Source organism: Nonomuraea sp. NPDC005501 (genome assembly GCF_040605905.1).
Classification (GTDB): domain Bacteria; phylum Actinomycetota; class Actinomycetes; order Streptosporangiales; family Streptosporangiaceae; genus Nonomuraea.
Map to the genome: position 1 here is coordinate 1 of NZ_JBEXDT010000015.1, position 56848 is coordinate 56848.

General features: G+C 72.6%; 47 protein-coding genes and 2 pseudogenes (1 of these 49 cut by a window edge). 20 read left to right on the forward strand and 29 right to left on the reverse strand.

Features of this window, described 5'->3' with window-relative positions:
• The 3 genes from ABZS51_RS10930 to ABZS51_RS10940 all read right to left on the reverse strand — a co-directional run.
• A partial coding sequence (locus tag ABZS51_RS10930; RefSeq protein ID WP_355438603.1) for a hypothetical protein occupies window positions 1-583 on the reverse strand: 583 nt, incomplete at its 3' end.
• 28 nt (window positions 584-611) lie between these two features.
• On the reverse strand, window positions 612-1478 hold the full coding sequence (locus ABZS51_RS10935) for a carbohydrate ABC transporter permease (protein ID WP_355438605.1): 867 nt from the start codon (window positions 1476-1478) through the stop codon (window positions 612-614).
• Window positions 1475-2461 carry an ABC transporter permease subunit gene (locus tag ABZS51_RS10940; RefSeq protein WP_355438607.1) on the reverse strand — a complete coding sequence of 329 codons (987 nt, stop codon included), beginning with the start codon at window positions 2459-2461 and terminating at the stop codon, window positions 1475-1477. The genes ABZS51_RS10935 and ABZS51_RS10940 overlap by 4 nt, the downstream gene beginning before the upstream one ends.
• 246 nt (window positions 2462-2707) lie before the next feature.
• Between ABZS51_RS10940 and ABZS51_RS10945 the strand changes: the two genes are divergently transcribed.
• Together ABZS51_RS10945 and ABZS51_RS10950 are read left to right on the forward strand one after the other, a co-directional pair.
• The gene (locus ABZS51_RS10945) at window positions 2708-3694 is read left to right on the forward strand and encodes a hydroxyacid dehydrogenase (protein WP_355438609.1); all 987 of its coding nucleotides are present in this window, start codon (window positions 2708-2710) and stop codon (window positions 3692-3694) included.
• 265 nt (window positions 3695-3959) lie between these two features.
• The gene (locus ABZS51_RS10950) at window positions 3960-5012 is read left to right on the forward strand and encodes a LacI family DNA-binding transcriptional regulator (RefSeq protein ID WP_355438611.1); all 1053 of its coding nucleotides are present in this window, start codon (window positions 3960-3962) and stop codon (window positions 5010-5012) included.
• A 92-nt stretch (window positions 5013-5104) separates the two neighbouring features.
• On the opposite strand, the gene ABZS51_RS10955 is transcribed toward ABZS51_RS10950, so the two are convergent.
• From ABZS51_RS10955 to ABZS51_RS10970, 4 genes are all read right to left on the reverse strand, one after another.
• Window positions 5105-6745, reverse strand: a complete 1641-nt coding sequence (locus tag ABZS51_RS10955; protein ID WP_355438613.1) for an FAD/NAD(P)-binding protein — start codon at window positions 6743-6745, stop codon at window positions 5105-5107.
• 59 nt (window positions 6746-6804) lie between these two features.
• Window positions 6805-7281 carry a hypothetical protein gene (locus ABZS51_RS10960; protein WP_310714806.1) on the reverse strand — a complete coding sequence of 159 codons (477 nt, stop codon included), beginning with the start codon at window positions 7279-7281 and terminating at the stop codon, window positions 6805-6807.
• Window positions 7282-7446: 165 nt separating this feature from the next.
• Entirely contained in the window at window positions 7447-8091 is a 645-nt protein-coding gene (locus ABZS51_RS10965; protein ID WP_310714804.1) for a response regulator transcription factor, read from the reverse strand.
• Window positions 8088-9233 carry a histidine kinase gene (locus tag ABZS51_RS10970; RefSeq protein ID WP_355438615.1) on the reverse strand — a complete coding sequence of 382 codons (1146 nt, stop codon included), beginning with the start codon at window positions 9231-9233 and terminating at the stop codon, window positions 8088-8090. The genes ABZS51_RS10965 and ABZS51_RS10970 overlap by 4 nt, the downstream gene beginning before the upstream one ends.
• Window positions 9234-9352: 119 nt before the next feature.
• Here ABZS51_RS10970 and ABZS51_RS10975 point away from each other — a divergent pair, with 119 nt between their 5' ends.
• Entirely contained in the window at window positions 9353-10360 is a 1008-nt protein-coding gene (locus ABZS51_RS10975; RefSeq protein ID WP_355438617.1) for a DUF418 domain-containing protein, read from the forward strand.
• Between the two features lie 14 nt (window positions 10361-10374).
• On the opposite strand, the gene ABZS51_RS10980 is transcribed toward ABZS51_RS10975, so the two are convergent.
• Window positions 10375-10959, reverse strand: a complete 585-nt coding sequence (locus ABZS51_RS10980) for an XRE family transcriptional regulator (protein ID WP_355438619.1) — start codon at window positions 10957-10959, stop codon at window positions 10375-10377.
• 76 nt (window positions 10960-11035) lie between these two features.
• On the opposite strand from ABZS51_RS10980, the gene ABZS51_RS10985 reads away from it, so the two are divergent.
• On the forward strand, window positions 11036-12616 hold the full coding sequence (locus ABZS51_RS10985) for an FAD-dependent oxidoreductase (protein WP_355438621.1): 1581 nt from the start codon (window positions 11036-11038) through the stop codon (window positions 12614-12616).
• 14 nt (window positions 12617-12630) lie between these two features.
• Here the strand turns inward: ABZS51_RS10985 and ABZS51_RS10990 are convergent, their stop codons facing one another.
• From ABZS51_RS10990 to ABZS51_RS11000, 3 genes are all read right to left on the reverse strand, one after another.
• Entirely contained in the window at window positions 12631-13224 is a 594-nt protein-coding gene (locus tag ABZS51_RS10990; RefSeq protein ID WP_355438623.1) for a TetR family transcriptional regulator, read from the reverse strand.
• Between the two features lie 26 nt (window positions 13225-13250).
• Window positions 13251-14255: an aldo/keto reductase gene (locus tag ABZS51_RS10995; protein ID WP_355438625.1), complete on the reverse strand. Its 1005-nt coding sequence runs from the start codon at window positions 14253-14255 to the stop codon at window positions 13251-13253.
• Between the two features lie 67 nt (window positions 14256-14322).
• The gene (locus ABZS51_RS11000) at window positions 14323-15213 is read right to left on the reverse strand and encodes a MurR/RpiR family transcriptional regulator (protein ID WP_355438627.1); all 891 of its coding nucleotides are present in this window, start codon (window positions 15211-15213) and stop codon (window positions 14323-14325) included.
• A 122-nt stretch (window positions 15214-15335) separates the two neighbouring features.
• Here ABZS51_RS11000 and ABZS51_RS11005 point away from each other — a divergent pair, with 122 nt between their 5' ends.
• Genes ABZS51_RS11005 through ABZS51_RS11015 form a run of 3 tightly spaced genes read left to right on the forward strand, consistent with a single transcriptional unit; the run spans window position 15336 to window position 18393 of the window.
• Window positions 15336-16730: an MFS transporter gene (locus ABZS51_RS11005; RefSeq protein ID WP_355438629.1), complete on the forward strand. Its 1395-nt coding sequence runs from the start codon at window positions 15336-15338 to the stop codon at window positions 16728-16730.
• A complete protein-coding gene (locus ABZS51_RS11010) occupies window positions 16727-17182 on the forward strand; it encodes a GAF domain-containing protein (protein WP_355438631.1) in 456 nt (151 codons plus the stop codon). The genes ABZS51_RS11005 and ABZS51_RS11010 overlap by 4 nt, the downstream gene beginning before the upstream one ends.
• Entirely contained in the window at window positions 17179-18393 is a 1215-nt protein-coding gene (locus tag ABZS51_RS11015; RefSeq protein ID WP_355438633.1) for an amidohydrolase family protein, read from the forward strand. Before ABZS51_RS11010 ends, ABZS51_RS11015 begins: the two co-directional genes overlap by 4 nt.
• Window positions 18394-18498: 105 nt before the next feature.
• On the opposite strand, the gene ABZS51_RS11020 is transcribed toward ABZS51_RS11015, so the two are convergent.
• Complete coding sequence (locus tag ABZS51_RS11020) at window positions 18499-19998, reverse strand: PLP-dependent aminotransferase family protein (protein ID WP_355438635.1); 1500 nt, start codon at window positions 19996-19998, stop codon at window positions 18499-18501.
• A gap of 97 nt (window positions 19999-20095) precedes the next feature.
• Here ABZS51_RS11020 and ABZS51_RS11025 point away from each other — a divergent pair, with 97 nt between their 5' ends.
• From ABZS51_RS11025 to ABZS51_RS11045, 5 genes are all read left to right on the forward strand, one after another.
• Window positions 20096-21004 (forward strand): DMT family transporter, encoded by a 909-nt coding sequence (locus ABZS51_RS11025; RefSeq protein ID WP_355438637.1) that lies wholly within the window; start codon window positions 20096-20098, stop codon window positions 21002-21004.
• Window positions 21005-21190: 186 nt separating this feature from the next.
• The gene (locus ABZS51_RS11030; RefSeq protein WP_355438639.1) at window positions 21191-21478 is read left to right on the forward strand and encodes a YciI family protein; all 288 of its coding nucleotides are present in this window, start codon (window positions 21191-21193) and stop codon (window positions 21476-21478) included.
• A gap of 492 nt (window positions 21479-21970) precedes the next feature.
• Window positions 21971-22327 carry an SRPBCC family protein gene (locus ABZS51_RS11035; protein ID WP_355438641.1) on the forward strand — a complete coding sequence of 119 codons (357 nt, stop codon included), beginning with the start codon at window positions 21971-21973 and terminating at the stop codon, window positions 22325-22327.
• 34 nt (window positions 22328-22361) lie between these two features.
• Complete coding sequence (locus ABZS51_RS11040; protein WP_355438643.1) at window positions 22362-22607, forward strand: hypothetical protein; 246 nt, start codon at window positions 22362-22364, stop codon at window positions 22605-22607.
• 295 nt (window positions 22608-22902) lie between these two features.
• On the forward strand, window positions 22903-27765 hold the full coding sequence (locus ABZS51_RS11045; RefSeq protein WP_355438645.1) for a DUF4132 domain-containing protein: 4863 nt from the start codon (window positions 22903-22905) through the stop codon (window positions 27763-27765).
• Window positions 27766-28342: 577 nt separating this feature from the next.
• Here ABZS51_RS11045 and ABZS51_RS11050 read toward each other — a convergent pair.
• The 3 genes and pseudogenes from ABZS51_RS11050 to ABZS51_RS11060 form a co-directional block, all read right to left on the reverse strand.
• On the reverse strand, window positions 28343-28627 hold the full coding sequence (locus ABZS51_RS11050) for an aminoglycoside phosphotransferase family protein (RefSeq protein WP_355438647.1): 285 nt from the start codon (window positions 28625-28627) through the stop codon (window positions 28343-28345).
• Between the two features lie 11 nt (window positions 28628-28638).
• Window positions 28639-29028, reverse strand: a pseudogene (locus tag ABZS51_RS11055) (aminoglycoside phosphotransferase family protein); the annotation flags it as partial.
• Window positions 29029-29175: 147 nt separating this feature from the next.
• Window positions 29176-29782 (reverse strand): annotated as a pseudogene (locus ABZS51_RS11060) (XRE family transcriptional regulator).
• 87 nt (window positions 29783-29869) lie between these two features.
• Here ABZS51_RS11060 and ABZS51_RS11065 point away from each other — a divergent pair.
• On the forward strand, window positions 29870-30496 hold the full coding sequence (locus tag ABZS51_RS11065; RefSeq protein WP_355438649.1) for a class I SAM-dependent methyltransferase: 627 nt from the start codon (window positions 29870-29872) through the stop codon (window positions 30494-30496).
• A 42-nt stretch (window positions 30497-30538) separates the two neighbouring features.
• Complete coding sequence (locus ABZS51_RS11070; protein WP_355438651.1) at window positions 30539-31039, forward strand: DinB family protein; 501 nt, start codon at window positions 30539-30541, stop codon at window positions 31037-31039.
• Window positions 31040-31216: 177 nt separating this feature from the next.
• On the opposite strand, the gene ABZS51_RS11075 is transcribed toward ABZS51_RS11070, so the two are convergent.
• The 4 genes from ABZS51_RS11075 to ABZS51_RS11090 all read right to left on the reverse strand — a co-directional run bounded on the left by ABZS51_RS11075 (window position 31217) and on the right by ABZS51_RS11090 (window position 42732).
• Window positions 31217-31492, reverse strand: a complete 276-nt coding sequence (locus ABZS51_RS11075) for an epoxide hydrolase N-terminal domain-containing protein (protein WP_355438653.1) — start codon at window positions 31490-31492, stop codon at window positions 31217-31219.
• A gap of 398 nt (window positions 31493-31890) precedes the next feature.
• On the reverse strand, window positions 31891-32280 hold the full coding sequence (locus tag ABZS51_RS11080; protein ID WP_355438655.1) for a hypothetical protein: 390 nt from the start codon (window positions 32278-32280) through the stop codon (window positions 31891-31893).
• Between the two features lie 44 nt (window positions 32281-32324).
• Window positions 32325-39230 (reverse strand): polymorphic toxin-type HINT domain-containing protein, encoded by a 6906-nt coding sequence (locus ABZS51_RS11085; protein ID WP_355438657.1) that lies wholly within the window; start codon window positions 39228-39230, stop codon window positions 32325-32327.
• Between the two features lie 34 nt (window positions 39231-39264).
• Window positions 39265-42732, reverse strand: a complete 3468-nt coding sequence (locus ABZS51_RS11090; RefSeq protein ID WP_355438659.1) for a LamG-like jellyroll fold domain-containing protein — start codon at window positions 42730-42732, stop codon at window positions 39265-39267.
• Window positions 42733-42967: 235 nt separating this feature from the next.
• Between ABZS51_RS11090 and ABZS51_RS11095 the strand changes: the two genes are divergently transcribed.
• Window positions 42968-44173, forward strand: a complete 1206-nt coding sequence (locus tag ABZS51_RS11095) for a sensor histidine kinase (RefSeq protein WP_355438661.1) — start codon at window positions 42968-42970, stop codon at window positions 44171-44173.
• Window positions 44170-44853: a response regulator transcription factor gene (locus ABZS51_RS11100; RefSeq protein WP_310715404.1), complete on the forward strand. Its 684-nt coding sequence runs from the start codon at window positions 44170-44172 to the stop codon at window positions 44851-44853. Before ABZS51_RS11095 ends, ABZS51_RS11100 begins: the two co-directional genes overlap by 4 nt.
• Window positions 44854-44857: 4 nt before the next feature.
• On the opposite strand, the gene ABZS51_RS11105 is transcribed toward ABZS51_RS11100, so the two are convergent.
• Window positions 44858-45355 (reverse strand): MarR family transcriptional regulator, encoded by a 498-nt coding sequence (locus tag ABZS51_RS11105; RefSeq protein WP_355438663.1) that lies wholly within the window; start codon window positions 45353-45355, stop codon window positions 44858-44860.
• Between the two features lie 137 nt (window positions 45356-45492).
• Between ABZS51_RS11105 and ABZS51_RS11110 the strand changes: the two genes are divergently transcribed.
• Window positions 45493-46686, forward strand: coding sequence for a hypothetical protein (locus ABZS51_RS11110; RefSeq protein ID WP_355438665.1), 1194 nt, complete (start codon window positions 45493-45495; stop codon window positions 46684-46686).
• Between the two features lie 14 nt (window positions 46687-46700).
• On the opposite strand, the gene ABZS51_RS11115 is transcribed toward ABZS51_RS11110, so the two are convergent.
• A complete protein-coding gene (locus ABZS51_RS11115; protein WP_355438667.1) occupies window positions 46701-47303 on the reverse strand; it encodes a TetR/AcrR family transcriptional regulator in 603 nt (200 codons plus the stop codon).
• Window positions 47304-47457: 154 nt separating this feature from the next.
• Between ABZS51_RS11115 and ABZS51_RS11120 the strand changes: the two genes are divergently transcribed.
• Window positions 47458-48333: an NAD(P)-dependent oxidoreductase gene (locus tag ABZS51_RS11120; RefSeq protein ID WP_355438669.1), complete on the forward strand. Its 876-nt coding sequence runs from the start codon at window positions 47458-47460 to the stop codon at window positions 48331-48333.
• A 7-nt stretch (window positions 48334-48340) separates the two neighbouring features.
• On the opposite strand, the gene ABZS51_RS11125 is transcribed toward ABZS51_RS11120, so the two are convergent.
• Window positions 48341-48916 carry a PadR family transcriptional regulator gene (locus ABZS51_RS11125; protein ID WP_355438671.1) on the reverse strand — a complete coding sequence of 192 codons (576 nt, stop codon included), beginning with the start codon at window positions 48914-48916 and terminating at the stop codon, window positions 48341-48343.
• A gap of 92 nt (window positions 48917-49008) precedes the next feature.
• Here ABZS51_RS11125 and ABZS51_RS11130 point away from each other — a divergent pair, with 92 nt between their 5' ends.
• Both ABZS51_RS11130 and ABZS51_RS11135 read left to right on the forward strand, forming a co-directional pair.
• Window positions 49009-49608, forward strand: a complete 600-nt coding sequence (locus ABZS51_RS11130) for a hypothetical protein (protein ID WP_355438673.1) — start codon at window positions 49009-49011, stop codon at window positions 49606-49608.
• 11 nt (window positions 49609-49619) lie between these two features.
• Complete coding sequence (locus ABZS51_RS11135; RefSeq protein WP_355438675.1) at window positions 49620-50993, forward strand: carotenoid oxygenase family protein; 1374 nt, start codon at window positions 49620-49622, stop codon at window positions 50991-50993.
• Between the two features lie 21 nt (window positions 50994-51014).
• Here the strand turns inward: ABZS51_RS11135 and ABZS51_RS11140 are convergent, their stop codons facing one another.
• The 7 genes from ABZS51_RS11140 to ABZS51_RS11170 all read right to left on the reverse strand — a co-directional run.
• The gene (locus tag ABZS51_RS11140; RefSeq protein WP_310715382.1) at window positions 51015-51620 is read right to left on the reverse strand and encodes a response regulator transcription factor; all 606 of its coding nucleotides are present in this window, start codon (window positions 51618-51620) and stop codon (window positions 51015-51017) included.
• Window positions 51621-51663: 43 nt separating this feature from the next.
• Entirely contained in the window at window positions 51664-52794 is a 1131-nt protein-coding gene (locus ABZS51_RS11145; RefSeq protein ID WP_355438678.1) for a histidine kinase, read from the reverse strand.
• 23 nt (window positions 52795-52817) lie between these two features.
• Entirely contained in the window at window positions 52818-53540 is a 723-nt protein-coding gene (locus ABZS51_RS11150) for an ABC transporter permease (protein ID WP_355438680.1), read from the reverse strand.
• Complete coding sequence (locus ABZS51_RS11155; RefSeq protein ID WP_355438682.1) at window positions 53540-54517, reverse strand: ABC transporter ATP-binding protein; 978 nt, start codon at window positions 54515-54517, stop codon at window positions 53540-53542. Before ABZS51_RS11155 ends, ABZS51_RS11150 begins: the two co-directional genes overlap by 1 nt.
• 198 nt (window positions 54518-54715) lie before the next feature.
• Window positions 54716-56083: a transposase gene (locus ABZS51_RS11160; protein ID WP_355438684.1), complete on the reverse strand. Its 1368-nt coding sequence runs from the start codon at window positions 56081-56083 to the stop codon at window positions 54716-54718.
• 111 nt (window positions 56084-56194) lie between these two features.
• Window positions 56195-56545, reverse strand: a complete 351-nt coding sequence (locus ABZS51_RS11165) for a TetR/AcrR family transcriptional regulator C-terminal domain-containing protein (protein WP_355438686.1) — start codon at window positions 56543-56545, stop codon at window positions 56195-56197.
• Window positions 56546-56579: 34 nt separating this feature from the next.
• Window positions 56580-56848: the 3' portion of an alpha/beta fold hydrolase gene (locus tag ABZS51_RS11170; RefSeq protein ID WP_355438688.1), read on the reverse strand. The gene runs 697 nt beyond the window's last position; the window shows 269 of its 966 coding nt (coding positions 698-966); its start codon lies beyond the right edge, outside the window; it ends in the stop codon at window positions 56580-56582.

Consider the following 56848-nt stretch of genomic DNA (forward strand, 5'->3'; position numbering starts at 1 on the left):
ACCAGAACCTCTCCAGTCCGGAGAAGTCCGTAATCTCGCTCATTCCGTACTTGTCGGCAAGATCCTGACGAATAGCGAAGTGGTGGAAGCGAGCGACCGAGTTGATCTGCGGAAGGCCGTACAGCTTGCCGCCCCAGCGGTTCAGCTCGATGATTCTCGGGTCGATCGTGGCGGTCAGGTTGGGGTACTTGCCGCTGGACAGCAGGCCGCTCAGCTCGACGATCGAGCCGCTGGCCGCGAGCTGGGACATGTTGAGCCAGCGCGCCTGCAGCGCGGTGTCGAACTTCTCCCCCGCGGTGAACTTCAGCAGCGCCTGCTGACCGTAGTTGGCCCACGGGATGAACTGCGGCTTGACGGTGAAGCCCAGATCGGCCTGGAGCTTCTTGTTGACCTCGGCCAGGACGGCGTCCCAGCCGGCCGGCACGTCGCCGGGAAGCAGCAGGCTCAGCGCGAGCGCTCCGCCGCTCTGGGCGCCGCCGCCGGCCTGCGGCTTCTGGTCCGAGCAGGCGGCGAGGAGGGCGGCGAGGGACAGGCCGCCGCCGGTGGCCAGCAGGCGGCGCCGCGACATGATGGGGTGGGACACGGTTACTCCTGAGATGCGGGGAGCGGAATCAGCCCTTGGTGGCGCCGAGGGTGATGCCCTTCACGAAGTAGCGCTGGGCGAAGGGGTAGGCGAGCAGGATCGGGCCGATGGTGACGGCGGTGAGGGCCAGCCGGAGCTGGTAGACGGGGGTGGCCGCCTCGGCGAGCTGCGGCAGCATCTGCGTGAACGAGACGTTGGAGATGAGGTTCTGCAGCACGAGGGGGAGCGGGAACTTGTGCACGTCGTCGATGAACAGCAACGCCATGAACCAGTCGTTCCAGTAGTGCACGGCGTAGAAGAGGCCGATGACGGCCAGGATCGGCTTGGACAGGGGCAACGCGATCGTGAAGAAGATGCGCAGCTCCCCCGCGCCGTCGATCTTGGCCGATTCGAAGATCGACTCGGGGAGCTGGCGGAAGGCGTTGACCTGGACGAACACCAGGAACGGCATGACGAGCAGCGGCAGGATCACCGCGAAGTAGCTGTTCTGCAGCTTCAGGTACTGCGTGACCAGCAGGTAGAGGGGTACCAGGCCGCCGGAGAACAACATCGGCAGGTACGCGAAGACGGTCAGCGGCCGGCTGATGCCGGGCAACCGGCGGGCGATCACCCAGCTCAGCCCCGAGGTCACCGCCAGGGACAGGGCCGTCCCCACGACCGTGATGAAGACGCTGGCGACGTAGGCGTCCAGCACCGCAGGACCCGTGAAGATCATCTTGTAGGCGGTGAGGTCGAAGTCGGCGGGGAACAGGCTGTACCCGGTCGTGGCCAGCTGCGACTCGCTGGTGAACGAGCCCGAGATGATCATCCAGAACGGGATCGCGCAGGCGAACACGGCGAAGGCCACGCCGATGACGCTGACGACGGTGAACGGTTCCAGCTTCTTGGCGCTCATAGGATGCTGGTCTCCTTGGAGTACTTGCGCTGGATCAGCACCGCGATCACCACGAGGACGAAACCCACCACCGACTGGAACAGGCCGACCGCGGCGGTGGTGCCGAAGTCGCCGAGCTGGCGCAGGGCGCGGAAGACGTAGGTGTCGATGACGTCCGTGCTGTCGAACAGGGTGCCCTGGTCCCCGACGATCGCGTAGATGGTGCCGAAGTCGCCGTAGAAGATGCGGCCGACCCCCAGCACCAGCAGGACCGCCGTGGTGGGCTTCAGCAGCGGGAGGGTGATGCGCCAGGCCATCTGGGCCCGCGAGGCTCCGTCGATCATCCCGGCCTCGTAGACCTCCTCGGGGATGCCGGTGATCGCGGCCAGGAAGATGACGCTCAGGTAGCCGCCGAGCTGCCAGATCTTCACCACGGTGAGGATCCACGGCCACGGTCCCGGCTCCGTGTACCAGTCGACCGAGGGGAAGCCGAGGCCCCCGAGGGCGTCGTTGACGGCCCCGCCCCCGCCGGAGGTCCCGGCCAGCAGCACCTGCAGGATGATGCTGATCACGACCGGGGAGACGAAGTAGGGGAAGAAGACGACGGACTGGGAGACCCGCTTGAAGAAGGTGCTGCGGATCTCGTTCAGCATGATCGCCAGGATGATGCCGGCGGCCAGCGTCGCGGTCAGGAACAGGATGTTGAGGAAGAGGGTGTTGAACAGGATCCTCGCCGCGTCCCCGGACTCCAGGAAGTAGGCGAAGTTCTCCCAGCCGTTCCACGGGCTGTCGAAGATCCCCAGATTGACGTCGAACTGCTTGAACGCCACCACCAGACCGGCCATCGGCAGGTAGTTGAAGACCAGGAAGTAGACGACCGCCGGCAGCGCGAGCAGCCCGATGATCCCGTTGGTGCGGGCCGCTCCGAGCCGGACACGGCGCCTGCCCGGCGGCCCGGAAGGCGGTCTCGTCTGAGGCTCTTGCCTCGTCTGTAGCGTGCTCATCACCGAAGTCCCGTCGCGAGGCGGCAGCAGATGGTTTCGACGTTGATAGAAACCGGTAGCTGCGAACGCTACGTCGGAGCGGCAGGCACGTTCAAGGTTGCGTTACGGAGACGTTACACAACGACCTCGAAGGACCTGAGCATCCTGGTGCGGGACTTGCTTGATCGCTCACGGCGGACCGTTGACCACGTACAGCCGTGCTCCTAGATTAGAAACCGGTCTCTATCCGAATGGAGGGCTTTCCCTGTGTCCCCACGCCCGAAGGCGCTGTTCGCCATGAGCGAGGAACATCTCGCCCTGCTCTTCCCCGCGCCCCTGCTGCGGCGGCTGGACACGCTGGCCGACATCGACGTCACCCTGGTGGCCGAGCGCTTCGACGATCCGCGCCTGCCGCTGGCCGACACCGAGATTCTCCTCACCGGCTGGGGCTGCCCGCCGCTCGACGAGGCACTGCTGGCCGCCGCCCCGCGCCTGCGCGCCGTGCTGCACGCGGCCGGCTCGGTGAAGAGCCTGGTCACGCCCGCCTGCTGGGAACGCGGCCTGCTGGTCTCCTCGGCCGCCGCGGCCAACGCGGTCCCGGTGGCCGAGTACACCGTCGGCGCGATCCTGCTGGCCGGCAAGGGCGTCTTCGCCCTCAACGAGCGCTACCGGCGCGAACGCGCCTTCACCCTGGCCAAGATCGAGCAGGGCATCGGCAACAACGGCCGCCGGGTGGGCATCGTGGGCGCCTCCCGTATCGGCCGCAAGGTCCTCGAACTGCTGGCGCCGTACGACCTGGACCTTTGCCTGTACGACCCCTACACGCGGATTCCGGGCGTGCCGCAGGCGTCCTTGGAGGAGTTGCTGCGCCGCAGCGACATCGTCAGCCTGCATGCCCCCGCCACCCCCGAGACCTGGCACATGCTCGACCGCGAGCGGCTGGCGCTGATGCCGGACGGCGCGGTGCTCATCAACACCGCGCGCGGGTCGCTGGTCGACACCGACGCGCTGGTCACCGAGCTCAGGTCCGGACGGCTGTCCGCGATGCTCGACGTCACCGAGCCGGAACCGCTGCCGTCCGACTCTCCCCTGTTCGACCTGCCCAACGCCTTCCTCACCCCGCACATCGCCGGCTCGCACGGCAACGAGCTGTCGCGGATGGGCGCCGCCGTCGTGGAGGAGCTGGAACGGCTGAGCGCCGGGCTGCCGCTGGCGCACCGGGTGAACCACGCCGACCTGGACCGAGTGGCCTGATGGGACGGCGCGGCCTTCCGGATCGCCGGGGACCGCGGCTCCGTGTGGCGCGGGAGCGCGTCGTCCGCGACAATCGAGCTGCTTCGACGCGCCGTGTCCGCCGGTCTTCCCGTCCGCTGCCGAGACCGGCCCGGCCACGCTTCGCGTGGTGCTGCGCGAGCCGTGCTCAGCACCACCGCTTCGCCTGACGACTGAGGAAAGGTGCGCCTTGCCACGAAAGCCGGGAAATCCACAGCACGCCGCGCCCACGCCGCGGAAGGCTGCCGTGGACGACGACGAGCGCGCCACCATCCGTGACGTCGCCGCCCGGGCCGGAGTCTCCGCCTCCACCGTCTCCCGGGTGATCAAGGGCGACTACCCGGTCGCGCAGGCCACCCGCACCCGCGTGCTCCGCGCCATGCGCGAGCTGGACTACGTCCTCAACGTGCACGCCCGCGCCCTGTCCGGAGCCAGCACCCAGATGGTCGCCTTCGTGCTCGACGACGTCACCGGCCCCTCCTTCGCCTACGTCGCCAAGGGCGTCGAGCAGCAGGCCACCGCCGAGGGCCGGCTGTGCATGGTCTGCACCACGCACGGCGATCCGGAGCGGGAGCTGCGGGTGGTGGAGGCCATGCGCGAGCAGCGCGCCGACGCGGTGATCCTGGTCGGCGGCGGCTCGGCCGACGACGCCTACCGCCGGCGCATGACGCACTTCGCGCACGCCCTGGACAAGGCCGGCTCCCGGCTCGTGCTCTGCGGTCGTCCGCCGCTCGGCGACGACGTGCCGACCACCGTGGTCGAGTACGACAACGAGGCCGGCGCCTACGCCATGACCAGCCACCTGCTCTCCCACGGCCACCGCCGGATCGTCTACCTCGGCGCCGCCACCGCCGACGACCAGAACACCACCAAGATCATCCGTGTGCGGGGTTTCCGCCGCGCGCACGAGGACCACGGCGTGCCCCACGACCCGGACCTCGTCCTGCCCTGCTCCTTCTCCCGCAGCGCCGGCTACGAGGCCACCAGGCGCCTGCTGGCGGCCGGGACCGAGTTCACCGCGATCTTCGCGGGTACCGACATGGTCGCCGCCGGGGTGCTGGCCGCGCTGCGCGAGGCGGGTGTGCGGGTGCCCGAGGACGTGTCGGTCGCGGGCTACGACGACATCCCGCTCGCCGCCGACCTGGTGCCCGGACTCACCACGGTGCACATCCCCACCGAGGAGCTGGGCCGCACGGCCGTACGGCTGGCGCTGGACCTCAGCCAGCCGCAGCATGTCGTCCTGGGCACGCACATCGTGGTCCGCGGCTCGGTCGGCAGGAGGGCCGTCACGCCTCACTAGTCTCCGGCGCGGCCTGACCATGAGCACGGCGTCGGCGTCCCGGCGAGGACCGGGCTCCGCTCCCGTGCGGCAGACGGAAGGTGCCCGGCGGGTCAGGCGGCGGCGGTCAGGCGGGCCTCGGTCGTCTGCGTCAGCACGGCGCGTGCCACCGCGTCCGCCTGGCCGAGCATGGCGGCGTCGCCTCCCGGGCGGGCGAACCCGGCGGCGCCTCCCGCCGTCCACGGCCCCAGGGCGAAACGGCGGGGATGGACGTCGCCCGCCCGGCCGACCACCCGGCGGTCCGCCAGGCGCACGTCCAGCAGACCCCCGGTGTCCCGGCACTCGCCCCGGGCGTACAGACCGGCGATCAGCGGGTCGGCGGCGCGGCTCACGTCCGGCTCGGGCAGCCGCGCCTCGACCAGGACCCGCGCGCTCACCGAGCCCGGCACGGCGGTGCCGGACGCGCGCCAGCCGGCGAGCCGCTCGTCCTGCTCCACGCGGAGGCCACCGCCGAGGAACGTGACGACCCCCGCCCTGGCCAGCGCCCGCAGCTCGGCCAGCCGGGACACGGGGGGACCGCCGGTCAGGAAGCGGAACAGCCGCTCGAACCACGGATCGGGCGCCCTGTCCGCCAGGACGGCGCGGGCGGAGAGGAGGCCGTGGATCATGGCCAGGTCCGCGCTGTTGGCCGGGTCCGACCGCCGCTCCAGTCCGGCGGCCAGGTAGCCGTGCATCCAGCGTTGCAGCCCGGCCAGGTCGCCGAAGCGCATGCCGTGCAGCGGCCGTTCCAGCCGGTCCAGGTTCAGCCGGTCCGCGAAGCGGGACACGGACCTGGTGACCAGCGCCCGCATCTCCTTGCCGCCCCACTCGGCCCGTTCGAAGACGGCCTCGAAGGCGTCCCAGCCCATCCGGGTCCGCCCCGGGTGCGCGGTGAACAGCTCGTGGTAGTACGTGTACGCCAGCTCCTTGGCGACGGCCTGCCGCAGCTCCTCCGGCGGGGTGGCGGAGGTGAGGAATCTGGGCAGGACGGGCGGCGGCCCGGTGCGCGGGCGGCCCGGGGCGGCCTGGTAGGGCACGCCGCGCCGCGAGCCCACGTACAGCAGCGGCTCGGCGCCTCCGGGCAGGTAGACGAGCTCGCCCCCGCGCCCGCTCGTGAACCGGCCGCCCCGCTGCGCGGTGAGCAGCGCCACGAGCCCGGCGCCGCGCACCAGCACCGGCTCGCCCGCCGGGAGCTGCTCCGGACCGGGGCCGGCCGCGTCCCCCGAGGGCAGGTACAGGAGCCCGTGGCGGGCGGCGAAGGCGGCCTGCCCGGCCTCGTCCGGCGACGGCCGCACGCCGTGATGTCCCTGCGCCAGGATGACCGCGTCGGCGTCCAGCCGGCTCCCGCCGGACAGCTCCACCCGCTCCCGGCCCGCGGCTCCGGTGAGCCCGACCGCCCGTTCCCGGTGCAGGTGCACCCGGACGCCGCGCGGCGCCCCGCGCACGGCCCGCTCGAACGCGTCCGCGGAGACGGTCACGTCGCCGGCCGCCGAGGTGGCGAGGAGCCGCTCCGGCTGTCCGGCGCTCAACACGCGGCCCGCGCCGTGCGGGTACGGGTCCACCACGTGCACGTCCAGGCCGCCGTCGCCGATCAGGTCCGGGGCGTTGGCGCAGATCCGTTCGAGGACGCACGTGCCCGCGGGCCCGGCGCCGACCACCACGACCGCGGCCGGCCGCGGCCTCCCCCGTTCCGCGTAGCCCTGTATCATGATCATGAAACTACGCGGACCGCAGGGGATTGTCAACATTTCCTACTTGATATGCATGTTTTCGGTCAGAGCCGCTCACCCTCGGTGTCGAGGCGGGTGAAGGTGGCGGCCCGGACGGCCGCGCGGGCGGCGAGGACGTGCCCGTTGCACACCTTGGTCTCCGTCCCGGACGAGTCGGTCACCTTCCAGGTCACCGGCTCAGGGCATGGCCGACCGGCCCGATCGTCGTTCCAGGTACGGCGGCACACCCGGCAGGTGGTGACGCCCGCGCCGGCGGAAAGGGTGTTGCCGTGCTCGGGGCAGACGCCCCACGGGATGCCGCAGGGCTGCTCCGGCTGGGACCGCAGCCTGGCCAGGTCTCCGGCCGCGCGCTGAAGGTCCTCGCCGCCCCTTGCCAGCCAGTCCGCGGCGTGCCTCGCCGCCCGGAGCCGGTCACTTTCGGGTGAGCCGGCGGGTTCGCTGTCGCACAGCGACCGGACCTCGGCGGCGAGGGCCTCGGCGCGGCTCGCGAGATCGCGCAGTTGCGCGGGTGTGACGGTCAAGATGCCTCTCATCTCATCAAGACCGCCGTGGTGGCGGCCGGGAGGTGGTTGCGATGCTGCGTGCGGTGACCGCGGCGCCCCGTGGCCGCGTGACGACGCGGTGGTTCGACGTCTCCCCACCCTCATGATGCCTCCGCGCCGGCTGCGGCGCGCCGCCGTGGCGGGTCAGACGGCGCGGCCCTCCCAGGCCCAGGCGGCGATCTCGACCCGGTTGCGGGCGCCGAGCTTGGCCTGGACCCCGGCGATGTGGCCCTTGACCGTGCTCAGCGAGATCGACAGCTCGGCGGCGATCTCCTGGTTGGTGCGTCCCCGGGCGACGGCCCGTACGACCTCGGCCTCACGCTCCGACAACGGCCGCGAGGGCGGGCGGGCGGCGCTCCGGGCGTCCGCGAGGCGGCGCAGCAGCCGCAGGGTGAGCGACGGCGAGATCAGCGCGTCACCGGCGTGCGCGGCCCGGACGGCCTCCACGAGCAGGGCGGGGCCGGCGTCCTTCAGCACGAACCCGGCCGCCCCGCCGCGCAGCGCGCCCTGGACGTACGCGTCGAGATCGAACGTGGTGACCACGACCACCCGCAGCGGGTCCGCCACACCGGGGCCCGCCAGGGCGCGGGTCACCGCGACGCCGTCGAGGCGGGGCATCTGGACGTCCACGAGGCACACGTCCGGGCGCAGCTCGCGGGCCAGCGCGACGGCCCGCTCGCCGTCGGCGGCCTCGGCGACCACGCTGATGCCGGGCTCGTCCTCCAGGATGATCCGCAGGCTGGCGCGGACCATCGCCTGGTCGTCGGCCAGCAGCACCCTGATGGTCATCCGCGCTCCCGGGGAGGGAGGGGCAGCGTGGCCCGCACGGCCCAGCCGGCGGCGTCCGGGCGGGGGCCCGCGGTGAACGTGCCGCCGAGGGCGTCGAGACGCTCCCGCATCCCGGCCAGGCCGTACCCGCCGCGGTGCAGGAAACGGGCCGCTGCGGGCAGGGCGTCGTCGGTGACCTCGACCGTGAGGGTGCCCTGGACCTGGGTGACGCCGACCGTCACGGTGCGGGCGTGGGAGGCGTGGCGGGAGACGTTCGTCAGGGACTCCTGCACGATCCGGTAGACGGTACGGGCCACCTCGGGCGGCCACACCGGCTCCTCCTCGGGCAGGATCAGGCGCACCGGGGGACCGGCGAACCGCTCCACCAGCTCCCCCAGCCGCGCGGGCGGGTCCGGAGGAGGCGCGTCGTCGCGCAGCAGTCCGACGGCGCGGCGCGCCCCCGCCAGCGCGTCGGAGCCGGCGGCCTCGATGTCGGCCAGGCAGTCCTCCACCCTCTCCGGGTGGCTGCGGGCGACGACCCGGGCGGCCTGCGTCTGGAGCACCACGCTCGTGACATGGTGGGCGACCACGTCGTGCAGCTCCCGGGCCAGCCGCAGCCGCTCGTCCCGGCGTACCCGCTCGACCGCGGCCTGGCGGCGGGCGTGCAGCAGGCGCGCCCCCAGTCCGAGGCCGACGGCGGCGAGCCACGTCGCGCCGTTGAGCACGGCCACGGTGGGGCGCCCGGAGAAGGAGGCCAGCGCGCCCGTGGCCACCGCCAGCCCGCCCGCCGCGACGGCCCCCGCCCGCCGCCACGGCAGCGCTCGTACGGCGGAGCCGGTGAGCACGGCCAGGGCCAGCGCCATGGCGGGGCCCGGCTCGGCGGGCAGGTGGGCGAGGCGGGCGGTCAGGACGGCCGCCGCCGCCGCGGCCAGGCCCGCGACCGCCGCCTGGACGCGGTGACGGCGCCGCAGCAGGGCGAGCCCGCACACCACCGCCCCGGCGGCGGCCCCGAGCCACCACGACGCGCCGCCCCAGCTCACCGCGATCCGGTACGCCACGAAGACGATCGTCCCCGCGAACAGCCCGCCCAGCCCGGCCTCCACCACCCGCCCGCGCACTGCGGCCAGGTCCGTGGCGAGGCCGGCGAGGCGCGCGAAGGTCACGGCGTTCAGGTTAGAGGTCCGCGCGCCCCGGGTGAACCGGCCGAAAGTACGGTCCCGTCCGGCCGAACCCTGCTTTCGACCGGTGCCCCGCCCGAGGTCCCCACCCCGAGGATCGCCCCATGCCACCTGAGATGTCACCTGAAGCCCCCTCCCCGGCTCCGGGCAGGCCGCGGATCGCGGCGCTCGACGTCGTGCGCGGGTTCGCGCTGTGCGGGATCCTGCTCGCCAACGTCCAGCCGATCGCCAACACCGGCCCCGCCCTCGGAAACCCCACGGCCGTCCCGATGAGCGCGTGGATGGGCCTGTTCGTGGAGCAGCGCTTCTTCCCGATCTTCTCGCTGCTGTTCGGCGTCGGGTTCTCGCTGCTGCTGCGCTCCGCCGGGGAGCGCGTCGAACGCCCGCGGCTGCTCCTGCTGCGCCGCCTGCTGACGCTGCTCGCCATCGGGCTCGTCCACATGTTCCTGCTGTGGCGCGGCGACATCCTGTCCATCTACGCCGCCGTGGGGCTCGTGGTGCTGCTGCCCTCCACGTGGCTGCCCCGGTGGGTCGTGGCCGGGCTGTCCCCGGTGCTCCTGGTGGCGGCGCTCCTCGGCAACGGCGGCCCCGCGCTGGTGCCCGGCCTGTTCCTGCTGGGCTCGGCACTCGTCCGGTACGGGGTGGTGGACCGGATCGAGTCGTCCGCCAAGGGGCCCGCGGCGATCGGCCTGGTCCTGCTCGCGGGGGCGGTCCCCGCGCTGTGGGCGCAGGAGAGCCACGGGCCCGGCCCGGTCGCCGTCTGGTTCCCCCTGGCCGGACTGCTCCTGGCAGGGGTGTACGTGTGCGCGCTGATGGTCCTGCTGAGGACGCCGCTCCGGCCGGCGTTGCGGGCCGTGTTCGCGCCGCTGGGCCGGATGGCGTTGACGAACTACCTCACGGCCACGCTCCTCGTCCTCGCGGCGAGCCGGCTGCTGCACGTGGAGTACGCCTCGTCGTGGACCGCAGTGTACGTCACCGCCGGCGTCGTCCTGCCGGCCCAGTGGCTGGCGTCCGCCCTGTGGCTGCGCCGCTACCGGCAGGGGCCGATGGAGTGGCTCTGGCGCTGGGCGACCTGGGGCAGCCGCCCGCCCTTCCGCCGCCACGGCGGCTGAGCCGGCTCCGGGAGTCAGCTCGCCCGCGGGCGGGCGCGGACGTGCAGGCGCTCGCCCTGCGGGCCGAACAGGCTGAGGACCTCCGCCGGCTCCGGGCCGGGGTTGGAGATCCGGTGCGGGAGGTGGGTGTCGAACTCGGCCGCCTCGCCCGCCGCGAGGACGAGGTCGTGCTCGGCCAGTCGCAGCCGCAGCCGGCCCGACAGCACGTACAGCCACTCGTAGCCCTCGTGCGTCTTCGGCGCGGCGTCGCCGGTGGGCGTGCCCGGCGGGAAGATCTGCTTGAACGCCTGGAGGCCGCCCGAGCGGCGGGTCAGCGGCAGGAACGTCACGCCGTGGCGGACGATCGGCTGCGGGCGCACGCGGGGGTCCCCCGTGGCCGGCGCCCCGACCAGGTCGTCCAGCGACACCTGGTGGGCCTTGGCCAGCGGCAGCAGCAGCTCCAGCGTGGGCCTGCGCCCGCCCGACTCCAGGCGCGACAGCGTGCTCACCGAGATGCCGGTCGCCTCGGCGAGCTGGTGCAGCGTCGTTCCCCGCTGCGTGCGCAGCGCGCGCAGGCGCGGGCCCACGGCCGCCAGGACCGCATCCTCGTTGTTTGCCATAACGGCAACAATACTTGTCGAACTCGCCACCCGCACGGCACCTTTGCCGCAACGGACCAACGGCAAGGAGAGCCGCATGACGGACGAGATGTACGACGTGGTGGTGGTGGGCGGCGGCCCGGCTGGGCTGAACGGGGCGCTGGCGCTGGCGCGGGCGCGCAGATCGGTGATGGTGGTGGACTCCGGCGAGCCCCGCAACGCCCCCGCTGCCCACATGCACAACTACCTGGGCCGGGACGGCACTCCGCCCGCCGATCTGCTGGCCGACGGCCGCGAGGAGGTGGCCCGCTACGGCGGCGAGGTCGTCACCGGCCGAGCCGTCACCGCGGCGCGCCAGGACGGCGGTTTCCTCGTGACGCTCGACGACGGCCGGGCGGTGCGGGCACGGCGGCTGCTGGTGACCACCGGGCTCACCGACGAGCTGCCCGACGTGCCCGGACTGGCCGGGCGGTGGGGCCGCGAGGTGCTGACCTGCCCGTACTGCCATGGCTGGGAGGTACGCGACCAGCGGATCGGGATCCTGGCCGCCGGGCCGATCTCGACCCACCAGGCGCATCTGTGGCGGCAGTGGAGCCCGCACGTGCTGCTGCTGCTGCACCAGGCGCCGGCTCCCGGCGCGGAGGAGGCCGAGCGGCTCGCGGCGCGCGGCATCACCGTCGTGGAGGGCCCGGTCGCGGCCGTGGAGGTGTCGGGCGACCGGCTCACCGGCGTGCGGCTGGCCTCGGGCGAGGTCGTCGGGATCGACGCTCTGATCGTCTCGCCGCGGCTCACCGCCCGCGCGGGGGTGCTGGAGTCGCTCGGGCTGAAGCCCGTGGAGGTCGAGATGGGCGGCCAGAGCATCGGCGACCGCATCCCCGCGGACCCCACCGGGGCCACGGCCGAGCCCGGGGTCTGGGTGGCGGGCAACGTGGCCGACCCGCGCGCCCAGGTCATCACCTCAGCCGCGGCGGGGCTCAGCGCGGGGGCGGCGATCAACGCCGATCTCGTCGCCGAGGACGGCCGCGTCGCCGTCGAGGCGTACCGGCAGCAGATCGGCACGCTGTTCGAGGAGGCCGCCTGGGAGGAGCGCTACCGCTCCCGGCCCGCCGTGTGGAGCGGCCGGCCGAATCCGCAGCTCGTGACCGAGGCCACCGGGCTGGCCCCGGGGCGGGCGCTGGACGTGGGCAGCGGCGAGGGCGCGGACGCGGTGTGGCTGGCCGAGCGCGGCTGGCGGGTGACGGCGGCCGACATCTCGGTCACGGCACTGGAGCGGGGCGCCGCCCACGCCGCCGCCGCGGGCGTCGCCGACCGCGTCGAATGGGTCCGGGCGGACCTGCGCGAGCACGAGCCCGCCGAGGGGGCGTACGACCTGGTGTCGTCGCAGTTCATGCACCTGCCGGGCGAGACGCGGCGGCGGCTGTTCGGCCGGCTGGCCGCCGCGGTCGCGCCGGGCGGGACGCTGCTGATCGTCGGGCACCACCCGAGAGACCTGCGGACCACGGCGAACCGCATGCACTTCCCGGACATGATGTTCACGGCCGAGGAGGTGGCGTCGTCGCTGGACCCGGCCGCGTGGGAGGTGCTGGCCGCCGAGGCCCGTCCGCGCCCCGCGGTGGACCCGGAGGGACGTGACATCACCCTCCACGACGCCGTCCTCGTGGCCCGCCGCCGCCCCTGAGCCCGGCCCCGGGGTCAGGGGGCCCGCAGGCCGCGGATCACCAGGTCGACCAGGGCCGTGAACTCGGCGTCGATGCCGGGCTGGTCCCACTCGCGGGCGTAGGCCGGGTCGTGGAAGCGGCCCGAGGCGTCGAAGACCGCGCGTGCCAGCACCTCCGGCGTCGCGCCCGCCGCCGCGAAGTCCCCCCGGTCGAGCCCCTCGCGGATGATCTCCGCGAGTTGTCCCGTGAGGTCGGCGCGGTGGCGGTCCACCACCGCGCTGCTCTCCCCCACCAGCACCATGTACGTCGCGAACAGCTCGGGATCGTCGCCCACCTTGCGGCGCTTGGCCGAGAACAGCTCGGCCAGCCAGCGCCGCAGCCGCTCCTCCGGGGCTCCGGAGTCGGCCGCGACGCCCGACAGCGACGCGGACGTCCGGTCGAGCCAGCGCTGGGTGACGGCCTCGCGCAGCGCCGTCTTGGTGCGGAAATGGCGGTAGACGCTGCCGTGGCTGACCCCGAGCGCGCGGGCCACGTCGACCACGGTCGCCTTGGCGGGGCCGTGGCGGCGCAGCACCTCCTCGGTGGCTTCGAGGATGCGCTCGGCGGTGAGGACGTCGATCGTGGCCATGGTGACGACCGTACCGGGTGCCGGCGTCAGCGCTCGCTGTCGAGGAAGGCCATCTGGGTCTCCGGGTAGCGCTCGCCGGCGGCGGCGTCGGCGGGCACGGCCCGCTCGACGGCGGCGAGGTCGGCCTCCTCCAGCGTGATGTCCAGCGCGCCGAGCGCCTCGGCCAGCCGCTCGCGGGTGCGGGAGCCGACGAGTGGCACGATGTCCTCGCCGCGCGAGAGCACCCAGGCGATGGCGATCTGCGCGACCGTGACGCCCTTGCGCTCGGCGATCTCGCGCAGGGCCTCAACGAGGCCGAGGTTGTGGCGCAGGTTCTCGCCCTGGAAGCGGGGCGAGTGCGCCCGGAAGTCCCCGGCGGACAGCGTCCGGTCCGGCGTGAAGCGGCCGGAGATCAGCCCCCGCGACAGCACGCCGTACGCGGTGACGCCGATGCCCAGCTCGCGCGTGGTGGGCAGGATCCGCTCCTCGATGCCGCGGGAGATGAGCGAGTACTCGATCTGCAGGTCGGCGATGGGCGCGGTGGCGGCGGCCCGGCGGACGGTGTCGGCGCCGGCCTCGGACAGCCCGATGTGGCGGACGTACCCGGCCTGGACGAGCTCGGCGATGGCGCCGACGGTCTCCTCGATGGGGACGTCCGGGTCGACGCGCGCGATCCGGTAGACGTCGATGTGGTCCACGCCGAGCCGCTGGAGCGAGTACGCGGCGAAGTTCCGCACCGCGGCGGGGCGGCCGTCGTAGCCGAGCCACGCGCCGTCCGGGGCGCGCAGCGCGCCGAACTTGACGCTGATCAGGGCCTGATCGCGCAGCCCGGCCGGAGCCGTGCGCAGCGCCTCGCCGATCAGCATCTCGTTGTGGCCCATGCCGTAGAAGTCGCCGGTGTCGAGCAGGGTGACTCCGGCGTCGAGGGCGGCGTGGATCGTGGCGATGGACTCGCCGCGGTCGGCCTCGCCGTACAGGGCGGACATGCCCATGCAGCCGAGCCCGAGGGCGGAGACACGTGGTCCGGTCGATCCGAGTGTACGAGTGAGCATGAGGACTCCTTGCGGATGTGCTGCCGTCGTCAGTCCCTACCCACTATGGCATTACAGATGACAGATTTCAATTTTTGTCAGTTGGTGGTGGAGCGGCCCGGCGATGCAGCAGCCCGAACCTCGACCACATGGACTCGGCCGCCTCGATGGAGGCGCCCGTGTGCGCCGGGTCCACGGCGGCGAGCTGCGTGACCAGCGCCTGCGCCACCGCGATGCCCGCGGTCAGCGACGGGAAGAACGCCTCGCCCTCCGCCGGCACCATCACCACCTCCTCGGCCGCCGCCGCCAGGGCCGGGCTCGCCGCGTCGGTCAGCGCGAAGACCCGTGTCCCGCGCGAGCGGGCCTCGTGGGCGGCCAGCACGGTGCTCTCGTACAGCCGCCAGAAGCTGATCGCGATCAGCACGTCCTCCGGGCCGAGGGCCGCCACGGCGTTGGCCAGCTCGGCGTCTCCCGCCGTGACGGCCGCGACGGGGTAGCCGGCCAGCCGGGCGTTGTGCGCGAGCGCCAGGCCGACGGCCGCGTAGCTGCCGTCGGCCACCACGACGGTGCGGCGGGCGGCGGCGACGGCCTCGGCGATCGTCAGCAGCACCCTCTCGTCCAGCCGCCGGGCGAGCAGGGCCAGCCCGTCGAGGTCGCGGCGCAGCGAGCGGGAGCTGGGCGAGCCGGCGCCGGCGTGCTCGGCGGCGACCTGGCCGGCGCTCAGCGACGACAGGTAGCGGGCGCGCAGCTCCTGCTGGAGCGCGGGCCAGCCGGCGAACCCGAGCGCCTGCGCCGTGCGGGTCACGGTCGCCACGTTGACCCCGGCGAGCTGGGCCAGCTCGGCCGCCGAGCCGTACGAGGCGCGGCGCGGCTGCGACACGAGCACGTCGAGCACCGCCGCCGCCTTGGGCCGCAGGCCGCGCCCCGGCACCCGGGCGCGCAGCCACTCGTCGTAGGTGTCGGTGCTGGGGTCCGTCACGTGATCCTCCCTCGGCCGGGAGTCATGGTACGCGTTCGTCACAGCGAAACAATGCAACAGACATTGCATACATGGAGATTTGCACTATACGTTGCCATAAAGCATCGACCAGGGAAGGTGCCATGACCCTGCTCACCCGGCTGGACCGGCTCCCGCTGAGCCGTCCCCACTATCTCCTGCTGCTGATAGGCGGCCTCGGCTACACCTTCGACGGCATGGACTCCGCGGTGGTGGCGTTCCTGCTGCCCAGCGCGCAGCAGGAGTGGGGCCTCGACAACGGCCACCTCGGCCTCATCGGATCGGCCACGCCGTTCGGGTTCCTGTTCGGCGCGACCGTGGCGGGGCTGCTCGGCGACCGCATCGGCCGCAAGAAGGTCATGATGTACGCGCTGGCCTTCTACGCGGTCTTCTCCGTGATCGCGGCCGCCTCGCCCAGCTACGAGGTGTTCCTGGGGGCCAGGGTGCTGGCCGGCGCGGGGGCCGGGGCCGAGAGCGCGATCATCGCGCCGTTCCTGTCCGAGTTCGTGCCCGCCAGGCGGCGCGGCTGGTTCATCGGGGCCCTGGCCGGCTTCTTCTCGTTCGGGTTCGTGATGGCGGCGCTGATCGGCCGTTTCGTGGTGCCCACGATGGACAGCGGCTGGCGGATCGCCCAGGTGCTCACCGCGGTGCCGATCCTGATGCTGCTGTGGTGGCGGCGCTCGCTGCCCGAGTCACCGCGCTTCCTTCTCCAGCAGGGCCGCCACGACGAGGCCGAGACGGTGGTCGCCGACCTCGAACGGCGCGTCGAGCGGGCCACCGGCCGACCGCTCCCGCCGGTGCCCGAGGACGACGGCACGCCGCCGGTGTCCGAGACGCCGAAGGTCAACCTGATCAGCGCCCTGCGCTTCCTGTGGAGCCCGGCCATGGCCCGGCGGACCGCCGTGATCTGGCTGATCTGGTTCGTGATCACGTTCTCGTACTACGGGTTCTTCTCCTGGATCCCGACGCTGCTCGTCCAGCGCGGCATCACCGTCACCAAGAGCTTCGAATTCTCGATCATCATCTACCTGGCGCAGATCCCCGGCTACTTCTCCGCCGCCTGGCTGTCGGAGCGGCTCGACCGCAAGAACACCATCGCGATCTACCTGGCCGGCTCCGCGGTCAGCGCGTTCTGGCTGTCGCAGATGGACAGCCCGGCCGCCATCACGCTGGCGGGCGCGGTCCTGTCGTTCTTCCTGAACGGGACGTACGCGGGCGTCTACTCCTACACCCCCGAGGTCTTCCCCACCTGGATCCGCGCCACCGGCACCGGCCTGTCCAGCGCGTTCGGCCGCGTCGGCAGCATCCTCGCCCCCACGATCATCGGCCTGTCGGCGGCGAGCCTCGGCTTCGCGGGCGTGTTCGGACTCACCACCGCCGTGCTGGTGGTCGGAGTCGTCTGCGTGGTCGTCTTCGGCCTGGCCACCGCCGGCCGTTCCCTCGAAGACCTGACCGAGCGGGGCGAACCCGCCGAAACCGCCAAGGAGGTGCGGTCATGACGGACCTGCGGGACGTGGAGGACCGGGTGCGGGAGGAGGTGGGCGTGCGGCTGTTCACCGTGCTGGCCTGGATCCCCGGGCGAAGCGCGCTGCGCCGCGTCCACAGCAGCCACCCGGAGGAGTATCCGGTGGGCGGCGAGAAGACCGTCGAGGTCGCGCGGGGCTGGCTGGCCCGGTGCGTCGAGGCGCGGCTGCCCTACCTCGGCCCGGACCGGGCCGCGGTGCGGGAGATCTTCGCCGACCACGAGCTGATCGAGAGCCTCGGCTGCGGCTCCGTCATCAACGTGCCCGTCGTGGACGGGGGAAGGGTTCTGGGAGTGCTGAACATCCTCGACGCCGAGGGCAGCTACGACGAGGAGTCGGTCGCGGCGGCCGAGTCGCTCGCGCCGCTGGCCGTGCCCGCCCTGCGCGCCGTCGCCGGAGCCGGCGGGCCCGCCGGAGGTGCCGCGTGAGCCTGCTGCTGCGCGACGCGCTCCTCCTCGACGTGTCCACCGGCGAGTACGCCGAAGGCGACCTGCGCTGCGAGGACGGCCGGATCGCCGAGACCGGGCGGGGCCTGCGGGTGCCCGACGGCACGCGGGTCGTCGACCTCGCCGGCGCGCCGGTCGTGCCCGGCCTCATCGACGCGCACGTCCATGTCACCGCCGCCACCGCCGACCTCGGGGCGCTGCCGTCCATGGCCCCGTCGTACGTGGCCGCGCACAGCGCCCGCATCATGGGCGGGATGCTCGACCGCGGCTTCACCACGGTCCGCGACGCCTCCGGCGCCGACTACGGCCTGGCCGACGCGCAGGCCGAGGGGCTGATCCGGGGGCCGCGGCTGCTGTTCTGCGGCCGGGCGCTGAGCCAGACCGGCGGCCACGGCGACCTGCGCGGCCGCGGCCGCAACGACCGGGACGACCAGCCGTGCTGCGCGGGCGTCGGCCGGATCGCCGACGGCGTGGACGCCGTCCGCGCCGCCGCGCGCGACGAGCTGCGCAAGGGCGCCCACCACATCAAGGTCATGGCCTCCGGCGGCGTCGCCTCCCCCACCGACCGCATCGACTCCACGCAGTACTCCATGGACGAGCTGCGCGCGATCGTCGAGGAGGCCGAGGCCGCCAACCGCTACGTCGCCGCGCACGCCTACACCGCCCGCGCCGTCAACCGGGCCCTGGAGGCCGGGGTGCGCTCCGTCGAGCACGGCAACCTGATCGACGACCGCAGCGTCGAGCTGTTCCTGCGGCACGACGCCTTCCTCGTGCCGACGCTGGTCACGTACTGGGCGCTCAAGCAGGAGGGCAGGGCGTTCGGCCTGTCGGAGGGGAGCTGGCGCAAGGTGGACGAGGTGCTGGACGCCGGCCTGCGAGCCGTGGAGCGGGCCGCCCGCGGCGGGGTCCGGCTGGCGTTCGGCACGGACCTGCTGGGCGGCATGCACCGGCACCAGAGCCACGAGTTCCGGCTGCGGGGCGAGGTGCAGCGGCCCCTCGACGTGCTGCGGGCCGCCACTGTCGAGGCGGCGGAGCTGGTGGGCATGGCCGGCGAGATCGGCACCCTCTCCGTGGGCGCGCACGCGGACCTGCTGGTCCTGGACGGCGACCCGCTGCGCGACCTGGGCGTCCTCGCCGAGCCGAAGCACCTGCGGTACGTGGTCCAGGGCGGCGAGGTGGTCGCCTCAGCCTGACCGCGGGAGGCCAGGGCGAGGCGGCGAGGTGGTCGCTTCAGCCTGACCGCCGGAGGCCAGGGCGTCCCCATTGTCGCGGCTTGTCGCGGCTTGTCGCGGCTTGTCTCAGCGGCCGGTGAGGAGGTCCGCGATCGCGGCGACGCCCCGCCCGATGGCGTCCTCGCGGACGTTGCCGAAGCCGATGACCAGCTCGGGAGGCCCGGCCCGCGGAGAAGGCGCCGGGTCCGCCCGGTAGCCGCTCATCCCGTACAGGCCGACCGAGCGCTCCCGCGCCGCGCAGACGACCGCATCCTCCGTCACCGTCTCCGGCAGCCGCGCCACCGCGTGGAACCCGGCCGCCAGCCCCCGCAGCTCGACGCCCGGGGCGTGGCGGGCGAGCGCCGCCACCAGCGCGTCACGGCGGCGGGCGTAGACCGCGCGCACGCGGCGCAGGTGCCGGTCGTAGCGGCCCGAGCGCATGAGGAGGGCGAGGGCGAGCTGGTCGAGGCCGGGAGAGCCGCGGTCGGCGAGGTGCTTCTCGGCGGCGACCGCGGGAGCCAGGTGCGGCGGGCACAGGATCCAGCCGAGCCGCAGCACGGGCACCAGCGCCTTGCTGACCGAGCCGAGCGCGACCACGTGGCCGGGGGCCAGCCCCTGCAGGGACCCCACGGGATCCCGGTCGTAGCGGAACTCGGCGTCGTAGTCGTCCTCGATGATCGTCGCCTCGCGCTCCCTGGCCCACGCGACCAGCTCCAGGCGCCGGGCCGGGGCCAGGGCGACGCCGGTGGGGCACTGGTGCGCGGGGGTGAGCACCACCGCGCGGGCGCCCGTCGCGGCCAGGGCCCGGACGTGCACGCCGTCCTCGTCGACCGGCACGGCCACGGTCTCCAGGCCCGCCCGCGCGGCGAGGAGCCGCTGGTCGGGGTCGCCCGGGTCCTCGACGGCGACGAGCCGCACCCCCCGGTCCGCCAGCACGCGCAGCACCAGGCCGTAGCCCTGCGCGAACCCGGAGCAGATCACCAGTCGGTCCGGCCCGGCGACCGCGCCGCGCACCCGGCCGAGGTACGCCGCCAGCACAGCCCGCAGCTCCGCGTCTCCGTAGGAGGTCGCGGCCGTCCCTCCGGACGCCTCTGTGAAAGCCTCTGTGGACGTCGCTGTTGACGTCGCTCCGTAGGGCGCGCCGTAGCCGAGCCCGGAGTCCGGCATGATCCGGGTGGCCTCGCGCAGCGCCCACAGCCAGTCCTGCCGGGGGAAGCTCGCCAGGTCCGGCACGCCGGGACGGAAGTCGACGGCCGGCCGCGGCGGTGGTCCCGGAGCGGACGCCGGTCCCTTCGCCGCCGGGGGCGGGATCGGGGCGCACGCGGCCACCCGCGTGGCCGAGCCGGCCCGCGTGACCAGGTACCCCTCGGCCTGGAGCTGGGCGAAGCAGTCCACGACGAGCCCGCGTGAAACGCCGAGCCCGCGGGCCAGGACGCGGGAGGAGGGCAGCCGCTCCCCCGCCGCCAGCCGGCCCGCCCGGATAGCCTCGCGCAGCTCGCGTTCGAGCTGGGCGCGCAGCGGCTCGGCGCTGTCACGGTCCAGGCGCAGGAGTAGTTCGGGTCCCGAACCGGTCCACTCCACAGACATGGAACTGGAGCTTATCCGCGGACCGGTTGCCCGCCTAGCGTTCGGCTGGAGGCCGGGTTCAGACGGCCCTCCGCTGACTGACGTGAGGTGGTGTCGCGTGAACGCACGTGCGTGGGTGGCCTTCGCGGCCGTGTCGCTCCTGTGGGGCATGCCGTACCTGCTGCTGAAGGTGGGGATGGACGGCGGGATGCCGCCGGGGTTCCTCGCGTGGGCGCGGGTGGTGCTGGGCGCGGTGACGCTGCTGGTGCTGGTGCCGGTGAAGGAGGTGCGGGCGGCGTTCCGCGGGCGGCTGCGATGGCTGGCCGCGTTCGCCCTGGCGGAGGTCGTGGTGCCGTACCCGCTGATCGCGGTGGGCGAGCGGCACGTCTCCTCCTCGCTCGCCGCGACGCTGATCGCGGCGGCGCCGCTGTTCGTGGCGCTGCTCGCCCAGCGCTTCGACGCGGCCGAGCGGGTGGGCGGGCGGCGGCTGGCCGGGCTGCTCGCGGGCCTGGGCGGGGTCGCGGCCCTGGTGGGGGTGGATGTCACGGGACGTCCGGACGAGTTGCTGGGCACCGCGGCGCTCCTGGGCGCGGCGTTCAGCTACGCCGCCGGCCCGATGATCTTCAAGCGCCGGCTGTCCGACCTGGACCCGCGCGCCTCGATGGCCGCGGTGCTGGTGCTGTCGTCGGTGCTCCTCGCCCCGGTGACGGTCCTGGACCCGCCGCGGGCGATGCCGTCCGGGCCGGTGGTCGTCGCCGTGGTGGTCCTCGGCGTGCTGTGCACGGCGGTGGGCATGGTCTGGTACGGCGTCCTGGTCGCCGAGGCGGGCCCGGCGCGGGCCCTGGTCATCACGTACGTGAACCCGGTCGTGGCGGTGGTGCTCGGCGTGGTCGTCCTCGGCGAGCAGCCGGGCGCCGGGATGGCGATCGGCCTGCCGCTCATCCTGCTGGGCTCGTGGCTGTCGACGTCCGGGCCGCGGCGGGTTCCCCGTGACGGCCGCCCGGACGTGACGGCCGCCCGGACGTGACGGCCGCCCGGACGTGACGGCCGCCCGGACGTGACGGCCTCCTCCACGCCGGCCACGCGACCCGGCGCCGCACCGTCAGGAGCGGCGGCCACCGGCACGCCGCCCCCATCCGCGACCACCGCCGCAGGACCCACCTGCCGGCGGAGTCATGATCTTCCGACGTCTCCCGTCTGTCACACTTCGAGCATGTTCGTTGTCACAGTGACCTACACCGCGCCCCTGACTGAAGTGGACCAGTGGCGGCCGGCCCACGGCGACTGGCTGAAGGACCTCATCGCCCGACGGCTGCTTCTCGTGGCCGGGCGCCGGGTTCCGCTGACGGGCGGCGTCTATCTCGTCCCCGACATGCCCGCCGAAGAACTCGACCGCATCCTCGCCACCGATCCCTATGTCGTCAACGACGTCGCGACCCACGGTGTCGTGGAGTTCACGCCCCTGCTGGCCGCGGCCGGCCTGGAGAGCCTGAAGGTCTGAGGACCCGGCCGGGAATTGTCGGTGGCGTCCGGCATCATGGCTCCCGGACCGAGATGTTCCTCAATACTGTCCGGCCAGGCGCATGAGGACCGTCTTCCCGGGTAGGTCATCCCGGCTCACAGCGCGTGCATCACCGCTCGCGCCAAGATCTTGAAAGGGCTCCCATGACAGCCGACCAGTCGCTCATCTGCCCTAGCTGCCAGGGCGTGGTCGTCGCCGCGCAATCCGCCTCCTACACGCCCGCTCGCGGACGGCTGATCGTCACCAATGGTTACTGCCGAGGCGACTGCTCCGACGTCACGCAGGCCCCCGAGCACGACAAGCCCGCCCAGGCCACGGCAGGCTCCCACCGGTCGACGCCCGCGGAGACCGTTTCGGCAGCCCGGTAGCCCGCCGACCGGCCCGCGCCACGGGCGCGGCGAAAGACCGCCAGGAGACCCCGGCCGCCGATGCGGCCGGGGTCTTCGTCGCGGTCCCCCTGGCGCCGAGGCGGTGTGGGCCCTGTACGCGGACGTTCCCGGATGGGTGCGCTGGGACGCCGGCCTGGAGCGGGCCGAGCTGCGCGGTCCGTTCGCGGCCGGGTCCGAGATCTCCATGACGCCCCAGGGCCAGGGCGAGGTCCGCGCCCGCATCACCAAGGCCGACGAGAACGCGGCATTCGCCGACGAGACGCCGTTCGGCGAGGTGACGCTGCGCTTCGCGCACACCCTCGAACCCGTCGCCGGAGGCACCCGGGTGACCCACCGCGTGGAGGTGACCGGCCCCGGAGCCGAGCACATCGGCCCGGCCGTCGCCGCCGACCTGCCCGACGCGGTGGCGGCCCTGGTCAAGCTCGCGGAGACGGAGTGAGTCTCGCCCCCGACGACAGCCCCGGGTTCCTGCTGTGGCGGACGACACTGCGCTGGCAGCGCGCCGTCACGGCGGCCCTGGAGCCCTTCGACCTGACGCACGTCCCGACCCGGCCGACAGCCGGGCCAAGCTGCTGCGGGTCACCGAACGGGGCCGCGGCCTGGTGGAGCGGGCCGTCGCCAAGGTGGAGAGGACCGACGCGGCCTTCTTCACGGCGGCGCCAGACCGCGCCTCCCTCATCGCGACCCTGCGCTCACTGGTGGACGGGGACCGCCCATGACGATCCTGATCGCCCATGTCCCCTTCGACTTCTGGCCGAGGGCTTTCGCGGTGAATTCCGCGCGGGTTGATCATCTACATGATGAGAGTTCTTCCGAGCTGGGGAGGATGGGCTTGCCTGGAGTCCTGTCCACACCAGATCGAGAAGCACCACGGGCGTCCTTCCCTCGAGCCGCGCCTGCGCCCGCGACGACAAAGACAAGATCAGTATTTCCCAGCCCTACCGGCTCCCCCGTCACTACGGGTAAATCATCCGTTTCCCGCAGAATGTCGTAGGGATGATCAAGAATGGCGCCATGGGATGGATCGGGATCGCGACGGGCCACGAGCTCACCGTCGAGGGGACGCGGCGGCCGGTGCTCGCCTGCCGGACGGCCGCGGGTCACGTGCTGGCGAAGGTGCCCGCCAGCGCCAGGAAGGACCCGATCGCAGTACGGCTGGCCGCCCTCTGCGACCGGCTCGGCGAGCACGCGCGGGCGGTGCACGACCGGGTCGAGTCCTGGATGGTGCGGTCGCTGCCCGTCCCGGCCGCGGTGTTCGCGGCCGTGTGGGACGACCCGGTGTGGCGCGAGACGCTCACCGACCTGGTCATCGCCCCGATCGCCGACGGCGCGCCCGACCTCGGACGCTGCGCGCTCCTGCGCGAGGGCGTGTGGACGGGCGCGGACGCCTTCGCGATCCCGCACCCGCTGCTGCTCGGCGACGAGCTGCTCATATGGCGGGGACGGTCCCTCACGCAGGTCGTCGAGCAGGTACGCCGCGAGGTGTGGACGCGTCCGGCGAGCATGGACCGCACGTTCGGCGTGGTCGAGATCTCCGGGGCCCCCTACGAGAGCGGCGCCGCGTTCGAGCGCCGCGTGCACGAGCTGGGCGGGCGCATCAAGGGGGACAGGGCGCGGTTCACCGTGCACACGCCCGAGCCGCTCGGCGTCGAGATCGACCTGTACTGGAACGGGCCGATGAGCCCGGCCTCCGTGGAGGGGATGAGCTTCACCGCGGGCGGCCGCGAGATCGGCGACATCGCCTGGTCCGAGGGCGTCCGCATTCTCATGGCCCTGTACGCGGACCGCACCGTGGACGAGACGGAGCCGGAGATGGAGCCGGAGATGGAGGCGGCCGAGGCCTACTCCCACTACTGCGACGCCCACCAGGGCGAGCCCGGCACCGTGGCGCCCTTCGGCATCACCCGCCCGACGCGCGACGTGCTGCTGCGCGCCGGGGCGGTGCTGCCGGGCCCGCCCACCGGCCCCGGCGAGGACACGTGCGTCGCCGTCCGCTACGAGCACTCCGTCCTGGACGAGCCGGTCGTCGAACTCGTCCGGCGCGCGGCCGTCGACGGCGACAAGGCCGAGAAGTCGCTGTACGACCTCGACCCGGTGGCGGAGACCGGTGTCGGCACCGTGCACGCGGGCCCGCTCGGCTTCCTCGCGTCCGCCCTGCGCCGGCACCCGGCGCGCCGCGCCCGCATCCTGGCCGCGCACACCGACCTGCGGGCCGCCCGCGGCCTGGCCGCCCGCAAGCCCGGCCTCGCGCGTACCGCGCTCACCCGTACCGGCGACGACCTGGAGACGCACGCGCCGGAGCTGCTGCCGCCGTTCTACGAGGAGTGCGCGTCGATCCTGGCCGCCGTGGGCAGCGCCCGCCTCGCCGCCGCCTTCTTCGAGACGGCCCGCGCCGCCGAGGAGGCGCACACGCTGCCGGTCGACGAGGCCGCGCTCGTCGCGGCGCACCTGAGCGCGGGATCGGACGCCACCGGATCGGCCACGCTCAAGAAGCATGGCAAGCGGCTCGCCGCCCGCCATCCCGCCCCCGCCGCGTACCGCTGGCACCGCCGCCTGCTCACCACGTGGTGCGAGGAGGTCCCGGACGGCGCGGACGGCGCGCTGGCCCTGGCCGACGGCTGGGCGGCGCTGGCGAAGGCCGCCGGGCACCCGCTCGGCGGGCCCGACGACGAACGCGCCGTACGGGCCCTGCTGGACAGCGGCTGCATGGAGTCGGCGCCGCAGGCCCTCTGGACGTTCGTGCTTCCGCTGCTCGGCCCGATGGCACGGGCGGACGCGGGCATAGGCCGCGCGCTCCTCGGCATCCTGCCGCTGCCCGCCAAGGACACCCCCAAGGCGAAGAGCGCGGCGGTGGCGCTCCTCCTCGGCAACCTCGCGGGCGCGGGCCTGACCGCCCCGTTCACCGGGTCCCCCGGGCTGGCGGGGGCGGCGGCCAAGGACTGGCTCGGCCGCTTCCTGAAGCTGTACGCGGGGCTGGCGCTCCCCGTCGCCGGTCTCGGCGACCTGCTGCGCGACGCCGGCACGCGGCTGCGCGCGGAGGGCCTCACCTGCGACGGCCACGAGGCGGTGCTGGGCGCGGACGAGGACGAGGTCAACCGCTGGGAGGAGACCGCGGCCGACCTCCCGCTCCTCGATCTCCTCCTGGACCGCGGCGTCCCGCTCGCGCGTCCCCGGCTGCTGCACACGTTCAAGCTGTACGACCGGCTCGCCTCCGGAGCGGGCACCGACCTGGCCGCCGTCGCCGCCGACCCCGACTGGGCCCCGCTGCTGCGTGACGCGATCGTGGGCAACGTGACCAACCAGCTCAACGTCACCGAGCCCGCCGTCCCGAAGCAGACCGCCCCCGAGACCGTACGGGCCCTGACCACCACCCCGGGAACCGCGCGGATCGTCGCCGCCATCCTGGCCGAGCACGCCGCGCGGGTCCCCGACCAAGGGCTGCCGGACGCGCACGCCGCCCTGTGCGACGCCGAACGGTTCACCGTCGCCGGAGCCCCCGGCCCCCTTCTGGACAGCGTCCGGACGATCGCGACCGGCACGGACCCGGCCCGCGCCCTCGCCGCCACGCTGAGCGGCGGCGTGCTCGACGAGCTGGAGATGCCCGCCTTCGTCCCCGGTCACGTCAACACCATCACCGACTACCTGGAAGAGAGCGGAGCCGACCTGCTCCTGGTCCAGGCCGGCCGGCTCTGGGAGCACAAGTTCCGCGCCTGCGTCGTCACGCCGGACGGAGCCGGCCCGCCCCACGGCTTCGGCACGTACGAGTACGTCTCCAGCCGTTCCCACGAACGGACTGAGGCGCGCGACCTCGACGACCGCTGCCTGATCGCGGTGAACGGCCGGGTGACCGTACTGGACCACGGCGGCCCGCACTGCCCGCACGGCAGCGCGCACCCGGCCGCCCGCCGCGTCGTGCCGGCCGACGGCGAACGGGTCGCCTTCCCCGGCGGCGCCGAGGCCACCGTGTGGCGCGGCCGGGGCCGGATCATCGAGTTGCGGGACCCGGCCGGGCGGATCATCGGCCGCTACGTCCGCGGCTGGGGCAGGGTGCCCGAGCACCACGGCGCCGAGAACATCAGCGTGGTGGAGCACCACCGCTACGCGTCAGGGACCCGCCTGGTCGCGCCGCCCGGCTGGTGGTCGGCGATGCGGCCGCGCGACCCCGAAGGGTCCAGGGCGCTGCGCGCCGTCGACGAGAAGAAGGCGCAGGCCCTCCTCGACGTCGCGGACGCCGCGCTCGCCGCCGACCTCATGCGGGTGCTGGACCCCGAGAGCACGTACCAGGAGAAGGACGCGGCCCGCGACGAGCTGGCGGGACGGCTCCACCCGCTCCTGCCGGAGATCGCCGACGAGTCGCTCCGGAGAGGCGTCACGTTCCTGGTGTGGACGGCCGTCGAATGCCGCGAGCGCGCGTTCGCCCTGCTGGAACGCCTCGAGCTGGCCCCGCCGCCCCACCTGCGCCCGGCGCCCGCCGCCGCGGCGCCCGCCGTCCAGTCCGAGAAGGCACCCGAGCCGGACGATCCGGGGCCCGAGTCCGCGTACGAGAGAATCGTCCACTTCACCCGTGCCGCCGTCGACGTGCCGTACGACAAGAAGATCGCGGCTTTCCACGCCCCCGCCGTCAAGGGGGTCGAGAACACGCTGGGCCGCCTCGGCGCCGCCGTCCTGGAGGCCGCATGGGGCGACGGCGACGGGCGCGCGCGGCTTCAGGAGCTGGCCGCCGTCCCCGAACTCCTCCGCACCGACGGCACCTGGCACGTCGCCCGGCTGCGCCCGGACTTCGACCCCGGGCAGATCCGCTCGGGCTACGGCCCCATCGCGACCGCCGCCGTCGCGGACCACGAGCTGGTGGGGCACGGCTACACGGTTACGGCGCTCCTCCACACCCCGCAGGGCCCCGACCCGCTCCTGTTCACCCGCAACCGCGTCGTCGAGCTGCGGACCTGCCGCGGCTGGGGCGACCGGGACCGGCTCCGGCGGGCGCTCGACCTGATCGCCGAGAACGGCTCGCCGCCCGTGGACCGGGAGGCGACCGCACGGGCGTTCGGCGAGGCCACCGGCCTGTCACCGGCCCAGTGCCTGATCCTGCTGTCCACCTCGGCCCGCACGCTCTCCTGGCCGGACGGCTGGGCGCGGGGCCGCGTCGCCGCCTTCCGCGGGGGCGACGCCGCCCGCGCCCGCGACCTCGGCCTGACCCAGCTCGACCTGCACGTCGCCGCGCTCTCCCTGGAGGCGCTCACCACCACCGACGAGGCCGTCGAAGTCGTCGAGCGGCTCATGCCCGACGACCCCGCCGACCTCTGGCGTACGGGCCCCGACCTGGACCGGGCGGTCGCGTCCTGGACGGAACGCCACCCGAGGCTCACCCCGCTCACCGCCGAGCAGTGGGTCACCCTCGCCTCCGGCGCCGAGGAGGCCCTGGAGGCGCTGATCGCCCTGCTCGGCGAGCGTCCGTCCGTACCGCCGCTGGGTCACATCGCCCGCGCTGCGAGGCTCCTGGACGACCGCCTGCCCAATGACCACCCCGCCCGCACGACCGCCGCCGCCCGCCTGCGGGACCTGCACGAACATGTCACCGGGCCGGACACGACCCTGCCCGTCGCCACCGGGGTCACCTCGGTCACCGCCCTGGAACGAGCCGCCGGAGCGACCGCGGCCCACCTCCCGGAGAGCAGGCTCGCCATCGGCGACGCCCTCACCCTGGAACCCGCCGGGGACGGCTACCGCGTCCACCTCCGCCCGTCCCGCTGGCCCGACCTGGACACGCCGGCCCAGGCCCTCCGCCGCGGCGGCGCCACCGATGCCGCCCTGGTCATGGAGGACCTGCGCTTCCTCCGTTCGTCCGAGCCGCTGGAGGCCGCGGCCCTGCTGGAGTGACGTTTCCGGAGGTGTGCGGGTGGTGGCAGGCGATCCAGTGGTTCGGGCCCGGCAACCGCACCCGGGATTCCTCGTCCGCGCAGCGGGCGTCGGCGCGGGGGCATCGGGTGCGGAAGCGGCAGCCGCTGAGCAGGAAGGGCAGTCGTGAATCCTCGATGATGCCTCGTCATACGGACGCTCCGGGACGGTTTGATCAACGGGGGTGTCAAGGGCCGGCCGACGTCAGGTGACAGCCGAAGACTGTTTCCGGTCGCGTGGACACCACCGCCCTCGGGATACAGAGGACGCCCGGCACCAGCCGCGTCTCAGGCGTGCGGAGCATGGGAACCCCGTCGGGGTCCGTCCTTGGGGGCGGTAGGCCGACCGTGAGGAGAGCTGGAGTCCCCGGCGGGAACAGGATGCCCAAGAAGCGAACGCCAGTGCGCGGCCCGTTCGCGGCGGCGGTCAGAAGTTCGCAGGCCAGAGCGACGATCTGGCACAGATCTGGTTTGGGGTGAAGTCGCGCAGGGGCATGGTGGCCGGGAAAAGAGGGGCCCGCGGGGACGTGGCCGGCATTGTGACCTGTGGTTCCGGGTGATCACGTGAGCTCCTGAACCATGCCTGCGCAGCGCACGGGGTCTTCGGTGAGGCCGGCGCCCAGACCCCACAGCCAGTAGTCCACCGAGCGCAGCACAGCCCACGCGCGGGCCCGGAGCCGATCCATCTCCGCCGCATCGATCAGCGCGTCGAGGCACCAGCGAAACCGACGAGTGCCGGCCATCTCGTCATAGCGCGTCCAGAGCAACTGACCCGTCTGGTACTCGATTGCGCCCACCAGGGGCAGCGAATCCACGGCCAGCCACGGCTCGCGGCTTCCCCGCACAGCCGACGCAATTGCCGTCCGACGAGCGGAACGGCGTCCTCCAGCGGGAGGTCACGCAGGGACCGCTGGTGGTCAAGCCGCTCCAACAGCACCACACCGCTGGACAGGTCCGCGTCAACCAGCAGAACCATGCCTCGCCCGCTCCACACCCGCAGCGCCGCGACCTGATCGGCGACGGACTCGTCCGGCCGGCTCACCTTGAGCACCAGCTGTTCGTCACCGCGGCTGACCGGCACCGCCAGACCGTTGTCCCCATGCATGGGGTCGCCATCGACCCGCAGGCCCCACCGAGCGCAGTGTTCCGAGACGATGTCGGGCAGCGCGGCCAGCCATTGCCGCCCGGCCTCCCCCTCACGCTGCCATCGCCCCCAGGCGCGGAACGACTCAGGAACCGTTATCAAGTGCCCACCTCGTCACACGATCGACCAGTCCTGTGCCGTCCCTGCGAGATCTCGAAGATCCGTTCCGGCCGAGCGAAGGAGCCATGCGTGAACACCGGACAGCTGGGGCGGAGGGCGTTGGACCCAGGCCGCCGAGGGTCGCTGAGTTCACCGCCGGCTCCCGCTGCGAGCCGACCGATGAGGGTCGGGGCGTACGTGCAAACGCTCCCCGTGCGGGCCGAACAGGATGAGAAGCTCGACCACGCCGCCATCGGCGCTGCCCAGCCAGTGCGGCAAGGACGTGTCGAACTCGGCCGCCTCACCGGGCGGCAACGTCAGGTCACGCTCACCGAGTACGAGCCGCAAGCGACCGTTGAGCACGTACAGCCATTCGAAGCCTTCGTGAGTCTGCGGGGTCGGTTCGAGTGGTTGCGGCGGGGGGGGGAATGATCATCTTGAACGCGTGCACCTGGCCCGGCCGCCGGGACAGGGGTATGAACGTCATCCCGAACCGTCTGATCGGCTTGAGGTGGATCCGGGGGTCGCCGGTGCGCGGGGCGCCGACGAGATCGTCCAGCGGAACGTCGTAGGTGCGGGCCAGCGGCAGCAGCAACTCGAGGGTCGCCCGGCGCTGCCCGCTCTCCAGCCGGGACAGGGTGCTCTCCGACACGCCGGTCGTCTCCGCGAGGGCGGCGAGGGTGATGCCGCGGTCACGGCGCAGCGCGCGAAGTCGTGGCCCCACCGCGCCAAGCACGTCGTCCGTTTCTCGATCCACGAGGCCATCTTGCCAGGACGGCAAGATTTCGTGCCAGATCGTGGTGCTCTTGGCAAGACTGAGCGCACATCGACAGAAGGAGCCCCGATGAGCACCACCGATGCGGTCACGTTCTGGGACGACGTCTACGCGGCCCGACCGGCGGCCGTCGACCCGCAGCCGAACGCGCGCCTCACCGAGACGGTGACGAGCCTGCCGCCCGGCGACGCGTTGGACCTCGGATGCGGCGACGGCGGCGACGCGCTGTGGCTCGCCGGCCAGGGGTGGCACGTCACCGCCGTCGACATCTCGGCCGTGGCGGTCGGGCGGGTCACCGCCCTCGCCCGTTCACGCGGCCTGGACGACCGGGTCGTCACCGTACGCCACGACTTGCACGAGTCCTTCCCGCAGGGCGAATTCGACCTGATCTGTGCCCACTACCTGCACACCCCCCATGACCTGGACAGGGCAGCCGTCCTGCGCTCGGCCGCGCGCGCACTGCGCCTGGGCGGACGGCTGCTGGTCGTCGACCACGGCTCGGCCGCGCCGTGGTCGTGGAACCAGGACCCCGGCGTCCGGTATCCGAGCCCGCAGGAGGTCGCCGCGGGAGTCGACCTGGATCCGGCGACCTGGACGGTCGAGCGGGCCGACACACCCCGCCGGAAGGCGACCGGACCGGGCGGGCGCACCGCCGAGATCACCGACCACGTCCTCCTCATCAGGCGCACCGCCTGACACGGCGACCAGCACCGCTCCCGACGAAGGAAGGAAACCGCTGTGCCCAGCACCACGCGCCGCGACCGCCGCGGCGACACCCCGCCGCCCCGGACCGGAAGCGACGAGACCGCGGTCCTGCGCGCGTTCCTCGACTACCTCCGGACCTCGATCGCCGCGAAGGTCGAGGGTGCCCCCGAACCCCAGGCGCGGACAGCCGCGGTGCCGTCGGGCACGAACCTGCTCGGCCTGCTCAACCACCTGACGTTCGTGGAACGCTCGATGTTCCTCGGGGACGACGTCACCGACTGGCAGGCGACGTTCGATGCCGCGCCGGCGGACAGTGTGGCCGACGTCGTCGCCCGCTACCGGGAAACGGTCGAGCGCGCGAACGAACTGCTCGACGGGTGCCCCGATCCGGGCGCGCCGATCCCTCGGCCGCGGCCGGGACGCCCCGCTCCCAGCATCCGCTGGGCCCTCACCCACATGATCGAGGAGACCGGCCGTCATGCGGGCCACGCGGACATCCTCCGCGAACTGATCGACGGCGCGGCCGGCCGCTGACCTGCCTTCTCCAGGACAGGGCACCTTCTCCAGGACGGGACCACGTGATCACCGCAGCTCGTCCGTCCTGCGCCGCTTCCTCCGATCCGCGCGCATGGTGGCGGCCGTCACGCTCACCCTCCTGCCCGCGGTCGGCACCGCGGCCTGTTCTACGCCGACGGCCGGCGACGCTCCCTCCTACGCCGTCGCCACCCAGGACGATCCCCAGTTCGAGAGCACCTTCCGGCACGAGTTCACCGGATCACTGAGTAGCCCAAGGACGTTCTCAAATTCGAGGACGGAGCCCGGCCAGCCGTGGGTCAGAACCAAAGGGAACGCTGACGGTGCTGCGCGGGAAGTGGACCTGCACGCTGCGTAAGGCGCCGTCCGCGCGATAGCGGTGGAGGGCCGGCCGGTCCGGGATGCCCAGTTCGAGCCGCCCCGGCGCCCAGGTGTGGCGGCTCCATCGGCCACCGGTCCACGTCTCGATCACAGCCCTGCCTGCTACGGGCAGCAGGCAGGTGCAAGTCCGCCGTGGCCAGCAAGTCCTTGTCCTCGACCAGCGGGACGTGGTCGAATCGTTGCGCGAGCAAGGACTGCCAGCCCAGGCCCTGCGCTGCAGTGGTCTTCTTCGGGCTGGTTGATGTAGGCCACCGTAGGGATCTTGGGCAATCGCGATGTGCGGGTGAACCGGCGCCCCCCACCGCTCGTCGCTGACCTCCCACGGCTTCAGCTTCGCCACCCGCGCTCCCCTCCCTCGGCTACAGCGAGTGATCGAAGCACAACAAAGATCATTTTGTTTGGCCCTCTTGGAGGCGGATGGTGACTCACTCACTGAAGTCCTGCAGAGAAAGGATGCTCATCGGCCGGGGTCAGGCACTGAATGTCTCACCATTGACCGGCTGATGAATCCGGCGATATTCGAGGTCTTCTGAGACGAGAGGGCTCTGTGCTCCGCCGGGGAGATCGAACTCCGCCCACTGGACGCCGTAGGAGACAATATAATCCTCAAGTGAATCGTCGTGAAGCAGAAACACTCTCTGGCCGGCTCGAAGGCGGCCCATCCTGGCGACCAAGTCGGCGAGTTCATCGCCCGATGCCTCGCGAAGGTGAAGGGCGCCTACATCCTTCCAGCAGGACAGCCGGCTCGCTCCGGCAAACACTACGTCCATGACCCGGAGCGGAGAATCGCCTGGAGCATCATCGTCGATCTCTGGGTATCCGCGGAGCAGCGCATACCCGTGACCGTAGCGATAATCCATCAGACGAAACGTCCGGGAGTCCCGAAAGTCGACTGTCTTCTTTGTCACAGCGCCCCCCACGTGCCCAGACGGAGATTCGTCCTGTAGAAGGTCACAGTATCCATCAAGCCGTGGTTGGCGACCTGGATAAGCTCCCACTGGGTGGCCAGCAGGCTTCCATTGTCGGCGGCGGCCGCCTCGCGTGCCCTCTGAAGCGCCATCGCAGGGCCACGATTGGCCCCCGGAAGACCGTCAAGCATAAAGGAGATCTCGCCTCCGCCCTCGGCCGTGCGGCGAAGGACGTTGAAGACCTCCTGCCTCCAGTCGCCGACAACGCCCATTAAATGGCGCGCGCCAACGTGCTCCGCAAAACCCGTTACATTGTGACTCTCCCTTCCCAGAGCGACGTGATCCTTCGGACCGATGAAGCCGCAGTTATGGGCAAGAACAGACTTGTCTCCGGCCTCTACGTAGAACGTATGTGTGTCAGCGACCGTGAGGTCGTGGACCGTGGGGTGGTTCGGCTGCTTCGTGGTACCGACGACCTGGACAGTGGTGCCGGTCGGGGTGCGGAGGTGGTCAGCGTTCGTCAGGTGGTCGGCGCGGACCCACTGGCGGTCCTTGGCGTCCCAGAACAGGTGGTGTTCGGTGGCGAGGATGACGCCGGTCTCGTCGCCCTTCTTGCCATCGGTGTCGACGGTGATCTGGACGAGGTTGAGGTAGGCGACGCCCGAGAAGGCGGCGAGAACCGGCTTCGGCACGGTCTTGCCCGTCAGCGGGTCGGTGGCCAGGACCTTGTCGCCGGGCCTGATCTGCTCGATCGCCTTGCTGGTGCCGTCCGCCAGCTTGACCATGGTGCCCGCGGCGAAGCTGTTGCAGCCGGACCGTGCCCCGGATGTGGCCCGTGCCTTGCCCGCGGCCTTGCCCGCCGCGGCTCTGCCCGCCGCGGCACCCGCGGATTCGCCGCCCCCGGCCGCCGCGCCGCCGCCGCGGCCCAGGGCGCTTCTGGCCTTGCTGGCCGCCTTGCCCGCCGCTCCGGCGACCGCCCTGCCGGTCGCGGTGGTGGCGAGTTTGCCGAGGGCTGCACTCACACCCTTGCCGACGACGCCTCCTGCCGCGCCTGTGATGGCGCCGACCGCCGCCGACTTGAACGCTCCCCCGGCGCTCCATTCGTCGCGCGGTGTCGAGACCAGGTAGCCCGCCAGGTTGCCTGCCGCTCCGCCCGCGGCGGCGCAGCCGATGCTGCCGGCGCCGAACGTGGCCGCCTCGCAGCCGGCGGTGACGACGATGGCGACGGTGACGTTGACGATGGTGGCCTTGTGCTCGTGCCAGATCTTCTTGGCCTTGCAGCCGAAGCTCCACCGGCCGCAGTGAGGCGGATTGCTGGGCGGGGGAGGTGAGGAGTAGCCGCCCCCACCGCCTCCGCCCCCACCACCGCCGCCACCGCCGCCACCGCCGGAGGGCGGGTTGCACGGGTTGGAGGCGATGATCCCGCACTGGGTGCCGCCGTCGTACATCAGGCCGGTGGGGTCGGAGCCGGTCACCGGGTTGTTGTCGGCGTAGGCGTAGCCGTTCCAGCTCTGCGGGTCGCTGGCGTCGAAGACGGGGTCGACGGAGATGAAGCGGCCCGTCTCGGCGTCGTACTCGCGGGCGCCGAGGTGGGTCAGGGCGGTGGCCTCGTCGATGACGCCGCCCACGAAGCCCTTCTGGCCGGGCCAGGACGCCGGTACGACGCCGCGTTGCTGCCCGAACGGGGTGAAGCGGCGGCGGGTCGTCGCCTGCGTGGAGGTGTCGTCGACGGAGGTGTCCGCGGTGCCGTGATGGTCGGCGCCGAGCCAGGTCACGCCCTTGCCGGTACGGGCGGCGATGGCCTGCCCGGCGAAGTCGTAGTAGCGGGTCGCGCTCTTGGCACCGGTCTTGGTGTCGAGCCGGATCTCCATGCCGGCGACGTACAGGGTGGTGGAGGTGGGGTCGCGGCGGATGAGCCGTTCGCCGCCGGCGTCGTAGACGAAGGTGCTGACGCCGGAGGGGTCGGTCGACTTCGCGAGGTGGCCTTCGACGTCCCATTCCAGCAGGCGGCCCGAGCCGCGTTCGGTGGTGTTGCCGGACTTGTCGTAGGTGTAGGTGTCGATCTGGCCGTCGCGCGGACCGCCCTCGTACGCGACGGAGGTCAGCGTGTGCGGTTGCGGTTTGCCGGGCCCGGCGTAGGTGTAGGTCTTGGTGATGTCCCCGGTCGCCTGGTGGTCGATCTCCTTGGTGCGGTTGCCGACGCTGTCGTAGGCGAAGGACTGCCAGTACGGCGCGGGTCCCCCGACGATGTTCTGCGAGGGTCCGGTGGCGCAGTCGTCGGTGGAGGTCCAGGCGTCGGTGAGGCGTTGCAGCCAGTCCTGGCGGAAGCACTGCACGTCTGGTGTCTGGCCGGAGGGGGTGTCGGCGATCTTGGTGATGTTGCCGGACGGGTCGTAGGTGTAGTGGGTGTCGGCCACCGAGATCGGAGCGGTCTCCCGCTCGAACACCGAACGCGCGAGCCGGTTGGTGCCCTCCTCGTAGAAGTTGGTCTGCTTGACCCGCTTCAGGCCGGTGCTCATCGTCAGGTCGAGGACCTGGCCGAGCTTGCCGTAGGTCGTCGAGGTGACGTAGTTGGTCAGGCCCCGCATCGTGGTCGGGTTGCCGAGCTGGTCGTAGTCGTACAGGATCGTCTCGCCGAGCAGGCCACCCGCGGCCGGCAGCACCGTGCGGTGGACGGTGCCGTCGGGGTTGTAGTCGGTCGTGGTCTTGTACGTGCCGGCCAACCCGCCTTCGGCGGCGGGTATGACGGTCTGGGTGCCGGTGGGCCGGTAGGCGTTGTCGTAGCCGGTGACCGAGCTGGTGTAGGCGTCCATGGCACCGGTGGCCGCGTTCTTGACATAGCGGGTGGAGCCGGTGGGCTGGCCCTTGACCACGGTGCCGTCGGGCAGCTTGTCGAACGTCCACTCGGCGAGCTTGGTGCCCGAGGCGGAGGTGCCGGCGTATTCGGCGGTCTTGCGGCCGAGTGCGTCGTAGGTGAGGAACAGACTGGAGCCGCGGGCGTCGGTGACCGTCGTGAGCAGGTCGTTCTTGTGGTCGTAGGTGAGCTTGGCGGTGCCCTTGTCGGGGTCGTCGACCTGGACCATCCGGCCGCGCAGGTCGTAGTGGTAGGTCCAGACGTTGCCCGCGGTGTCGGTGACGGTGGCCGGCTTCCCGGCGCGGGTGTAGGTGTACTTCGTGGCGTCGTAGTCGCCGGTGGGGGCGTCGCCCTTGTACTGGCGGACCTCGACGGTCTCGCCCTGCCCGTTGGTGATGGTGGTGGTGGGGGTCGCGCCGGCGGGCGGGTCGACGCTGATGCGGTCGCCGCCGTACGTGGTGGTGGTGCGCCACTGCTCGGTGCCGCGCTTGCGGAAGATCTGCGCGGTCGGCCACTCCATGCCGTTGTAGACGGTGACGCTCTGCCCGGGCACGTCGTCGTCGCTGCCCGGGACCCACAGCGTGCTGCCGGGATCGCCTTCGGTGTAGTAGTCGGCGTTGGTCTTGTAGACCAGGCCACGGGTGTCGTAGAGGGTGTCGTTGATCAGTCGGCCGCCGCCCGGCGCGGGCTCCTGCTTCTGCCTGGGGCGCAGGAGTCCGTCGTAAAGGGCGTACCCGGTGGTGTAGGTGGCGCCGTCGGCGCGCAGCGTCGAGGTGGAGACGGTGGTGGGGCCGTCGGCGCGGATCTGGTAGCCGAACTTCATGTTCGGGGTCGAGGCGTAGCCGCTCTTGGCGTGGCCGGGCAGCCAGACGCCGGTCAGCCGGCCGAGCGGGTCGTAGGCCAGGTCGGCGCGCTTGCCGTTGGCGTCGGTGGTCGCGGTGGCCAGGCCCCAGGCGGGCTCGATCTCGGTGGTGGTGACGTGGCCGAGGGCGTTGGTCTCCTGCTTGGCGGTGACCAGGCCGGTGGCCGGGGTGTAGGAGGTCCTGGTCGTGGTGCCGTTGGGATCGGTGACCACCAGGGGGCGGCCGTAGACGTCGAAGGTGGTCGAGCCGGCGGTGACGTACTGGGGGCCGCCGTTCCAGGAGCCGAGCTTCTCGGTCCTGGTGACGTCGCCCTTGGACGGTGCCGCGCCGAAGGTCCCGCCGTCGTAGTACTTGCGGACGTCGGAGGTCACGTCGGCCGGCCGGTCGGGAGTGACGGTGCACGCCTTGGTGACGGTCTCGACGCGGACGGCGTAGGAGATCATCCAGCGCCCGGCGTCGCGGGCGTAGGTGGTGCGGACGCAGCTGTCGTCGTCGGCGGTGGCCTGGTCGCCGAGGTCGTTGACCTGGGTGGGCAGGCCGTCACCGTTGTAGTCGGTGTCGGTCGTGTTGTACCGCCAGCCACCCGACGCCAGCGCGGTGCGGGTGCGCTCCTTGTCCTCGCGCACCATGCTCGCCGTGGTGGTCCCCCACGAACGCACCCGCTTGGCGGTCTGCTTCGTCCAGTAGCCGGTGATCGTGCCCGTCATGGCGGGCCCGGACGGGCCGTCGTAGCGGATCTCCTCGCGGACGCGGCCCTGCAGCGGCTCGGCGTCGTCGACGGCTGTTCCCGTGGAGTCGGTGACCTTGACGTCCCGTTTGCCGCCGCCGGACAGCTCGTCGCCGTCCATGCCGCGGAAGTAGGTGAACTCGGCCTTGGAGCGCTGCTCCCCCGGGGCGCCGCGCAGCACCCGCACCTTGCCGTAGCCGCGCCACTGCGACCAGGTCTTGTACTTCTCCTTGGTCAGCCCGTCGTCATCGTCGTGGTGCCAGGCGCCGCCGCCCAGGTACTCGTACGTCTCCAGCGTGTCGGGGGCGCCGCCGGTGCGGTCGATCTGCTGGACCTGGGTGACGACGTACTTGTGGAACCAGTCGAGCTTGGGCGAGGTGGCGCCCTCGGGCGACCAGTACTGCGGGTAGCAGCGGCGGGTGTTGGAGTCCGGGTCGGGGGTGTCGCCGGCGGTGCAGTCCTCGTCGGAGTAGGTGACGGACAGGGCGCCGCCGGTCTCGTTGTCGATCGCCGAGATACGCCACTTGGTCAGCGGCGGGCGTCCTTCGAGCGCGTCGACCCGGTTGGGCCGCTGCACGCCGGCGAACTTCACCGGCGGCAGGAACGCGGTCCCGCCGACCTTGCCGGTGTGCTGGATCCCGGCCAGCCACAGCGCCGGCGCCGTGCCGTCGCCGGGCGCGCGCATCTGCTGGTCGAGGGTCCAGGTGTCGACGTCCTTGTACGCGCTGCCGGACAGCACCTGCGTGGTGACGGCGGCCAGCCGCTTGCGCGTCCAGAATGTCGGCGAGTACCGGTCGAGGCACTTGTCGCCGGAGTCGCAGTTCTGGTCGTAGGGGACGTCGGGCCAGTACTTCGCGTTGTCCTTGGTGAACTTGCTCTCCGCGCAGTCGAAGCTCGACGTCGCGATGCACCGCTCCTTGGCGTCGAAGACCACCCTGGCCGGGGCCGAGGAGGAGAAGATCGCGTCCGAGCGCTGCCCGTAGTCGATGCGCTTGAGGTAGCCGCTCCGGTCGTAGGCGGTGGGGGTGCCGTTCGGCACGCCGTCGGTCAGGGTGGTGACGTCGCGGCGGTAGTAGTTGGTCTCGCGGCCGTACCAGAAGGTGCTCACCGTGCCGTGCGGGTCGACGACGTAGTCGAGGTTCCACCGCCACGCCTGCTTGCACCAGGAGTCGGAGAAGGAGTCCTGGTGGCAGGGCTCGCCGTCGTCGTCGCCGAACACCGGGACGGTCCACGTGGACTGTGTCTCGGCGCTGCCCTCGGACCAGCCCGGCAGGTGGTTGCGGCCGAAGTAGTACTGGGTGCCGTCGGGGGTGGTGACGCGCCAGTACTCGCCGTCCTTGTCGCCGTTGTCGGCGCCCGACAGCTTCTCGATCTTGGAGCCGTCGTCGTCCTTCGGCTGCCAGGTGCCGGTCACGTCGTCCAGCACCAGCTCGGTGGCCTGGCCGTTCAGTGACAGGGTGGCGTTGTCGTTGCCCCAGCACTGGTCGTTGCGCCTGGGGGTCACGCCGTCGTCGGCGCACGCCTTGTACCGGCGCTCGACGAAACCGGGCCAGTAGTCGAAGCCCTCGCCGATCCAGGACGCCTGGTTGTTGGTGGCGACCGTACGGCCGTCGATGCTGCCCGAGGAGTAGACGAAGCCGACGTTGGGAGTCGGGCCGCCCGGGGTCGGGGGCAGGCGCAGCGGATAGGACCAGGAGAAGGCGCCGCTCTGGTTGCTCACGTTCCACGTCGCCGACGGTGACAGCGACGTCGCCTCGTACGTGCCCGCAGAGCCGGACGGCGCGGCCTCCGCCGCCAGCGTGGTCGCGCCCGCCGCGAGGTCGACGTCGGCCGCCAGCCGGCCCGTCTTGACGTCGTTGCGCGTGGGCAGCGGCGTCCGGGTCTGGCACTCGGGCCGCTCCGGCGTGGTGGCCGCGCACGCGGGCAGCTCGACCAGGCGTAACCGCGAGGCCCAGTCGCCGCCGTAGGCGTACCGGAAGCCGGAGTAGTCCACCTCGACCGCCATCCGGGCCGGAGCGGACGGCCTCAGCCGGAGGCCGAGCCCGTCGATGCGGGACCTGGCCGCGGTGGGCGCGTCCAGCGTCCGTACCTCGACGGCGGGGGCGGCGCCGGCGGTGGCCGGCGCCTTGCCGTTCTTCTGGACGGCGGCCGGTCCCAGCCAGATCGGGAGCTGCCCTGCCCGCGCCTTCGCGGAGCCACCACCGGCCGCGGTCACTGCCGTACCCGGCCGCGGCCAGGTCACCGCGGGCGCGCCCTTGAGGTCGTACGCGGCGCCCGGATCCGTCAAGAGCCCCTGTGCCTTGACGGCATGACCGGGTACGGCATGTTGCTCCTGGACCTGGTGCCATGCCGGGTCGTCGTCGGTCGCCTGGGCGGCGATCGGGCTGAGCAGCGTGGCGGGCACCACGACGGCCAGGAGTGCGGCGATCTGGGTCCAGCCTCGCCTCGAACCGAGCACGGCTTTCCTCCGGTTTGTGATCATAGGAACGTGGTCAGCCGTCGATGGGCAGGTTCATCGCGATGTTGACGACCTGCCGGTCGGTCAGGGTGCCGGTGTAGACGCGGACGTCGTCGATGTCGCCGCCGAAGTAGTCCACGGCGGCGCTGTTGTACCTGGCGCGGCCGATCTGCAGCGCGCCCGCCGCCCAGCCGCCGGTGACGGGGCGCTGGTCGTTGAGCTGACCGTTGACGTAGAGGCGGATCTGCTGGGCCTGCTCGTCGTACACGCCGGCCAGATGGGTCCAGGTGTTGAGCACCGAGCAGTCGACGGGCTCGGCCGAGCCGGCGCGCGTCAGGGTGCCGCTGGAGGCGCTGGGGCTCGTCGCGAACGACCAGCGCGGCACCGCGACGCCGTTCTCGGGGATGAGCCGGTAGCCGAGGTAGAAGGAGCTGTAGGCGGCTCCGTCCTGGGCGAGGACGGTCATCGCGCGGCTCGGCAGCGCGCAGGTGTCGTCGCCGGCCAGCCGCACCCAGGCCGTGACGGCGTAGCTGTGGTCGGTGCGCAGCGGCGCCGACGGGGTGGCGGCGTAGCCGGTGGTGCCGTTCAGGCTGAGCGCGCCGCCGCCGTCGAAGCCGTCGCCGGCCCAGGTGGCGCCGCCGGCGAGGGCCGCGGGCCAGCGGCTGTCGGTCGTGTTGACCGCGGTGGTGCCGGTGGTCTCGTCGAACTTCCACCAGCCGCGCTGAATGGGCGGCTGCTTGGCCATCGCGGCGATCTCGTTGCCGAGGGCGGGGTCGTTGACGGTGCGCGGGTCGTCGGACAGCTCCCGCTTCCAGATCTTCACCTCGTCGATGTCGCCGGCGAAGTTCTCGATGTAGGCGCCGCGCGACTTCACCCGGCCGAGTTGCAGCGGGCCGGTCGCGTCCCACGGTTTGTACGGGAAGGCGCCCGTCGTCGTCTGCGGGATGCCGTTGACGTACAGGCGCAGCTGCCGCTCCGGCGCGTCCCACACCCCGGTCAGATGCGTCCAGATCCCGGTCGTCGGCTCGGTGTCGCCGATCGCCCGCACGATGGTCTTGTCGTCGACGTCGGCGTCGAACTTGCTGAAGATCCACCGCTTGGAGCCGGAGGAGTAGTAGAGCTGGAAGCCCGTGCCGCGCACGGCGTCCTGGCTGACCACCGTGGAGTTCTTGCTCTTGTCGTTCAGCAGCACCCAGGCCGAGACGCTCATGCTCCGGTCGGTGTGCACCACCGGGCCGTCCGTGCTGCCGTACCCGGTGCCGCCGTCCAGGTGCAGGCCTCCGGCCACCCGTCCACCGGCCCAGTTCGTGCCGCCGGCCAGCGTCGCGGGATGTGTCGTCGCTCCGGAGTCGGCCGCCGTGGAGCCCGTGGTCTCGTCCAGCCGCCAGTGTCCCTCGGGGCCGAACCCGGCGTTGACGTAGAAGCTGTAGACGGCGGGGGTCTTGCCGACGTTGCCCGCCCGGTCGACCGGGTAGACGTACAGGGCGTTGAGCCAGTCGTGGCGGGGCGCGAGCCGCACGTTGACGCTCGTCTGCCCGGCGGGGACCGCGATCTGGGTGGCGGGGGTGGCCAGTGCCGGGTCGTCGAGCGCCCATCGGAAGGCGGTCACGTCGCTCTCACCGTCGCCGGGGGCCAGCGTGAATCCGCCCGCCCAGCCCACGCTGCCCTGCCAGGCGTCCGGAGTGTCGGCCGGGTAGTCGAGGGAGCTGACCTTGGGCAGGGTGGCCGGGTCGATCGTGTCCACGGTGAACTCGCACCACTTGCTCCACGTGCTGGAGTCCGTGCCGTCGTATGCCCTGACCTTGTAGCCGTAGGTGTGGCCGGTGGTGAGCCCGGCCAGCTTGACCGAGTGGTCGGTGGCCGAGGTGGTGTACTTGTAGGCGGTCTTGCCGTCGCCGGGCAGGGTCGAGGTGATGTCGTCCCACACGCCGGTCGCGGTGTTGTAGTGGTGCAGGACGAACTCGGCCCGTACGCCGTCGTTGGCCTTGTCCGGGTCGTAGATCTTGGCCTTGAGCTGGAGCGGGTTGGCGGCGTCGCCGGCGTTGACCGCCGGGCGGGCGGCTCCGGTGGCGCAGGGGGTGGCCGGGTAGGTGCCGATGCCCGAGGGCGCGGCCGGCGGGGTGTTGTAGTCGATGACGAGCTTGGGAGAGGTGCCGAAGCCCTTCCACCCCCACACGCCGCTGCTGGTGTCGTTGGAGTCCCTCAGCCCGAACGTCGTGTTCGACCAGCCGGCCTTGGCGGCCTTGACGATCGCGCCGGTCACGTTGAACTCGATGCCCTTGTCCGGGCAGGAGGAGCTGTAGCCGGCGTCGGAGGCCACGCTGTCCTGGTGGTCGCTCCAGGACGGCTGATGGCTCCAGTTCGTCGAGCTGGAGATGCCGCCGGTGAGCCAGAGCTGCACGGCCTGCGGGCTGGAGGTGCAGCCCCAGGACTTGACCTGCGTGATGCGGAACGTGGCCTTGAGGATGTGCTTGCCGTTGACGTTGTCGGAGTCCATCCGGAAGAACGACCGCTTCAGGCCGCTGCCGTAGTTGCCCGCCTCCGGCATGTGGCTGGAGTTCCAGTACTCCTGGGAGGGGTAGGCCTGGTCCACGTACGTCCAGGCCAGCTTGGAGCCCGACCACTGCGGGTCGATGTACACCGGGAAGGTGGTGTCGGGAGCGGTCAGCAGCTTCTTGTCCGGCGTGAGCGCGATACGGTCCTGCGCCACGTCGATGCCCATGACCGCCTGCCTGCCCTCGCGACGCGGCCCCGCCACCAGCGACGACGGCGCGGCCGCCGTCCCGGAGGAGTCCCACATGCGCGGCGGCGGCGAGTGGAAGAGCTCCGATCCCGCCGGCGTCACGGCGCTCAGGCCGCCGGTCGCCGTCCTGCGCACCGTCAGCCCGTTCGCGCGCATGCCGAAGTCGAGCCTGTCCAGCGCGGGCTTGGCGGCGGCGTCCCGGTTCTTGACCACGAGCACCTCGGAGAAGCCGAGCACCGACGCGGTCACCTTCAGGTCGACGCCGGGAAGGACCTCGCCGTACGTCGCCGTGTCGCCGTCCAGCGCCGGCTTCGGCAGGCTTCCCGGCCATGTCATCGCCACCGAACGGCCGCCCTCGCCGATGGCGGCCAGGGCGGCCGTCCCGCCACCGGAGAAGGTGAGATCCAGCGGGGTCGCCGTGGTGTGGACGGTTCCGTCCGCCGCGAAGACCAGCGTCGTGTCGACGTCGGCCCAGCCGCCTCCCCGCCGTACCCGCTCGGGCAGTGCCGAGGTCTGTGAGGTGAAGGAGCCGTCGGGGTTGGCGAACACCTGACGGTTCTCCGTACGCAGCGACAGCACCTCCACCCGCTGCTTGCTGCTGCGTGCCTGGTCCAGGGCCTCCGCCTCGGTCCGTGGCGGCGGGTCCGCCGTCGCGGCCAGCGCGGCGGGTGCGGCGTGCAGGACGCCACCGGCGGCCAGGCCGCCGGCCCACAACGACATGACCACGGCGAGGAGCGCGCGGGGGGTGCGGCGGCGCATGAAGTCTCCTGAGGATCTGCGTCCGGTGATGATCTCGGCTCGCACCATCTAAGGAAATTTCGGATTTGAGAGCGTCAACCTGAGACATGAAGATCACTGAAACGTCCGCCGTACGGCCATGCCGGAAAGGTCAACCGGCTGCGGTACGGCGCCCGCTCGTCTACCGCCCAGGTTGTAGCGGCCGTCAGCCGGGCGACTGATGAGGAACCCGGTCGACGGCGGCTACCATGCGCTGATGCGCGCAAAGGTGGTGTCGTCCCTCAGACGGCTCGCCATGGCGAACCCCTTCCTCACCGACCTGATATTCAGCGTCATCGTGGCCGGCATCACCGTGGCGTTCGGGTTCGTCCTGTCCGGGGATGCGGCCGAGCTGGGCTACGCGCAGCGCCCGCTGGACGCCGTCGGCGTCGGGTTGACGCTGGTGACCAACCTCGCGCTGGCGTGGCGACGGCGCGCGCCGCTCACGGTGCTGGGGATCTGCTGCGCCACGGCGATCGTCCTGCACGCGGCCGGCTACGATTCCAGGCTGAACGAGGCGCCGCCGCTGCTGGCGCTCTACACCGTGGCGAGCCGGTCGCGCCCGCTCGTGTCGATCCCGTGCGCGCTGCCCGTGGCCGTCTCCTGGTGGCACGCGGCGTTCCTCGCCCCGCCCGCGTTCACGGGAATGAACATCGCGCAGGCGAGCCTCCTCATCGCCGTCGCCTGGACGTTCGGCAACAGCACCAGGATGCTGGTCGAGCGCAACAGGCGGCTCGGCTACCTCACCGAACGGCTGCATCACGAGCAGGACGAGAAGGCGCGCCGCGCCGTCACCGAGGAACGGGTGCACATCGCCCGCGAGCTGCACGACGTGGTCGCCCACCACATGTCGGTCATCGTCATCCAGGCGGGGCTCGCCCGCTACGTCTTCGCCTCCGACCCCGCGACCGCGCGTGGCGCGCTCACCACCATCGCCGACACCGGCAGCGAGGTCATGGGCGAGATGAGACGGCTGCTGTCCGTCCTGCGCATCGACGCCGACGACGAGGCTGACGGCTACGACCCGGCACCCGGCCTGCAACGGCTCGGGCCTCTGGTCGAACGGGTGCGCTCGGCGGGTGTGCCGGTGCAGGTCTCGATCACCGGCGACGTGCGCCCGCTGCCGTCCGGCATCGACCTGTGCGCGTACCGGGTCGTTCAGGAATGCCTCACCAACGTGCTCAAACACGCGGGCCCCGCAACGGCGCGGGTCTCACTGACGTACGGCGCCGAACTGGAGTTACGAGTCACCGACGACGGGGGCGGGGCGGCCGTCAAGGCCAAGGAGGGCGGTCACGGCTTGATCGGCATGCGCGAACGCGTCAAGCTCTACAAGGGAACGATCACAGCCGGAGCCGGGCCGTCAGGCGGATTCGAGGTCGTGGTCACCCTGCCCCTGTCCTCCACGGAACCGGACGCATGATCAAGGTAATGGTCGTCGACGATCAGATTCTCGTCCGTGCCGGACTGACGGCGCTGCTGCGTGCCGTGCCCGAGCTCGACGTCGTCGGCGAGGCGGCCGGCGGCGAGGAAGCCGTCTCCCTGGCGGCGGAGACCCGCCCCGACGTGATCCTCATGGACATCAGGATGCCGGGCATGAACGGCGTCACGGCGACCGAGCGCATCCTGTCCGCGGACGGCGACCACCGGCCTCGGGTGCTCATCCTGACCACGTTCGACCTCGACAAGTACGTCTACAACGCCCTGCGTGTCGGCGCCTCGGGCTTCCTGCTCAAGGACACCCCGCCGGAACGGCTCATCGCCGCCATCCAGACGATCGCCTCCGGCGACATGCTCTTCTCGCCCAGCGTCACCCGCCGCCTCATCGAGGCCTACACCCATCGGACCGTCCCGGCCGCCGCCCCGCCCTCTCCCGCGTTGGACCTGCTCACCGCCCGCGAGAGCGAGGTGCTCAAACTGGTCGGGCACGCTCTGTCCAACGCCGAGATCGCCGCCCTCTTGAGCGTCAGCGAGGCCACCGTCAAGACGCACCTCAACCGCGCCATGGCCAAGCTCGGCCTCGGCAGCCGCGCCCAGGCCGTGGCCCTGGCCTACGAGTCCGGCCTCGTCGTCCCCGGCCAGGAGACGCCCTCCCCAGGGTGACGGCTCAGGTGTCGTCAAGGGTGGCCAGGTGGGCCGTGACATCGTCGGCGAAGCGGGCCAGCAGGCGGCCGAGATCCTTGCGGTCCTGCTCGGGCCAGTGGGCGATGGCGCCGGTGAACCAGCCGATGAGCGTGCGCGCGTAGCGGTCGGCGGCCGCCCTGCCCTCGTCGGTCGGCTCGATGAAGCTGACCCGGCGGTCATGCGGGTCGCCGATGCGGCGGACCAGGCCGCGCCGCTCCAGCTGCTGGACCTGCCGCGTGACGTGCGGCTGGACGAGCTGCATCTTCTCCGCGATCTCGCTGATCCGCAGCGGAGCGCCGGCCAGGTGCACGGAGACGAGGACGGAGAAGGCCGGCCGATCGGCCTCGATCCCGGCCACGTCCATGGCGTGCTCGGTCAGGCGGCCGCGGCTGATGGCGGTGCTGAGCTGCGCGAGGCGGGGCATCACGGCCAGCACCTGGTCGTCGTCCCCGCCGACGGGGTCTTCGAGTCCGGCGTTCATCGCAGCTCCAGTTGCATACTTAAAACATGTATCTATATGGTGGTCCGTGGTGGTGCTCACGGCCGCACCGCGCTCGCAACAAGGATACCTAAAGCATGCATCTATCGCTGCCGCAGGCCGAACAGGAAGGATCCCCCATGAAGCGCAAGATCCTCATCTCCGGGGCCAGCATCGCCGGCCCGTCGCTCGCGTACTGGCTGGACCGCTACGGCTTCGAGGTCACCGTCGTGGAGAAGGCCTCCCACCTGCGCGGGGGCGGGTACGCCATCGACATCCGCGGGACCGCCCGCGACGTCGTCGAGCGCATGGGCCTGCTGCCACGTCTGCGCCCGCTGCACGTGAACACCCGACAGATCACCTTCCTCGACCCCGGCGGCGCCGTCCTCACCAGCCTGCGCCCGGAGGCGCTCACCGGCGGCGCCGAGGGCCTCGACCTGGAAGTACGCAGGGGGGACCTGGCCGACTGCCTCTACGGCCTGGTCGAGGACAAGGTCGAGTTCCTGTTCGGCGACTCCGTCGCCACCCTCGACGACCGCGGCGGCCACGTGGAGGTCACCTTCGACAGCGGCCTCCGGCGCACGTTCGACCTGGTGATCGGCGCCGACGGGCTGCACTCCAACACCCGCGGCCTGGCCTTCGGCCCGGAGGAGCGCTACCACCGCTACCTCGGCTTCTGCTTCGCCGGTTTCACCATGCCCAACGACTTCGGTCTCGAGCGTGAGGGAGTGCTGTGGAACGTTCCGGGCCGGGCCGCCGCCCTCTACGCGCACGAATCCGGCGAGCCGATGCACGGCTTCCTGACCTTCGCGCGGGACGAGCCGCCCTTCACGGCCTTCCGCACCCCGCAGGCGCAGCGCGACCTCGTGGCTGCGACGTTCCCCGACACGGTGTGGGAGATTCCGCGGATGGTGACGGCGATGCGCGCGGCCGACGACCTGTTCTTCGACGTCGTCAGCCAGATCCACATGCCCGCCTGGTCCACCGGCCGCGTCGCCCTCGTCGGCGACGCCGCCTACGCGACGTCGTTCATGTCGGGTCAGGGGTCGAGCGTGTCGCTCGTGGGCGCCTACGTCCTGGCCGGCGAGCTGGCCACCCACGGTGACCACGTCACCGCCTTCGCCGCGTACGAGAAGACGGTCCGCGACTTCGTGGAGCGGAACCAGGCCCTCGCGACGGAGGGCGGCGGCGTGGTCGCCCCGCGCACCCGGCAGCGCCTCGACGAGCGCAACGCGATGTTGCGCGGCCGGACGGCGCTGCCGTCCGGCGCCGCCGGCGGCGCCGCGCACACCGCCCTCGTCCTGCCGGACTACGAGCGCACCCTCGGGGGCTGAGCCGGCTCGGCAGGTCAGGCGCGTGGCGGGATCGTGGCGGCGTCCAGGAGGGGGGCCAGTTCGCGGGTCACGGTCGTCAGGGCGCGCACGTCCCGCTCCGCCCGCGCGATGAGGATCGCCCCCTCCAGCGCGCTGATCATCAGGGTGGCGAGCGGCTCGGCCCGCTCCTCCGGCACGCCCATGCCGGCCAGGGCCCGCGCCACCGGCCCGGTCCAGCGGGCGAACGCGGCCGCGACGGCGGCCCGGGTCGACTCGGCCGCGTCCGCGCAGTCCACGGTGGCCGCGGCGACGGGGCAGCCGCCCGCCTCGAACCCGGCGGAGCCGTACTCGTCGATCCACTGGGCGGCCATCGCGGCGAACAGCCGGCTCGGCGACGGCTCCGGCATGGCGGCGAGGAACCGGGCGACGCGGCCGGCGGCGTAGCGGCCCGCCCAGTCCACGGCCTCGTTGACGAGTTGCTCCTTGCCGCCCGGGAAGTAGTGGCGGAGCGAGCCCCGGGGCGCCCGCGCGTGGGCGGCCACGTCCCGCATTCCGGTGGCGGCCACCCCGTCACGGCGGATGAGCTGCGCCGCGCTGAACACCATCCGCTCCCGCGGCCCCCGCTCCGCACGCGCCATCCCGGCCTCCCGCCTCGGCCAAGCGTCCCCGCGACCGGCCCACCTCTGGGCAGCCCCTGGGAGCACACCCTACCGGTCCCGCCCTATGACGCTTGTCATAGGGCCGTCTATTATGACGACTGTCATATACCGAGAGGTCAGGCGGTGGTGCTGCGTGGACGTCGGGTTCATCGGCCTCGGGGTCATGGGGCAGCCCATGGCGCTCAACCTGGCCCGCGCCGGGACTCCCCTCGTGGTGTGGAACCGCACCCCGGCCAGGGCCGAGCCGCTGCGCGCGGCCGGCGCGGACGTCGCGTCAGGAGCCGCCGAGGTGTTCGGACGGGCGCGGACCGTGATCCTCATGCTGTCGGACGAGGCCGCCGTGGACGCGGTGCTGTGCCGGGGCACGCCGGACTTCGCCGCGCGGGTCGCGGGACGCGTCGTCGTCCACATGGGAACGACGTCGCCCGGCTACTCCCGCGACCTGGAGGGGGACGTGCGGGCGGCGGGCGGCGGCTACGTCGAGGCGCCGGTCTCCGGCTCCCGCGAGCCCGCCGAGGCCGGGCGGCTGGTGGCCATGCTCAGCGGGGAGCGCGCCGATGTGGAGGAGGTGGCGCCGCTGCTGGGGCCGATGTGCCGGGAGACGTTCGCCTGCGGGCCGGTGCCGAACGCGTTGCTGACGAAGCTGGCGGTGAACCTGTTCCTCATCACCATGGTCACCGGCCTCACGGAGGCGTTCCACTTCGCCGACCGGCACGGGCTGGACCGGCGGCGGTTCGCCGACATCCTGGACGCCGGTCCCATGGCCAGCGCCGTGTCCCGGATGAAGGCGCCCAAGCTGCTGGCCCGGGACTTCGGGGTGCAGGCGGCGGCGCTGGACGTGCTGAAGAACAACCGGCTGATCGCCGAGGCGGCCCGGGCGGCGGGCCTGGCCTCGCCGCTGCTGGACGTGTGCCACGACCTGTTCGGCGAGACCGTGGACCTGGGACACGGCGGGGCCGACATGGTGGCGGTGCTCCACGCGATCGAGGCCCGGACCAAGGCCGTCTGATGCGGCCTCAGGCGCGGCCCACGTCGTCGCCCCCGTTCCCGTCGGCCGCCGCGGCGGGGGAAGTCCGGCGGGCCAGCTCGGCCTCGGCCCACTCGGCCCACTCCTTGCGCATGGCGAAGAAGCGCCGGCCGTACTCCATGGTCAGCCGCCCGTAGAACGACAGGTTGTCCTCGCCCCACGTCACCTGCTCCTGGAGCCCGGCCAGCTCGTCGCGCCGCTCCTCCATCAGGGCGGCGCGGTCGCGCAGGTACGCGCGGGCCTGCTCGGGTTCGAGCTGACCGAGGAAGAACACGCGCAGAAGCGTGCCGTCACGCTGCGCCGGCTTGGGCGTCTCCTCGACCAGCCACCGGCGCAACTCCTCGCGGCCGGCGGCGGTCGCCCGGTACTCCTTGCGGCCGCGGGGCCCCTCGGCGGCGACCTCGATCAGGCCGTCGGCCGTGAGCTTGGCCAGCTCGCCGTACAACTGGCTCTGGGTCGCCGACCACACGTTGGCCAGCGAGATCTCGAAGAGCTTCATCAGGTCGTACCCGCTCGCGCCGTCAAGCTCCACGATCAGGCCCAGCACCGCATGCCGCAGACTCATACCTCGAACCATACAGTTCTAGATTGACATGTCAAAAGTGGAAGGTCTAAATTCGACGTGTCTAAGTTGGAATGTCATCGAGAGGCGGCGTCATGCTGAAGTACTACGGCCGGACCTTCCTGCCCTGGATCGCCCTGGCGATCGTGAGCGATTTCGGCGCCCTCGCGGGAGCGATCACGGGCCTCGTCGCCGCGGTCGTCCTGCTCGCCCTCGACCGGCTGCGCTCCGGGATCGCCTGGGACGCGCTCATCCTGGAGACTTCGACCACCGTCTACATGGCGCTGCTGACCGCGCTCTCCTTCGCGGCCCACGGCTCGGCGGTGCTGGGCTACGGGGCGTCGCTGGCCATCGCGTGGCTCGCCGTCACCGCGTGGGGCACCCTGGCCGTCGGCCGCCCGTTCACCGCGGGCATCGCCCGCCGCCAGGTCGCCCCCGAGATCGCCGCCATGGAGGGGTTCCGCCGGGTCAACGTGGTCATCACCACGGCCTGGGCCACCGGCTTCACCGTCACCGCGATCGCGCTGGCCTGCGTGCAGCACTGGGCGCCGCACTCCACCGCCGTGCTGGTGGCCTGCAAGATCGCCGGCTTCACCCTGCCCGCCGTGTTCACCGCGCGCTACTCCGCCAAGGCCCGCGAGCGCGCGACGGCCGCCGCCACCACCACCGCCGCCGCCGCCCGGCCGAGCCTGTGAGGATCCCCGAGATGTCCCAGTCGAACGAAACCTCCCCGGCCGCGTGGCTGGACGGCCACCTGGCCCCCGTCCCCGACGAGATCGACGCGGCCGGGCTGCCGGTCGAGGGCGCGCTGCCGCCCGAGCTGACCGGCCGCTACTTCCGCAACGGCCCGAACCCGCTGCCGGGCACGCCGTCGGCCCACTGGTTCACCGGGGCCGGCATGGTCCACGGCGTGCGGCTGCGCGACGGCCGCGCCGAGTGGTACCGCAACCGCTGGGTGCGCACCACCAAGCTGACGGACGGCGCGCCGTTCGTGCGCGCCGACGGCAGCTTCGACCACGCGGCCGTCCCGGCCAACACCCACGTCGTCCCGCACGCCGGGCGGATCCTCGCACTGGTCGAGACCGGCCTGCCGTACGAGCTGACACCCGAGCTGGACACGGTCGGCCCGTGCGACTTCGGCGGGCTGCTGACCGGCGGGATGACCGCCCACCCCAAGGAGGACCCGGTCACCGGGGAGCTGCTGTTCTTCGACTACGGGCTCGTCCCGCCGTACCTCACCTACCACCGGCTGTCGGCGGACGGCCGGCTGGTGGAGAGCCGCGAGGTCGAGGTGCCCGGCCCGACGATGATGCACGACTTCGCCATCACCGCGAACCACGTGGTCTGGCTGGACCTGCCGGTGGTCTTCGACATGGCGCTGGCGCGCCGGGGCCGGGGCATGCCGTTCCGCTGGGACGACGGCTACGGGGCGCGGCTCGGCGTGATGCCGCGCGCCGGCGGCCCGGCGCGCTGGTTCGAGGTGGACCCCTGTTACGTCTTCCACGTGGGCAACGCGTACGAGGACGAGGCGGGGCGGGTCGTCGTGGACGGGGTCCGCTACCGGCCGGAGGAGTTCACCGCGTTCTGGCCGAGCATCGGCGGGCCCTCCGGCGGTACGCCGGCCACCGGAGGCGCCCCGGTCGCGGCGGCGGCCACGGGGCATGCCCGGCTGCACCGCTGGACCCTCGACCCGGCCACCGGCGCCGTCAAGGAGGCGCCGATCGACGACCGGGCCGTGGAGTTCCCCACCCACGACGAGACCCGCACCGGCCTTCCCCACCGCTACCTCTACACCGTCGCCCGGGACGCGATCGTCAAGCACGACCTGCGCTCCGGCTCCTCGGCCGCGCTCGATCTGGGCGCGGACCTGGCGCCGGGGGAGGCGGTGTTCGTGCCGGCCGAGGGCGCCCGCGCGGAGGACGAGGGCTGGCTGCTGTCGATCGTGTCCGACCGGGCCGGGCACGGCTCCGAGCTGCTGGTCCTGGACGCCGCCGACCTGTCCCGTACGGCCTCGGTACGGCTGCCGCGCCGCGTCCCGGCCGGCTTCCACGGAAGCTGGATCCCCGACCCCGCGACGTAGCCGCCGGAAGCCCGGCGCGCGTCAGAGCCAGCCGCGCTCCTCGGCGATCAGCGCCGCCTCCGCCCTGGTGGCGGCGCCGGTCTTGCCGATGGCCGCCGACAGGTGGTTGCGCACGGTCCCGTTGGACAGGTGCAGCGCCCTGGCGATCTCCGACACCGTGCCGCCCTGCCTGGCCTCGCGCAGCACGTCGCGTTCCCGGGCGGTCAGCGGGCTGGCGCCGCTGGCCAGCGACTCGGCGGCCAGCGCCGGATCGACCACGCGCAGTCCCGCGTGGACCCGGCGGACGGTGTCCACCAGGTGCTCCGGTGAGGAGTCCTTCACCACGAAGCCCGACGCGCCGTTGCGCATGGCGCGGGCGAAGTAGCCGGGCCGCCCGAAGGTCGTGCAGATCACCACCCGGCACGACGGCACCAGCGCGCGCACCCGCTCGGTGACGTCCAGGCCGTCCATGCCGGGCATCTGCACGTCGATCAGCGCGACGTCGGGGCGGGTGCGCGCGACGGCCTCCAGCGCCTCCTCGCCCGAGCCGGCCTGCGCCACCACCTCGATGTCCGGCTCCAGGCCGAGCATCGAGGCCAGCGCGCCGCGCACCAGCGCCTGGTCGTCGGCCAGCACCACCCTGATCACGCCCGCTCCTCCCGCCGGCCCTGACCACGCCCGGGAAACCCGCTCACGGACGGCTCGCCCGCAGCCGGAAGCCGCCCTGCGGCAGCGGGCCCGCCTCCAGGCTCCCACCGACGGCCCGCAGCCGCTCGCCGAGCCCGGCCAGGCCGCTGCCCGCCGTCCCCGCCTCGGTGCCGCCCCCGTGGCCGTCGTCGCGGATCTCCAGGCTGGAGGCGTCCAGGCGCACCTCGCAGCGGGTCGCGCCGCTGTGCCGGATGACGTTGGTGACGCCCTCCCGCAGCACGTACGCGAACGGCTCCCGGAGGTCCTCGGCGACCTCCTCCACGCTCGACGGCAGGACGGCCGCGATGTCCGCGGCGCGCAGCGCCACCCGCACCCCGCTCAGCTCCGCCATCAACGAGGGCCTGCGTACGCCCGACACGGTGGCGCGGATCTCCGCGTGCGCCTGCCGGGAGAGCCGCTCGACGTCGCGGAGCTCGGCCAGCGCCTGATCCGGGTCGGCGCCGCGCTCCAGCAGGCGGCGGGCCAGCCCGGCCTTGGCGGTGATCGCGGTGAGGCTGTGGCCCAGCACGTCGTGCAGGTCGCGGGCCAGCCGGGCCCGCTCGGCGGCGGTCGCCAGCGCCTCGATCTCCTCGTTCGCCTGGCGGAGCTGCACGAGCAGCCGGACGAGCAGCACCACGGCCACGGGCGCGAGCGTGTCGGCGAGCACGGACGGCACGGCACCCCACACCGCCTCGCCCGCCGTGGCGTACAGGATCAGCAGCCGCGCCGCCGCGGCGGCCACCGCCAGCAGCAGCCCCCAGAGGGCGGGCAGCAGCCACACCGCCGCCGCCAGCGCGTACGCGAGCGCGCCGAGCGGGGCGTGACCGGCCGGGTCCTGCCGGACGAGTGTCAGGGCGACGGCGAGGGCCAGCAGCCAGGCGAGCACCGCGATCCGCTCCCTGGGCGGCCGGCCGACGCCGTACGCCATGGTCGTCACCCAGCTCGCCCCGTACACCAGCATGAGGGCGATCGCGAGCGGCCCGCCGTGCCCACGCCCGCGCAGCAGGTCCCACAACGGCCAGACCAGGAACGCGACCAGCACGAGCAGGCCGCGCGCCTCTCTCCACCCCCTGCCGGGGTGGCGCGGCGACCACGCGGGCCACGCCGCCAGCCCGAAGGGTCGCTGCCGGAGCATGATGTCCACCTCGCCGGGGGTCGTCAGGAGCGTGCGCTGTCGCGACGGTACCGGGCCGCCACGGCGACGCCCAGCACCACCGTGTACGCCGCCAGGACGGCCGCCGCCTCTCCCACCCGGCCGCCGCCGGACACGGCCGCCCCGTGACTGATCTCGGCCAGCCAGTAGCTCGGCAGCACCCTGGCCACGGCCGCCAGGCTCTCGGGGAAGGCGCTCACCGGCACCAGCAGCCCGCCGACGAAGCTGAGCAGCAGCAGGACGCCGCCCTGGTAGGCCTGCAGGCCGCGCGGCGTGGACAGCTGTCCGACGAGCAGCCCGAGCAGCGCGAACGGCACGGTGCCCAACCACACGCCGAGCACGGCCAGCGCCCAGCCCGCGGCGGACAGCCTCACCCCGGCGGTCAGCGCCGCCGCCAGCGAGACCCCGGCCACGGGCGGCAACGCCACCAGCATGGCCACGGTCCCCTTCGCCAGGAGGTAGCCGACGCCCGACAGCGGGGTCAGCCGGAGCTGGCGCTGCCAGCCGGCGCCGCGCTCGACGGCGGTGCGGGCGCCGGTGTCCAGCGCCGCCTTGAACGCGCCGAACGCGGTCAGCCCGCCCATCAGGTACGCCGCCGGGATCTGCTGGGACCGGTAGACGTACGAGAGAAGGAGGAACAGGCCGACCGGCAGCCCGACCGAGAAGGCCAGGAACCGGGGGTCGCGCAGGACGCGCCTGGCCTCGAAACGCAGGTATCCCGCCTTCATCACACCGCTCCTCTCACGCGCGCCCGCTGCGGCCGCGCCGGTTCCTCGGTCAGCAGCACGAACGCCTCCTCCAGGCCCGGGGCGCGCACCTCGATGTCGCGGGCGGCGGGGAAGCGGGCCAGCAGCGCCCGCAGCGCCGCGTCGGAGTCGGAGCAGCTCAGCGTGGCGCGTTCGCCGTCCAGCTCGGCGGAGGCGACGCCCGGCAGACCGGACAGCAAGCCGGCCAGATCCTGCCGCCCGGTGGCGGGAACGGTGGCGGGCACTGTGGCCGGCACGGTGGCGGGGACGGTGGCGCGCAGGATGCGACCGCCGACGCGTGCCATGACCGCGGTCACCGGCCCGTCGGCCACGATCGCGCCCGCGCGCATGAGCACGACGCGGTCCGCGTGCGTCTCGGCCTCTTCCAGGTAGTGGGTGGCGAACAGCACGGTGCGCCCGGTCCGCGCGTACTCCCGCATGGAGTGCCAGAACCCGCGCCGGGCGGACACGTCCATCGCGGAGGTGGGCTCGTCGAGCACGAGCAGGCCGGGGTCGGGGGCCAGCGCCATGGCGAGCCGCACCCGCTGCCGCTGCCCGCCGGACAGCGCAGCCGCGCGCCGCCCGGCCAGGTCCTCGACCCCGGCGAGCCGCAGCGCCCGCTCCACCGGCATCGGGGCGCGGTGCAGCGAGCAGATCATCGCCACCGTCTCGTGGACGGTGGCGTCGTCCGGCAGCGCCGCCTCCTGGAGCATCACGCCGACGGCGCCGCCGGCGACGGCCTCGCGCGGCGGCCGGCCGAACAGGGAGACCTCGCCCGCGTCGGGGGTGGTGAGGCCGAGCATCATGTCGACGGCCGTGGACTTGCCGGCGCCGTTCGGGCCGAGAAGGGCGACCATCTCGCCGGGCGCCACGAGCAGGTCGACCCCGGCGACGGCCGGCCGTCCGGCGTAGGACTTGCGGAGGCCGGACGCGGCCACCGCGTGGGGAATGGATGTCATGCGGCCAGCCTGGCCGGTGACGCGCCGGGCTCCCTGTGCCACCTGTCAGGGTTCGCCCGTGACAGGTGTCACCCCTCCCCCGGCGCCGCCGCGGGATTTCGCGGAATGCAGCGTGCGCAGGCCGGTCAGCATGATGGTCAGGCTTTGACCTCCTCCCCGGTCTGAAGTGAAGGCCGGGGATTCTTCCCATCGCGCCACTTACGCGGCGCGTGGGGGTTGACGCTTCGCAGACCGGGCAGTCCCGAGGTCTCCACGTCCTGACACCGCTGGTCCAGCGGCGTTGCCGATGTTGATGGCAGCGTTGATGTCGGCGTGGCCGACCCACCCGCACGTGGGGCTGATGCACGCGAATACGGTCCCGGCGCGGGCTGCCGGGTCGCGGTGCCCGCACCGATGGCAGATCTGGGAGGTGCCAGCCGCGGGAACCCTCACCACCTGACCACCCCGATCGCGGGTCTTGTACTCCAGCAGGGTGACGGTCCGGCCCCATGCCTGTCCGGCGATCGCCCGGTTCAACCCGGCTTTCTGGGCGACGTTCTTGCCGGGTGCTTCGATGGTGCCTTTCGCGGAGGCGAGCATGTTGGTGATCTTCAGGTCTTCCACCGCGATCATGCCGAAGGTATCGGCGAGGTGCGTGGTGATCCGATGCTGCCAGTCGGTGGCCCGGCGCTTGGCTTTCGCGCGCAGTCCCGCGATCTGGTCGCAGGTGTGGCTTTCCCGGTGGGAAGGGCGGGTCTTCTTCGGCCGGGTCACGCGTTGGCGGGCGCTCTTGTTCTCCAGGCGGCGCAAACGCTCCCGTTCGCCGCTGGTGAGCCAGGGGCCGTGTTCACGTGTGGTGCCGTTCGACAGGGCCAGGGCGACGTTGACACCCCGGTCGATTCCAACGCTGGGGCCCGGGTGCGGAGCGGGGGCCGTGACCTGGGTTTCGGTGCGGAACACCAGGTGCCAGCCGTCGGCCTCCTTGACCAGTCGTGCCCCCGTGATCCTCCCGGTGGGAGCGTTCTTCCCGATGCCGGGAAGGTTCTTGGTCCACCGGAACTTGATCCTTGCGATCATCGGGATGGTGGCCGCGCCCCATCCGGCCGACAGGCGGCAGATCCGCATGTTGCGGACCTGCGGCACGTCAACCGCCAGCCGTGCCCGTTTCTTCGACTTGAACGTTGGCCGGCCGGCGGGGTGGTCAGGGTTGAAGAAGTTCTCCCACGCTTGGCGGTAGGTCTTCAGGACCGCCTGGGCGGCCTGAGCGGGGAGCGCGGCCAGGAACGGGAAGTCGGCGCGGGCTTGGCGGATCGCCTGATCGGCCTGGGCCAGGCGCGGGCGCCGACCGGGGAAATGCGTCCAGTAGGCGTGCAGGCAGTTCCACACGGTGATCGCGGCGGACGCCTGCTCCTCCAGCAGCGTGGACTGGGCGCGGGTCAGGTCCAGACGGGTTTTATGCCCACGCCGCCGCTTGACCACCTCCCGCCCGACCATGACCGCCACCATACCCTTATCCAGAATTGGGCTATGGCCGAATACAGCGATATCAGGACCGGCAGACACTGTCTTTTCCTCCTCCACGCCCATTTGGTTTTCGTTCCGACCGTGGCGACGCCGGTCCGCCTGGCGGCGAATCGACTGTTCCTGCCCCGCTACGCGGGAGAGCCTGTTTCACCCCCCGGCCTGAAGGCCGGAGCACTACGGACGAATCCGGTAGCCGAAGTCCTCGTCCGGGGTGGCGCCGGCCGTGTGGCGCTCGCGCAGGGCGCGGGCCAGCACGGGGAAGGGGAAGCTCTCACTCGTCACCGCCCGCGCCTCGTCCGCGGGCTCCGGCCGCGACTGCTCCCCCAGGGTCCGCCCGACGACGAAGTGGGCGAGCGCCCCCGTAGCCCGGGAGGCGTCCGCCAGCCCGAAGCCGGCCTCGTGCAGCACCTCGGTGATCCGCTCGACGAACGTCCCCAGCGCGACGGCGCGCGTGACCACCGCGCCGGACGCCACGCGCGCGCCGCGGCGGTCGTTGGCGCCGGGGGCGCGGCCGTGTCTTCTCACTCCCCTGGGGGCCTGCCTCCCTCACATAGGGGGGTCAAGACGGCCGTTGGCCGGTGCGGTCGATCTCGTCGACGAAGGCGAGGACCCGGGCATTGACGCGCTCGGGGAACTCGCCGTTGATGGCGTGGGAGGCGTCCGGCCACAGTTCGACGACGCCTCGGGCGAGCAGGCGGCGGGCACGCCGGGCGGCCTTTTGCGGATCGTGGATGATGCTGCGCCCGGCGATCAGAGCGAGCACCGGCACGTCGACTCCGGCCACCTGGCCGTCCGTGGGATACGTCGGTGGCGGCAGGAAGGCGGTGA

What these genes read in the sequence shown, in the direction of transcription:
- ABZS51_RS10935 (WP_355438605.1), bottom strand. Translation starts at nt 1,478, where the DNA reads ATGAGCGCCAAGAAGCTGGAACCGTTCACCGTCGTCAGCGTCATCGGC.
- ABZS51_RS10940 (WP_355438607.1), bottom strand. Translation starts at nt 2,461, where the DNA reads ATGAGCACGCTACAGACGAGGCAAGAGCCTCAGACGAGACCGCCTTCC.
- ABZS51_RS10955 (WP_355438613.1), bottom strand. Translation starts at nt 6,745, where the DNA reads ATGATCATGATACAGGGCTACGCGGAACGGGGGAGGCCGCGGCCGGCC.
- ABZS51_RS10965 (WP_310714804.1), bottom strand. Translation starts at nt 8,091, where the DNA reads ATGACCATCAGGGTGCTGCTGGCCGACGACCAGGCGATGGTCCGCGCC.
- ABZS51_RS10975 (WP_355438617.1), top strand. Translation starts at nt 9,353, where the DNA reads ATGCCACCTGAGATGTCACCTGAAGCCCCCTCCCCGGCTCCGGGCAGG.
- ABZS51_RS10980 (WP_355438619.1), bottom strand. Translation starts at nt 10,959, where the DNA reads ATGGCAAACAACGAGGATGCGGTCCTGGCGGCCGTGGGCCCGCGCCTG.
- ABZS51_RS10985 (WP_355438621.1), top strand. Translation starts at nt 11,036, where the DNA reads ATGACGGACGAGATGTACGACGTGGTGGTGGTGGGCGGCGGCCCGGCT.
- ABZS51_RS10990 (WP_355438623.1), bottom strand. Translation starts at nt 13,224, where the DNA reads ATGGCCACGATCGACGTCCTCACCGCCGAGCGCATCCTCGAAGCCACC.
- ABZS51_RS10995 (WP_355438625.1), bottom strand. Translation starts at nt 14,255, where the DNA reads ATGCTCACTCGTACACTCGGATCGACCGGACCACGTGTCTCCGCCCTC.
- ABZS51_RS11005 (WP_355438629.1), top strand. Translation starts at nt 15,336, where the DNA reads ATGACCCTGCTCACCCGGCTGGACCGGCTCCCGCTGAGCCGTCCCCAC.
- ABZS51_RS11010 (WP_355438631.1), top strand. Translation starts at nt 16,727, where the DNA reads ATGACGGACCTGCGGGACGTGGAGGACCGGGTGCGGGAGGAGGTGGGC.
- ABZS51_RS11020 (WP_355438635.1), bottom strand. Translation starts at nt 19,998, where the DNA reads ATGTCTGTGGAGTGGACCGGTTCGGGACCCGAACTACTCCTGCGCCTG.
- ABZS51_RS11030 (WP_355438639.1), top strand. Translation starts at nt 21,191, where the DNA reads ATGTTCGTTGTCACAGTGACCTACACCGCGCCCCTGACTGAAGTGGAC.
- ABZS51_RS11045 (WP_355438645.1), top strand. Translation starts at nt 22,903, where the DNA reads ATGGGATGGATCGGGATCGCGACGGGCCACGAGCTCACCGTCGAGGGG.
- ABZS51_RS11065 (WP_355438649.1), top strand. Translation starts at nt 29,870, where the DNA reads ATGAGCACCACCGATGCGGTCACGTTCTGGGACGACGTCTACGCGGCC.
- ABZS51_RS11080 (WP_355438655.1), bottom strand. Translation starts at nt 32,280, where the DNA reads ATGGATTATCGCTACGGTCACGGGTATGCGCTGCTCCGCGGATACCCA.
- ABZS51_RS11090 (WP_355438659.1), bottom strand. Translation starts at nt 42,732, where the DNA reads ATGCGCCGCCGCACCCCCCGCGCGCTCCTCGCCGTGGTCATGTCGTTG.
- ABZS51_RS11095 (WP_355438661.1), top strand. Translation starts at nt 42,968, where the DNA reads ATGCGCGCAAAGGTGGTGTCGTCCCTCAGACGGCTCGCCATGGCGAAC.
- ABZS51_RS11100 (WP_310715404.1), top strand. Translation starts at nt 44,170, where the DNA reads ATGATCAAGGTAATGGTCGTCGACGATCAGATTCTCGTCCGTGCCGGA.
- ABZS51_RS11105 (WP_355438663.1), bottom strand. Translation starts at nt 45,355, where the DNA reads ATGAACGCCGGACTCGAAGACCCCGTCGGCGGGGACGACGACCAGGTG.
- ABZS51_RS11110 (WP_355438665.1), top strand. Translation starts at nt 45,493, where the DNA reads ATGAAGCGCAAGATCCTCATCTCCGGGGCCAGCATCGCCGGCCCGTCG.
- ABZS51_RS11115 (WP_355438667.1), bottom strand. Translation starts at nt 47,303, where the DNA reads ATGGCGCGTGCGGAGCGGGGGCCGCGGGAGCGGATGGTGTTCAGCGCG.
- ABZS51_RS11125 (WP_355438671.1), bottom strand. Translation starts at nt 48,916, where the DNA reads ATGAGTCTGCGGCATGCGGTGCTGGGCCTGATCGTGGAGCTTGACGGC.
- ABZS51_RS11130 (WP_355438673.1), top strand. Translation starts at nt 49,009, where the DNA reads ATGCTGAAGTACTACGGCCGGACCTTCCTGCCCTGGATCGCCCTGGCG.
- ABZS51_RS11135 (WP_355438675.1), top strand. Translation starts at nt 49,620, where the DNA reads ATGTCCCAGTCGAACGAAACCTCCCCGGCCGCGTGGCTGGACGGCCAC.
- ABZS51_RS11145 (WP_355438678.1), bottom strand. Translation starts at nt 52,794, where the DNA reads ATGCTCCGGCAGCGACCCTTCGGGCTGGCGGCGTGGCCCGCGTGGTCG.
- ABZS51_RS11150 (WP_355438680.1), bottom strand. Translation starts at nt 53,540, where the DNA reads ATGAAGGCGGGATACCTGCGTTTCGAGGCCAGGCGCGTCCTGCGCGAC.
- ABZS51_RS11155 (WP_355438682.1), bottom strand. Translation starts at nt 54,517, where the DNA reads ATGACATCCATTCCCCACGCGGTGGCCGCGTCCGGCCTCCGCAAGTCC.
- ABZS51_RS11160 (WP_355438684.1), bottom strand. Translation starts at nt 56,083, where the DNA reads ATGGGCGTGGAGGAGGAAAAGACAGTGTCTGCCGGTCCTGATATCGCT.